This window comes from Saccharopolyspora tripterygii (assembly GCF_054778355.1).
Genome location: NZ_BAAGZP010000045.1, coordinates 1 through 57474, shown reverse-complemented (window position 1 = coordinate 57474; position 57474 = coordinate 1). Strand labels below are relative to the sequence as shown.

The following is a 57474-nucleotide window of genomic DNA, read 5'->3' as shown; positions in this document are numbered from 1 at the left end:
CCCCCACCCCCACCCCCACCACACACCACCAACGACCGAGAACCGCAGGAATCGTCAGCACGATTCCTGCGGTTTTCGACGTGGGGTCGGTCAGGCCCGCTGGGTCGTCTTGTGGGCGAGGAGGCCTCCTGCTGCGGTGATGAGGGCGAGGACGAGCAGCAGGGCTGCTGTGGACCAGGACCGCTCGTCGCTGGCGATCAGCAGGGCGCTGGCGATCAGCGGGACGAAACCGCTGATCAGCCCGCTGAAGTTGGACGAGATCGCCACCCCGCTGTAGCGCAGGTGGACCGGGAACAGCCCGGCCAGCAGCGAACCCGACACGGCGTAGGGGATCGACAGGCAGTTGATGCCCAGCGTCACCGCGATGATCACCAGCGCGGGGTTGCGCGTGTCGATCATCCAGAACACCGGGAACGCCACCGCGGCCGAGAGCACACCGCCCCACAGGCAGACCCGTCCCGGGCTGAAGCGGTCCGCCAGCCTGCCGCCGAAGATCAGCGTCACCACCTGGACCGCCGCCGCGATCAGCGTCGCGCCCAGCATCAGCGACTTCGGCAACTCCAGCTGACCCGCGCCGTAGCTGATCACGAACGTGGTCAGCAGGTAGAAGCCGCCGATGCCGATCAGCGAGGCCGCGATGCCGATCAGCACCTGCCGCCAGGCCGTGCGGAACAGCTCCAGCGCGGGAACCGAAGCGCGGTCGTGCTCGGCGAGCATCCGCTCGAACAGCGGCGACTCCCCGACCCGGCGCCGCAGGTACAGCGCGACGCCCAGCAGCGGGAACGCGGCCAGGAACGGCAGTCGCCAGCCCCACGAGTCGAAGGACTCGTCGGGCAGCATCGCCACCAGGTAGAACCCGCCCGAGGACAGCAGGGTTCCGATCGGTGAACCGATCTGCGGCAGCGCCGCGAACCGGCCGCGCTGCTCCGGCGGCGCGTGCTCCACCGCGAGCGTGACCGCACCACCCCACTCGCCGCCGACCGCGATGCCCTGCAGCACGCGCAACGCGGTCAGCAGCAGCGGCGCGGCCAGACCGATGGCCACGAAGTCGGGCAGCAGACCGATGAGCCCGGTCACCACGCTGATCAAGGTCACCGTGATGAGCAGGCAGCGCCTGCGCCCGATGCGGTCTCCGAGGTGGCCGAACACCACCGCGCCGAGCGGTCTCGCGAGGAAGCCCACCGCGAACGAGGCGAAGGCCGCCAGCGTCGCCACCGCCGGGTCCTCGGTGGCGAAGTACAGCCGGTCGAACACGATCGACGCCGCCGTGCCGTAGAGGAAGTAGTCGTACCACTCCAGCGCGGTGCCGACGAACGCGGCGAACGCGACCTTCCGCGACTCGGCGGGATCGATGCGTGGCGTGCTCGCTGTTTCGGTCACGGAGCCTCCCGTTGTGCCGGATCAGGTGGGAACTTCTGCGAACTCCTCCGCGCCGTGCACCGGACGCCCGGCGACGAACGTGGCGCGCACGGTGATGTCACCGATCGCCGGGGTGGGCACGGTGGTCGGATCGTCGTCGAGAAGCACGAAGTCGGCGAACATGCCCGCGGCGATCTGGCCCCGCTGGTGCTCCTGACCGGCCGCCCACGCGGCGTGCGTGGTGTAGGCGCGCAGCGCCTCGACGGCGTCGACCCGCTCGTCGGGGCTGAGCACGCGCCCGGCCTTGGTGGTGCGGTCGACCATCGCTCGCATCCCCAGCAGCGGCGCTCCGTTGGACACGCACGGCCGGTCCGAACTGCCCGGCACCACCAGACCGGCCTCCACGAAGGAGCGCTGCCGGTACAGCCACGGCTCGCGCTCATCGCCGACCGCCCCGATCATGGTGTCGCCGATCTCGTAGAGGAAGCGCGACTGCGGCACCGGGATCACGCCCAGCGCCGCCATCCGCGACAGCTGGTCGGGACGCACCATCGCCGAGTGCTCGATGCGGTGGCGCGCGTCGGGGCGCGGAAGTTCCTGCTGCGCCTGCTCGAACGCCTCCAGCGTCAGGTCGATGGCGCGGTCCCCGATGGCGTGCGCGGCGACCCGCCAGCCACCCCGGTGCGCGGCGCGGATCCGCTCGCGCAGCACCTCGGGGTCGTCGCCGAGAACGCCGTTGCCGCCGTGCCCGTGGAACGGCTCGGTGACCGCCGCGGTGCGGCTCGACAGCGCGCCGTCGGTGAAGATCTTCATCGGCCCGATGCGCAGGAAGTCGTCCCCGAACCCGCTGCGCAGCCCCAGATCCAGCCCGAAGGCGTCCGGCCCGACCTGGTGCAGCACCTCGGAGGCCGGCATCAGCTCGACGCGCAGCGTCAGCTCCCCGCGCTGGCGCGCCAGCTGGTAGGCGGCGGCCTCAGCCGGGCTGTGCCCGATCCACCCGCCGCCGACGCCCGCTTCGGTGACGTGCGTGAGCCCTTCGGCCGCGTAGCGCTTGGCCGCGCGGCCGATCGCGGCCGTCAGCTCCTCGACCGGGTAAGGCTTGACCAGCGCGTCGACCAGCTGCTGCGCCTGCTCGGCGAGCAGGCCGGTCGGCGCGCCGTCCGCGTCGCGCTCGACGACCCCGCCCTCCGGGACGCGGGCCGAGCCGTCCAGAACGCCCGCCTTGGCGAGGATTTCGGTGCTGGCCACGCACATGTGCGCCGAGCGGTGCTTGAGCCACACCGGCCTGCCACCGCCCGCGCGGTCGAGCTTGGCCCGGTCCGGGTGGCCACCGATGACGAAGTCGTCGTAGCCGGACCCGATCACCCAGCCGTCCGAGGGCAGCGACGCGGCCTGCTCGGCGACCAGGTCGTAGAGCTCCTCGGCCGATCCGCACCGCGACAGGTCCAGCTCGGCCAGCGAAAGCCCGTACCAGACCATGTGGTTGTGCGAGTCGGCGAAACCGGGCGTCACGACCGCTCCGCCGCCGTCGATCACCTGGCGTGCGGGCAGGTCGGCCACTTCGTCGTCCACTCCGACGATGCGCCCGCCGAGCACGCCGACGGTGTGCGCGGTGGGGTGGTTCGGGTTCATGGTCAGGACGCGGACGTCGCGCAGCAGCAGGTCCAGCACTTCGTTCCCTTCCTCGGGGGCCGTTGGAGCGTGCCGGTGCGGCTACCGGAACCGGGCCGCACCGCTCCCCACCGTTCACCGAAAACGTTCTTCACGCCAAGTGGTGCAACCGGGTCAGCGGAAGATATCCCGCCCGGTGCACGTCGACCTCGACGCCGTCGACCGACACCGGACCCGGTTCGCGCGGGACGTCCACTCGCGGGGTCGCGGTGTTGCGCACCATGTCCGCGCTGGTCAAGCCCCTGCTATCGCGCACGGGGGCGTAGTTCGGGCCGCGAGGCAGGCGCGCGCGGTCGGCGGCGTCGGCGACGAACACCGTGGAGAGCCTGCGCGGTGCGGCCCCGAGCCCGCCGAAGAACGGCCGCATGACCCTCGGCTGGGTGAGCCGGGTGGAGCCCGACCCCGATCCGCTGGCGCCCCAGGCGACGAACCCGGACTTGATCACCAGATCGGGTTCCGCGCCGAACCAGGAGGGTTGCCACAGCACGACGTCGGCGAGCCTGCCCGGTCGCAGCGAGCCGACCTCGTGGGCCATGCCGTGCGCGATCGCCGGGTTCAGGGTGATCTTGGCGAGGTAGCGCAGGACCCGCTCGTTGTCCGCGTGCTCCGGCCCGGCCTCACCGGCGAGGTGCGCCTGCACGTGCGCGAGCTGCCAAGTGCGCCGGGCGGTTTCGGCGATGCGCCCCATGCCCATCGAGTCAGAGTTGACGATGCTGATCGCCCCGGAGTCGTGCAGCGCGTTCTCCGCGGCGATGCCGTGCTCGCGGACGCGGCTGCCGGCGATGCCCCGGTCGCTGTCCAGCGACGCGTGTCCTCTGTGGACCGTCATGGTCATGGGCAGCAGCTCGGCCACCGTCGCCGGGGTCAGCGGCAGCGTCGGGGTGGTCGAGGAGGTCAGCACGTGCGGGCTGCCCACGACTTCCAGCAGGTCGGGATGCCCGCCACCGCCCTCCACGTGGTACGCGTGCACCGTGCGGCCCCTGGTCGCGTCCAGCGTGTCGGCCAGGAAACCGGACTCGTTGAGCGTGTCGGTGTGCAGCGCGACCGGCAGGTCCGCCTGATCCGCCACGCCGAGGCAGGTGTCCACGATGTGCGGCGTCGCTCCCCAGTCCTCGTGGATCTTGAAACCGCCCGCGCCGGAGAGCACGGCCCGCTCCAGCAGGTCGTTCGAGGACGACGACCCGCGCGCCAGGAACGCGACGTTGATCGGCACGTCCCGCCACGCCTCGATCATCGAGTGCAGGTTGGTGGCCGGGTTCGCGCCGACGTCCCACACGCCGCCCATCCCCATGCCCACCAGCGAGGTCACCCCGGCCGCGAGCGCCGAGGGCACCACCTCGGGGCTGGACAGGTGCACGTGCGAGTCGACCACGCCGGGCGTGGCGATCAGGCCCTCGCCGGTGATCATCGCCGTGTGCGAGTCGACGACCAGCTCGACGTCGTCCATCCCCTCCGGGTTGCCCGCGCGGCCGACACCGACGACGCGCCCGTCGGAGATGCCGATGTTGGTCTTGCGCACGCCCAGGACCGGATCGAGCAGCAGCACGCCGAGGATCACCATGTCCAGCGCGCTGTCCCGGCCCGCCTTCGGCGCCACCAGCAGCCCGTCGCGGGCGGTCTTGGCGCAGCCTCCCAGCAGTTCCTCGCCCGGTTCGGAGTCGTCGGCCTCGACGCGCACCCACAGGTCGGTGTCGGCCAGCCGCACCAGGTCACCCGTCGTCGGCCCGTACAGCGACGCGTACCGCTCGCGGGACAAGCTGGTCATCGTCGGCCTCCCATCGCCACGACGGTGAGCTCCCTGCGCTCACCGGCTTCCAGGCGCACCGCCGTGCCCGCGGGGATCGCGAGGCGGAAACCCGCGAGCTCGACATCGCTGCGCACCGCGGGGTTGAGCTGGTCCAGCGGGAAGTGCGAGGAGATCCACACCGGGCGCTCACCGGTGTTGTGCAGCCGCGCGCTCCGGCGCTCCCGGCCCGGCGCGAGCTCGATCTCGCCCTCGGACGCCCGCACCGCTCCCGGCGCGTCCGCGCCCGGCGGTCCGAACGGCTGCGGCACGTGCACCAGCGAACTCCCGTGCGGGAACAGCGCTTCGACCTGGATCGACGGCACCGCGGCGGGAACGCCGGGCTGCACCTGGTCGGCGGTGAGCAGCTCGCCGGCCAGCCGCACGACGTCGTCGATCTCGACACCGTCCCAGGCGAGCTCGCAGATCTCGTCGCACACGTAGGCCACCGCGTCCGGCGCGCCGAGTCGCGCTCCGCGCTCCAGCCTGCGGCGGGCCAGCTCCGCGGCGGTGAACAGGTTCAGCCGCTCCTGCTCGCGGGGCGTCAAGTGCATGAGAGCACAGTCCTCTGGTCACCGGCCCAGCACAATGTCGGATCAACTCCGACTGCACGCCTTAGATTGGGCAGATGCACACTTCGCTTCACGTGCCCGTGACGTCCGACGGCCCGCTGCGCGGGCTGGTGCGCTCCTGCCTGGACGACCTCGACGAGCTGGTCGCGGTGTTCCTCGCCGAGCTGCGCTCGATGGAGCCCTACGCCAGCGACGCGGTGCCGTGGCCGGAGCTGCGCGAGCACGCCGAGGGCAGCATGGAGCTGCTGCTGCGCCTGGTCGGCGGCCTGGCCGTGCCCGACCGGCTGGCCGACCTGTGCGAGCGGATCGGCCGCAGCCGCGCGCAGGCCGGAGTTCCGCTGGAAGTGCTGCTGCACGCCGTGCGCTTCGACTTCCGGGTCCTGTGGGAGGCCTTCACCCGCCGCGCGTCCGAGGACGAGCTCCCCGCGCTGGTGCACAGCGCCTCGCGGGTGTGGAACGCCGTCGACCACCACACCACCCGGATCCACCTCGCCTACCTCGACGAAGCCGCGGTGGTCGCCCGCGAGCAGGAGCACGAGCGCGCGCAGCTGGTGGGGCGGCTGCTGAGCACCGACGCTCGCGACCCGCAGGTGGTCGCGCAGGTGGCGACCGCGCTCGACGTCGCCACCGACGCGGACTTCGCCGTGGCCGCGGCTCCGCTGCCGGACACCCGACCGCTGCGCGATGCCGCCGACGACCTGGTGGCCAGGGGGATCTCGGTGCACCTGCAGGACGTCGACCGCCGACCCGTGCTCATCGCGCAGCTCCCGGCCAGGGCCACCGCCGTCCCGCAGCGCTGGCTGCGGGACGTCCCCTGCGGGCTCGCGCCCGTCGCCCGCACGCTCGCGGGCGTGCCGCGCGCCGTGCGCATCGCCGCCGAGCTGGCCGGGACCTCCGCCGCCGAGAGCGGACCGCGCGCGCTGACCGACGTCTGGTCCTCGGTGGCCGCCGGAAGGCTCGGCGAGCTGGGAAACGCGCTCGCCGCCGAGGTCTTCGGCCCGATGCGCGGCATCGGCGCGGGCGAGCGCGCCCGGCTGATGGAGACCGCGACGGCCTACCTGCGCACCGGTTCGGCGGGCGCGGTCGCCGGCGAGCTGTACTGCCACCGCAACACGGTGCTCAACCGGATGCGCCGCATCGCCGACCTCACCGGCTGCGACCTCACCCGCCCCGACCAGGCGGCCCTGTTCACCATCGCGCGGGCCTGCGGCCTTTGAGGGCTCGTTCCCCGGACCGCGTGGCGCTGGTGCGTGATGTCGAACGGCGTGCGGTGCGCCGGTTGTTCGGCGTACTACGGTGGACGTGGACCTCTCTCGATCGCGCAAAGGATGGGGACGTTGACCGCGACGCAGATCCCGGACACCAGCCGAGCCGAACTCGACACCGCGCTGCAACGCGCGACCGAGGCCGCCGAGCCGTTCGGGGAGCAGTCCCCGGCCGAGCGGGCCCGCCAGCTGCGGGCCGTCGCCGACGCGCTGGACGCCGCCGCCGGTGAGCTGATCCCGCTGGCCATCGACGAGTCGCACCTGTCCGAGGGCCGGTTGACCGGCGAGCTCAAGCGGACCACCTACCAGCTGCGCCTGTTCGCCGAGACCGTCGAGCCCGGAGACCACCTGCGGGCCACCTTCGACCGCGCGGACCCGGATTTCGCGCTCGGGCCGAAGCCGGACCTGCGGCGGATGCTGCTGCCGGTGGGTCCCGTGCTGGTGTTCGCGGCGAGCAACTTTCCGTTCGCCTTCTCCGTCGCGGGCGGCGACACCGCGGCGGCCCTCGCCTCGGGCTGCCCGGTGGTGCTCAAGGGCCACCCCGGTCATCCCGCGCTGTCGCTGCGGACCGGCGAGATCGTCGCCGAGGCGCTGCGCTCCGCCGGTGCTCCGGAGGGGACTTTCAGCGTCGTCCTGGGATTCGACATCGGAACCGAGGCGCTGCGCGACGAGCGGATCAAGGCGGCGGCCTTCACGGGGTCGGTCCCGGCCGGGCGGGCGCTGTTCGACATCGCCCACTCGCGCCCGAAGCCGATCCCGTTCTTCGGTGAACTGGGCAGCCTCAACCCGGTTTTCGTCGCTCCCGGTGCCGTCGGCGCGCGCGGAACCGACATCGCCCAGGGCTACGTGACCTCGTACTCGGGCAACGCCGGGCAGCTGTGCACCAAGCCCGGCCTGCTGTTCCTGCCCGCCGACCACGGGCTGGAGGACGCGCTGGTCTCCGCGTCGGCGGCGGTCTCGGCGCACCCGATGCTCAACGACCGGCTGCACGAGGGCTACTGCGGCCGTCGCGCGGTGGTCACCGACGTCCCGGGCGTTCGCCTGCTGGCAGGCGGCGCGGACGAGCGCGCCGAGGACGGAGCCGCTCCGACGCTCCTGGCCACCGACGTGGACACCCTGCTGAACAACCGGGAAGCGCTGCTGGAGGAGGTCTTCGGCCCGCTGTCCATCGTGGTCACCTATTCCTCGGAGGACGAGGCGCGCCGCGCGGCCGAGGCGTTCGAGGGCAACCTCACCGCGACGGTCCACGCCGAGGACGCCGACACCGACTTCGTCGCCACGCTCCTGCCGCGCCTGCGGGAACGCGCCGGGCGCGTGCTGTTCAACGGCTGGCCGACCGGTGTTGCCGTCTCCCCCGCCATGCAGCACGGCGGTCCGTACCCGGCCACCACGGACGCCCGCTTCACCTCGGTGGGCACCGCGGCCATCGACCGCTTCCTCCGCCCGGTGACCTACCAGAACGTCCCCGCAGCCCTGCTACCGGCAGCTCTGCAGGACGAAAACCCCTGGAACATCCCCCAGAAGACCCACCCCCACAACTAACCCCCAGCACCGGACACCCAGCCACCGGGCACCGCACTACCGGGCACCCCAGCACCGGGCACCCCGCCACCGAACGTCCCGTTCCCGAGGGGGCCGTTCCCAATTTCGCGCGAAATTGAGACGGTTTCTTCACTCGGGTGGGTGAGGCGGAGGCTCAGGCCGCGCGGCGGTAGCGGGCGAGGGTGACCGAGGCCGTGGCGGTGAGCGGAGACGGCAGGGCCTCGATCTTGGCGTCGAGCGCTGCGGGCGTGGTGTGCCAGGCGCTGGGCCCCATGGCCACGGCTTCCCGGGCCTCGGCGCGCGTCAGGTCGAGCCGGAACTCGACCGTCCGCCGGTCCAGCGCGTCGAAGTGGCCGGCGAGCTGGTCGGCGAGGCGGGTCTGCTTGGCGTCGTCCACGTTGAGCAGGCCGAGGTGGTCGACCAGACCCGTCAGGTGGCCGGGGTTCGGGATCACGACGACGAGTTCCCCGCCGGGGCGCAGGATCCGGCGCATCTCGGGGGCGTTGCGGGGCGCGAAGACGTTGAGGACGGTGCCCGCGACACCGGTGCGGACCGGGAGCGGCTGCCAGGCATCGGCGACCGCGGCCCCCATCCGCGGGTGGGCCTTGGCGGCTCGGCGACAGGCGTACTTGGAGACGTCCAGCGCCAGCCCGAGCCGATCACCCATCGCCCGGGCCAGGTAGAAACCGGTCCCGGCACCGATGTCGACCACCGGGCCACCGGCGGTGACCGCTTCCGCCACCGCGTCGGCGATCGGGTCGTAGTGCCCGGCCGCCAGGAAGTCCGCGCGGGCGGCGACCATCTCCGCGGTGTCACCGACGACCTTGCTGCGACCGGAGAGCAGGCTGACGTAGCCCTGCCGCGCGAAGTCGAACACGTGGTTCGACGAACACCGCAGCGAGTTCCCGTGACGCTCCAGGTCGAGACCGCAGTGCGGGCAGGCCAGCACCTCCACCACTTCGTCCAGCAAGCCGAGCCCTCCACACACCGTTCGCAGATGCGCGATTCTAGGAGCACTTTATGAATTGGTTTGCGTGGCGGTGCGGGTAGCGGAACCTGAGCGCCTTCGTGGACTCCGTGCGCCGCTCCTGATGTCTTCCGCTTACCCCGGGGGTAGACATCGGCGTCGGCGGCGTACTCGCCACGAAGGCGCTGGCGAACCCGCGGCGGTGCAGGCTGAGTCCCACACATGAAACAGCGGCTCCGCCGCATACCTCAACAACTTCTAGTCGGCGACGATCGCCGCGAAGCGGTGTGGAAGGAGGGTCGGCGATGTGGCAGTGGATGGGCGCCCCCGAGTACCAGGCGGCGAGGTTCGCCGTGACCCACCTGCTCGCGCTGGTCTACCTGATCGGGTTCGTCTGCTTCCTGCGCCAGTTCCGCGGCCTGCTCGGCGAGCGGGGGCTCACGCCGGTCGCCCGCTTCGTCGACCGCGTGCCGTTCGGGCGGGCGCCGAGCCTGTTCCACTTCCGCTGCTCGGACCGCTGGCTGGCGGGTGCCGCCTGGACGGGCGTGGCGGCGAGCCTGCTCGCCCAGGTCGCCGACCTGGCACCGGTGTGGGCGTGGGTGGCGCTGTGGACGTTGCTGTGGCTGCTGTACTCCTCGATCGTCAACGTGGGCCAGGTCTGGTACGGCTTCGGCTGGGAGTCGCTGCTGCTCGAAGCCGGGTTCCTGGCGATCTTCCTGGGCCCCGCGCACATCAGCCCGCCCGCGCCGATCCTGTGGTTGCTGTGCTGGCTGCTGTTCCGCGCCGAGTTCGGCGCCGGTCTGATCAAGCTGCGCGGCGACTCCTGCTGGCGTGACCTCACCGCGCTGCACTACCACCACGAGACCCAGCCGATGCCCGGGCCGCTGAGCCGCTTCTTCCACCGGTTGCCGCCGTCGCTGCACAAGGTGGAGGTGCTGGCCAACCACGGCACGCAGCTGGTCGTGCCGTTCCTGCTGTTCGCCCCGCAACCGGTGGCGACCGCCGCCGCGGTGATCATCGTCGTCACGCAGCTGTGGCTGATGCTCAGCGGCAACTTCGCGTGGCTGAACTTCCTCACCATCACCCTGGCGTTCGCGGCCGTGGGCGGGCCTGCGGGCGCGCCGTCGGACCCGCCGGGCTGGTTCGCCGTGCTCGTGCTGGCGGTGACGGGGTTGTTCGTGGTGCTGGCCTACTGGCCGGTGCGCAACATGGTCGGCCGCGGGCAGGTGATGAACCGCAGCTTCAACCGGCTGCACCTGGGAAACACCTACGGCGCGTTCGGCAGCATCACGCGGGTCCGCTACGAGGTCGTCGTGCTGGGCGCGGACACGGCTGACGGGCCGTGGCGCGAGTACGGGTTCAAGGGCAAACCCGGCGATCCGGCGCGCAGGCCGCCGCAGGTCGCGCCGTACCACCTGCGGTTGGACTGGCTGATGTGGTTCGTGGCCATCAGCCCGTCCTACGGGCGCGGCTGGCTACCGCGGTTCCTGCGCGCGCTGCTGCGCGGCGAGAAGCCGGTGCTCGACCTGCTCGGCCACAACCCGTTCCCGGACCACCCGCCCGCGGTGGTCCGGGCCGACCTCTACCGCTACCGCTTCAGCTCCGCCGAAGAGCGCCGCGCCACCGGGCACCACTGGACCAGGGCCCGAGCCTCGGACCTGGTCCCCCCGCTGACCCTCGACGACGTCGGCGACGCCTTCGGCTGACACCGGCGCTATCCCTCGGCGGCGGCCTCCAGCTCGGCGATGTCGAGCTTGCCCATCCGGAGCATCGCCTTGGTGACCCGGTCGGCGCGCGCCTGATCCGGTGAGGTGATCAGCTCCAGCAGCCGGCGGGGCGTGACCTGCCAGGACAGGCCGTAGCGGTCCTTGAGCCACCCGCAGGGACCGTGCTCACCGCCCTCACCCAGCTGCTCCCAGAGCCGGTCGATCTCCTCCTGCGACTCGCAGGTGACCTCCAACGAGACGGCCTCGCTGAAGGTGAACTGCGGCCCGCCGTTGAGCCCGACGAACTTCTGCCCGAACAGCTCGAACTGGACCACCAGCACCGTGCCCGGTTCGCCCGTCCCGGCCTCACCGTTGTGCAGGACGTGCACGATGCGCGAGTCCGGGAAGATCGAGCAGTAGTGCTTCGCGGCGTCCTCGGCCTCGGTGTCGAACCACAGGTTCGGCGTGATCTTCTGGGAGAACTCGTACATGGGTCTGTCCCTTCGTTCCCGAGTTGCCAGGTTGAAGGGGTAGACCCGCCGCCGCAGCGGAACTCATCGCTCTAGAACGCGGGGCGCAGCGGCATCCGCGCATCCACGTCGTCGAGCTTGACGCCCAGCACCTGGTGCAGCTGGATGTTGTTGCGCTCGAAGCCCAGCTGGCAGGCGGCCATGTACAGCCGCCACACGCGCGCCCGCGCGTGACCCGCCTCGGCGACCGCGTCCGACCAGTTGCGTTCGAGGTTGGCGCACCAGTCGGCCAGCGTCAGCGCGTAGTGCTCCCGCAGGTTCTCCTCGTGCCGCACCTCGAAGCCGTTGTCGTTCATCGCCGACACCAGCGTGCCCACCGGTTCGAGCTCCCCGTCGGGGAACACGTAGCGGCTGATGAACTTGCCCGGCCGGGCGCTCTGGTGGCCGTGCGGCCGGGTGATGCAGTGGTTGAGCATCCTCCCGCCGGGCAGCAGCTTGTCGTGCAGGAACGAGAAGTACTGCGGCAGCTGCTTGACGCCGATGTGCTCGGTGAGCCCGATGGAGCTGACCGCGTCGAAGCCGCTCTCCTGCACGTCCCGGTAGTCCATGTGCCGGACCTCGGCGAGGTCGGCGAGACCGCGCTCCGCGATGGCCTTCTGCGCCCACTGCGCCTGCTGCCGCGACAGCGTCACGCCCAGCGCGCGCACCCCGTAGTGCTCGGCGGCGTGCATGACCATGCCGCCCCAGCCGCAGCCGACGTCGAGCAGCCGATGCCCCTCCGCGAGACCGAGCTTGCGGGCGACCAGGTCGTGCTTGGCGTACTGCGCCTGCTCCAGGGTGGAGTCCTGCTCCGGGTAGACCGCGCAGGTGTAGGCCATCGACGGGCCGAGGACGTACTCGTAGAAGCGGTTCGAGACGTCGTAGTGGTACGAGATCGACTGGCTGTCACGTCGTTTGGAGTGCCGCCAGCCGCGCGAGCGGTGCTCGACCTCGGGAACCCGGACGGGCCACCAGAACCGGTACCCGGCCAGCTTGAACAGCAGTTCCCGGCGCAGCTCCGGTGGAACGTCCTCCAGCGTCACCGAGGGGAACGCCGCCAGCGCCCGGTACATGCCGCCGTGCACTTCGAGCGCGCCGCTGACGTACGCGCGTGCGAGCCCCAGTTCGCCCGGCGCGTTGGCCAGGTGCGAGAGCGCCAGCGGCGAACGGACTTCCACGCACACGTCGGCCCCGGCGGTCCCGGCTCGGCTGCCGTCGAAAGCCCGGATCTCCACCGACAGGTCGCCGCCGAGAATCCGCTCGAACACCCCTGCCCATCCCATCAGAGCGTCTCCTTTCCAGTTTGGTGTGTGCTCGTCCGCCGCGAGTCAGCTCTCGCGCACGCACTTCTCGTACAGCCCCGGCAATCGGCCCTTCGGGTCGTAGGTGTCCTTCAGGTGCTGGTAGGCCGGGCGGTTGTAGAGCCGCCAGAACTCGTCCTCCTCGAAGTAGGAGTTGGAGTACAGCGACTTGTGCCCGTCGAGTTCGGTGACCTTCCGCTCGATCGCGCGGTTGTGCCTGCCGGGCGCTTCGCCGGGGCGCAGCGGCACGGTCGCCCAGAAGCCGACGTTGACGTAGAGCGTGTCGGCGTTCATCGGGTACAGCGGCCATCCCCGCTGGTCGCGCAGCTGCACCGGGCACAGCCAGATCGGCGAGATGCCGATGTCCCGGTGGAAGAACTCCAGGAACTCCGGCAGCCGCTGCACCGGGATCTCCACGTCCTGGATCACCGGCTCGTTGAGCCCCTTGCCCTGCAGCACCGCGATCCGGTCGGTCACCGAGTGCCGCCGGTCCCAGGCGACGATCCGCCGGTAGACGTCGGAGCGCTTGTACTTCGCGGGCCAGAACCGGCGGATCAGCGGGTGCTGCACGCCGATCGCGCGCGAGCACCAGAACCAGTCGGTGTCCCACCGCCAGATGTAGTCGCGCACGGTCAGGTGATCGGTGCTGCGCTGCTGCAGTGACCGGTAGAAGATCTTGTCGCCGGTGTAGTCGCTGGTGCGCGGTGCGGAGTCCACGTAGGACCCGAGCGTGAGGTAGTGCTCGGTCGGTGTGAACACGGTGCCGTCGATGAAATCCACGGTCTTGCCGTCGAAGTCGCCGTCCGCGCAGATCCGGTCGATCGCCTCGGCGCACTCGGCCGCGGTCGCGAACGGGACGTGGCGGAGCTCGACGTAGGGCTTGACCTGCTCCAGCTCGATCTCCAGGCGCAGCGCGTAGCCCAGCGTGCCGTAGGAGTTCGGGAATCCCCGGAAGAGTTCGGCGTGCTCGTTGTCCGGCCGCGCCACCACCACCGATCCGTCGCCCGTGAGGATTTCCATCTCGCGCACCGATTCGTGCGGGAGCCCGTTGCGGAAGGAGGTCGACTCGATGCCGAGCCCGGCCACCGCGCCGCCGAGCGTGATGGTCTTGAGCTGGGGCACGACCTTCGGGATGTGCCCGGTGGGCAGCAGCGCGTCCACGATCTGCTCGTAGGTCGCCATGCCCTGGACCTGCGCGGTTCCCGCTTCGGGGTCGATGTCGAAGACCTTGGTGAACCGGCCGACGTCCAGGCCGGGTGATGCCGAGGGGGCTCGGAACCGGAAGAGGTTCGAGGTGGGTTTGGCGAGCCGGACCGGTGCTCCGGCCGGCAGTTGTGCGTACTGCGCGACCAGTTCGGCCACGTCGTCGGAATGCTCGCCGAAAGTCGGCGTTACCCGATCCGCCATACCTCGACCGTAATGCCGGATCCGGCCGCAAGCACCCCCTTTAACCAGCGCCCGGAGGGCTCCCGCAAGCCGACGAACAGCCCAAAAGTCAACGCCGGAGAGGTGCCGCGCGATCTTCGAAGATCACAAAAGCGCTGGTGGAGACCACTTTCGGGCAGTCTCTGCCAGCATTTGCGTGATACATGCAAATGTAGCGATATTTCAGTCACATTTTGCTGTGTTCGGAGTAGTGAGAACAGCGGCGCCGGACCGCGCCGAAGCCGGTTCGGGGATTGTCAGCGCCGCTGCAGCGCCCACGCCCGCAAGCCGCGGAAGCTCTGCACCTTCGTGGGCCCGACCGAGACGAGCCGGTAGCTCTCGTGACCGCGCAGCGAGGCCGCCAGCTCCCGGTCCATGAGCACCGAGGCCGGCCGCGCCACCGACGTCAAGCGGCTGGCGATGTTCACCGTCGAGCCGTAGACGTCACCGAACCGCGCCAGGACCGGCCCCTGCGCCAGCCCGATCCGCAGCGGCGGCAGCAGGTCGTTCTTGGCGATCTCCTCGTTGAGGGTCAGCGCGATCTCCGCGCCCTCCTCCGGGCTGTCGGCCACGAACAGCACCTCGTCGCCGACGGTCTTGATGACCCGGCCGCGGTTCTGCGCCACCACGCCGCCGGCCAGCGACTCGAAACCGTCGATCAGCCGGGTCAGCTCCAGCTCGGTGAAATCGCGGATCAGCCGGGTGTAGCCGACCAGGTCGGCGAACCCGACCACCTGCACGCGCTCGTCGATGCCCGGGTCGCGCTCGTCGAGCTCGCGGGACACGGTGGCGGCCAGGTGCCGCCGCCACACGTAGTCCTGCATCTTCTCCATGACCGGCACGATCGCGGCCGCGACCTCCGCGGTGGTCTCCACATCGGTGGCGAAGCTCTTGCCCAGCAGCGACTTGAACAGCCCGGTCTGCCACTCCGCCAGCCTGGACATGGTCTGCGCCAGCGAACGGGCCACCGCGGATTCGAGCTCATCGGGGATGACGTCCGCCGACACCAGGGACACCAGCGCGCGCACGGCGGCGACATCGGCGTCGGTGAAGATCACCTCGTCCGACTCGACGTGCGCGAAGCCCATCGCCTGCCACAGCTGCTCCGCGCGTTCGAGCGACACACCTGCGGCTTCGGCGATCTCACCTTTGGTGTAGCGGGGCGGCGAACCGAGGAGGATCTCCTCGACCCGCCGGATCCGGTCATCGCGATGTTCGGACAACGAGCACGTCGCAATCAGCTCGGCGGGACACTTCGGAAGGCACCGAGCCGAGGATGCGCCCCTTGAGGGTGTTGAGCCCGCGGCTACCCACGACCAGCAGGTCGGCATCGTGCTTCTCCGCCGATCCCAGCAGGACCGAGACGGGCTCGCCGACCGAGACGACGGTCTCCAGGTCGGTCGCACCGGCCTCGCGGGCGGTGTCCGATGCGGACTGCACCGTGTCCTGCGCCGGAGCCGATCCCATGACCTGGAAGGCCTCGTCGCCGAGCTGATCGGCGGCGCGCTCCAGCTCCTTGGGGTCGGTCGGGTAGTAGGCGCAGACGATCACCAGCCGCGCCGACGAGGCCCCTGCGACCTCGGCGGCCCGGCCAACCGCGCGCAGCGAAGGCGCGGAACCGTCCGTTCCCACAACGACGGTGCGATAACTGGACATCGCTCTCCCACTTCCTTTGGGGCCGACATTTCGACGCTCCGGGTGAGAACACTAACGATCGGACGCGCTCGCAGTCACGGCCCGTGCGCGGACGCCCAGGTGCGTGCCCCACGCCACGGCGCTCGACCAGCCCCGTTGTGCCATCCCACAACCGCCGCGGCGAACTGTCGTCCAACCGCACAGCACGACCCTCCATCGCGGGGCGTAGCTTTCGCCGCATCCTGTGATTCGAACAATGGAGTCGACGTGTCAGCACCTAGCCTGCAACCGGGGCGGGGAATATTTCGCCGCAAGCCCATCGAGGCGATCTCCTCGGACTCCGAGGACACCGGACTGAGCAAATCGCTCGGCCTGTGGCAGCTCACCGCCATCGGTGTCGGCGGCATCATCGGCGCAGGGATCTTCTCGCTGGCAGGCGCGGTCGCCAACGAGAAGGCAGGCCCCGCCGTGCTGATCTCGTTCCTGATCGCCGGCGTCGCCAGCGCCGCCGCCGCGTTCTCCTACGCCGAGTTCGCGGGCATGATCCCCAAGGCCGGTTCGGCCTACACCTACGGCTACGTCGTGCTCGGCGAGATCGTCGGCTGGCTGATCGGCTGGGACCTGCTGCTGGAGTACACCGCGATCGTGGCGGTGGTGGCCATCAGCATCTCCGGGTACTTCAACGAAGTCCTCGGCTACCTGGGGATCGACCTGCCGGTGTGGATGCTCGGAGCACCCGGCACCGAGGAGGCGGGCGTCGCGCCCGGCAGCTACAAGGTCAACCTGTTCGCCGTGGTGCTGTGCCTGTTCATCGCCTTCATGCTGAACCTGGGCATGAAGAGCGCCGCCCGGTTCGAGAGCTTCCTGGTGTACCTGAAGGTCGCCGTGGTCCTGCTGGTCATCGGCGTCGGCGCGTTCTACATCAACACCGGCAACTACACGCCGTTCTTCCCCTTCGGCGCCAGCGGTGCGATCACCGGTGCCGCAACGGTGTTCTTCGCGGTGTTCGGCTACGACGCCATGAGCACGGCCGCCGAGGAGTCCAAAGAAGCGCAGAAGCACATGCCCAAGGCGATCCTGTACTCGCTGGGCATCTCGATGGTGCTCTACGTGCTGGCCTGCCTGGTGCTGACCGGCATGATCCCGTTCCAGCAGATCAAGGGCGAGAGCGCGTTCGCCTCCGCCTTCACCGACGTGGGTCTGCCGATGCTCGGCGCGATCATCGGAGTCGGCGCCATCCTGGGCATCCTCACCGTGATGTTCACCTTCATGCTCGGCGTGACGCGCGTCGGCTACTCGATGAGCCGCGACGGCCTGCTGCCCGCGTGGTTCGGCAAGACCCACCCGGTGCGCAAGGTGCCCACCCGCTTCACCTGGCTGATCGGCATCGCCTCGGCCGTCTTCGCCGGGCTCCTGCCCATCGGCGAGGCCGCTGAGCTGACCAACATCGGCATCCTGCTGGCGTTCGTGATCGTGTGCGCCGCGGTGATCGTGCTCCGCTACAAGCGACCCGACCTGCCCCGCGAGTTCAAGACCCCGGGCATGCCGGTCGTGCCGATCATCGGCATCGCGTTCTCGATCTGGCTGGTCACCTTCCTGGAGCCGACGACCTGGGCGCGGTTCGGCATCTGGTTCCTCATCGGCCTGATCATCTACTTCGCCTACGGCTACCGGAAGTCGAAGATGAACTCCTGACCGCCTGCACCGGGCCGGCGCCCCGCTGCGCCGGTCCGGTGTTGATCGGTTGAGGACGTGTCTGCTGCGTCTCAGCGTGCACTGGATCACAGCGTTACAGGCTCTCGTATGCCTAGGGTTTTCCGAGGCGCCACCGGAGCTTTCCGGTGCCGCCTGGAGTACGACCGGGCCTCGATGCTGAGGGGTGCTTGTGACGCGCGTTCGCGAACTGAGCCCGTACGTGGAACTGCACCGCGCGCAATGGCGGGAGCTGCGCGATTCGCTCCCCCTCCCGCTGAGCGAAGACGAACTGGTCGCCCTGCGCGGCCTCGGCGAACCGGTCGACCTCGACGAGGTCGCCGACGTGTACCTGCCGCTGTCGCGGCTGATCAGCCTCCAGGTCGCAGCCCGCCAGCGGCTGCACGAGAGCACCACGACATTCCTCGGCGAAGAGGCTCACGGCACCAAGGTGCCGTTCGTCATCGGCCTCGCGGGCAGCGTCGCGGTCGGCAAGTCCACCACCGCCCGCATCCTGCGCACCCTGCTGGCCCGCTGGCCCGACCACCCGCGCGTGGACCTGGTGACCACCGACGGGTTCCTGCACTCGAAGGCCGAGCTGATGCGGCGCGGTCTGATGCACCGCAAGGGATTCCCGGAGAGCTACGACCGGCGCGCGCTGCTGCGCTTCGTCACCGAGGTCAAGTCCGGGGCGCCCGAGGTCTCCGCCCCGGTGTACTCGCACGTCGCCTACGACATCCTGCCCGACGAGCGGCAGGTGGTCCGCCAGCCCGACATCCTCATCGTCGAGGGCCTCAACGTCCTGCAGCCCGGCCCCAGCCTCACCGTCTCGGACCTGTTCGACTTCTCCGTCTACGTCGACGCGCGCACCGAGCACATCGCCCGCTGGTACACCGACCGGTTCCTGGCGCTGCGCGGAACCGCGTTCGCCAACCCGGACTCGCACTTCCACCACTTCGCCGAGCTCACCGACGGGGAGGCCCGCGCCGAGGCCGACCACCTCTGGCGCACCATCAACGAGCCCAACCTGGTGGACAACATCCTGCCCACCCGCCCCCGCGCGACCCTCGTCCTGCGCAAGGACATCGACCACTCCATCAACAGAGTCCGCCTCCGCAAGCTCTGACCCCGACCCTCACCCCGCGCAGATCGTTCCCAATTTCTTAAGTATTTGAGGCTCACCCGGGTGACGTGCAAATACTTAAGAAATTGAGTCCCCCCCTGGTCAGCGGTGGCGGGTGCGTTTGGTTAGGAGGAGTTGGAGGTGGGTGTTGAGGCGTTCCGTCGGGTCGGTCAGGTCGATGCCCGTGAGGTCCGTGGCGCGGCGGACGCGGTAGCGCAGCGTGTTGGGGTGGACGTGCAAGGCCCCGCTCGCGGCCTTCACGTCGCCGAAGTGGTCCAGGTAGGTCAGCAGGCTCCGCGCCAGCTCCGTCGCGTGCTCCGCGTCGTGGGCGTGCAACGCCGTGAGCCGCGCGTCGCGGTAGCGCTCGTTGCCCTGCAGGACCGTGAGGATCTCGCTGATCACCACCTGCGCGCGGACGTCGGAGATCGTCGCGACCTCGGCGTCGATGTCGTGCACCAGGGCGTCGAGCACCCGGTCGGCCTCCGCCCGCGACTCGGCGACCTGGTCCAGCGTGGGCACGGCCGAACCGACGCCCGCCTGCACGCGCGAGGTCAGGTGCTGCTTGGCGGCGGCGACGATCTCGCGCATCAGCGACAGCGCTGAGTGCGCGGCAGAGCGTTCCGGCAACTCCGGCAGCAGCACGTACACCCGCGAGCCGATCGTGGTGACCAGGGCGCTGCGGCGGTAGGCGGAGGCGTGCACCGAGATCAGCCCGGTCATCTCCGCGCGCTGGAGCTCCAGCTCTGACCGGTCCACGGCGCCGGTCGGGCGCAGGGTGAACACCGCGACCACGGCGGGGCGGTCCGCGTCCGCGCCGATGTTGTCGGCCACCGAGTGCCCGTCGACGCGGCCCTCCAGCAGTCCGGCCAGCAGGTTCTCCCGCAGCCGCGGCCCGGCGGTGGCCTCCGACCGCTGCCGGATCAGCTGCAACGCCGCCAGCCTCGCGGCACCGAGCAGGGCCCGCTCGGACCGCTCCGAGAGCGGCCTGCGGCCCTCCTGAACCCAGATCGAGCCGAGCGGCTGGCTGCCCGCGTGGATGCCCACCGCCATCCGCCGCCGGATCCCCAGATCCGGCCGGTCCTCGATGCGCACCACGTCCTCGCCCGCGCGAAGCCGCTGGTAGACGCCCCACTCGCGCAGCATCGCCAGGTACTGCTCGGGGCCCTGCCTGCCCAGGATGGACAGCCGTCGCAGCTCGTCGACCTCGTCGTCGGACCGCGAGTAGGCGAGCACGCGGCTCGCGGTGTCCTCGATGCTCACGATGCCGTCGGTCATCGCCGCCACGGTCTGGGCCAGCGAGAACAGGTCGCCGAGCGCTTCGCCGACGTCGGCGTCGCTGGTCAGCCGGGCGTTGTCGATCGCGTTGTGCGCGTAGGCCTCCAGCCGCTCCCAGCGGACCTCCGGCCGCACACCCAGCAGCGCGACGCCGCCCGCCATCGCGGTGTCCCGCAGCGCTCGCGCCTCCGGCTCGGAGCCGACCTTGACGGCCACCGCCGGGGCTCCCGCGCGTGCGGCCGCCCGCACCAACGGCGCCGCGGCGCGGCCTCGCGCGCCGATGACCAGCACGAAATCGCCGTCGCGAGTGCTGCCGGACTCCTCCTCCGGGTCGACAATGACCACGTCGCGCACCTCGACGTCCAAGCCGCGCGGCGCGGCGAGCACATCCACCAGCGGGTCGCCGACCGCGGTCAGCAACTGCCGCAGGGGCACTCCGACCTCGGCCATCCCGACCGAATCAACCTCACGCACCACGTTGTCCGATCCCACAAACCGACACCTTCAACGGTAGCCAACTCAACAATCTCCCGACGTGAGCCAGACCCTAACCTCCAATCAACACACTCACTCAGCGTCTCGAGGAGGCAGAACAGGCATGGACGCGATCACCTCGGTGCCGGTGCCCTACAACGAGCCGGTCAAGGGCTACGCGCCCGGATCGCCGGAACGCGAGTCGCTGCAGAAGCGCGTCGCCGAGCTGGAGTCCGAGCGCGTCGAGCTCACCCAGACCATCGGCGGGAAGCAGCGCATGGCCGGCGGCGACCGCTTCGACGTGGTGCAGCCGCACGACCACGCCCACGTGCTCGGCACCGCCGCGCAGGCCACCGGTGACGACGTCGCCGCCGCGGTCGCCGCCGCCAAGGACGCCGCCGCCGGCTGGGCCGCGACCTCGTTCGACGAGCGGGCCGCGGTCATCCTCCGCGCCGCCGACCTGCTGGCCGGGCCGTGGCGCGACACCATCAACGGCGCCACCATCCTCGGCCAGTCGAAGTCGGTGCAGCAGGCCGAGATCGACGCCGCCTGCGAGTTCATCGACTTCCTGCGGTTCAACGTGCACTACGCGCGGCAGATCATCGCCGAGCAGCCCCGCTCGGTCCCGGGCGAGTGGAACCGGATGGACTACCGGCCGCTGGACGGGTTCGTCACCGCGATCACCCCGTTCAACTTCACCGCCATCGCGGGCAACCTGCCGACCGCACCCGCGCTGATGGGCAACACGGTCGTCTGGAAGCCGACCCCGTCGCAGCAGCTGGCCGCGCACTTCACGATGCGGTTGTTCGAGGCCGCCGGGATGCCGCCGGGCGTGATCAACCTGGTCACCGGTGACGGCCAGGCCGTCAGCGACGTCGCGCTGAGCGACCCGGGCTTCGCCGGCCTGCACTTCACCGGGTCGACCGCGACGTTCAAGAAGCTGTGGCGGACCATCGGCGACAACCTCGACTCCTACCGCAGCTACCCGCGCATCGTGGGCGAGACCGGCGGCAAGGACTTCATCGTCGTGCACCCCTCGGCCGACCCGGCTCCGCTGGCCACCGCGTTCGCCCGCGGTGCCTTCGAGTTCCAGGGCCAGAAGTGCTCGGCCGCGTCCCGCGCCTACGTCCCGCGCTCCATCTGGGAAGGCGGGCTGCGCGAGGAGCTCGCGGACCTGGCGCGCACCATCCGCTTCGGCGACGTCACCGACTTCTCCTACTTCGGCGGTGCCGTCATCGACGCGCGGGCCTTCGCCAAGCACAAGGCGGCGCTGGACCGCGCCAAGACCACCGACACCATCGAGGTCCTGGCCGGTGGCGGCTACGACGACTCGGTCGGCTACTTCGTCGAACCCACGGTGCTGGTCTGCACCGACCCGTCCGACGAGGTGTTCACCACCGAGTACTTCGGGCCGATCCTGGCCGTGCACGTCTACGAGGACTCGCAGTACTCCTCGATCCTCGACGTCGTGGACGCCTCCAGCCCGTACGCCCTGACCGGCGCGGTGTTCTCCACCGACCGCTCGGCGATCGACGAAGCGCACCGCAAGCTTCGCGGTGCGGCGGGCAACTTCTACGTCAACGACAAGCCGACCGGCTCCATCGTGTCCCGCCAGCCCTTCGGCGGCAGCCGGGCATCCGGAACCAACGACAAGGCCGGTTCGCTGCTCAACATCCAGCGGTGGACCAGCCCGCGTGCCATCAAGGAGACCTGGGACGCACCGACCGGTCACACCTACCCCCACATGGGATGAGCGTGACGGGCGCCTCGGCGATCCGGGGCGCCCGGCGGTTTTCTTCGAACGAGCGTGGGGAGATTTCGGTGTTGCGCAGTGCTCTGCTGACCGCGGGTCGATCGCATTCGGTGCGGCGGCTCGTCGAGTCCAATCCGCTGACCAGGCCCGTGGTGCGGCGCTTCGTTCCCGGCGCCTCGCCGGAGGACGCCGTGCGGGCGACCCGGGAGCTGAGCGCGAACGGGTTGTTCGTGACGCTCGACAGGCTCGGCGAGGACACCCTCGACGCGAGCCAGGCCGGCACCACCGTCCGGGACTACCGGCAGGTGCTGGGGATCCTGTCCGACCAGGGGCTCGCCGATCGCGCCGAGGTGTCGGTGAAGCTGTCGGCGGTGGGCCAGTTCCTGCCGTCCGACGGCGAGAAGATCGCGCTGGACAACGCGCGGCTGATCTGCGAGGCAGCGTCCGCCGCGGGGACCACGGTCACCCTGGACATGGAGGACCACACCACGACGGACTCCACCCTGGGGATCCTGCGCGACCTGCGGGTGGACTTCCCGTGGGTGGGCGCGGTGCTGCAGGCCTACCTGCGCCGCACCGAGCAGGACTGCCGCGATCTGGCCACGGCGGGCTCGCGGGTCCGGCTGTGCAAGGGCGCCTACGCGGAGCCGGAATCTGTGGCCTTCCAGGGGAAGTCCGAAGTGGACAGGTCCTACGTGCGGTGCCTGAAGGTCCTGATGCGCGGCGAGGGCTACCCGATGGTCGCCTCGCACGACCCCCGCATGGTCGCCATCGCCGGTGAGCTCGCGGCCCAGGGCGGCCGGTCGAACGCGGACTTCGAGTACCAGATGCTCTACGGCATCCGTCCGGACGAGCAGCGCCGCATCGCCGCCCAGGGCGGGAAGTTGCGGGTCTACACCGCTTACGGCGACGAGTGGTACGGCTACTTCATGCGCCGCTTGGCGGAACGTCCCGCCAACCTCGCGTTCTTCCTCCGCTCGCTGGCCACCCAGGCCTGACCCGGGCACCCACCCGAGGTGACTCCACGCCCTGATCGGCCGGAGACCTCGGGTGGGTGGGTGGCGCGTCAGGGCAGGGCCGTGATGCGCTCCGCCGGGGGCGGGACCACGCCGGGGTGCGCGTTGAGGTACCCGAGGAAGGCGTCGAGGTCGACCGGGCCTCCGACGACGTCGGTCCCCTTGGTGAGCTCGGTGAACCCGTCGCCGCCGCCGGCGAGGAAGTTGTTCACCGACACCCGGTACGGGCTGTCGGGGTCGACCGGTTGACCGTTGATGCTGATCTCGGTGACCTTCGCACCGATCGGTGCGCTCGCCGAGTAGCTGTAGCGCAGACCGGCCGACACCTGCAGGACGTTGGTCTCCTCCGGCGTCCACTGCTGCTCCAGGACGGCCTTGAGCTGGGCGCCCGTGAGCGTCATCGTCTGCATGATGTTGCCGAACGGCTGCACGGCGAAGGCCTCGCCGTAGGTGACCACGCCGTCCCCCTCGCCGGCCGGTGAGCCCGGGAACAGGAGGTCCGCGCGGATGCCGCCGGGGTTGGTGATGGCGATCTGCGGCGCGTTGGCGGCGGTGGCCTCGAACTGCGCGTCGGCGATGACGTCGCCCAGCGGGGCTTCCCCGGACGGGGCGGCGGCGCGCGGCAGGTCACCGGTGATGCTGCCGACCGGCCGGTTGGCGATCGGCGCAGCCTTGGTCGCCGCTTCGTCGATCAGCGCCTGGGCGGCCGGGTCGGCGGGCACGTCCCGGGTGACGATCTCGTTGTGCGCCTTGGTCTCCGATCGCACGACGTCCTGCGTGACGCGGTCGATCGTCAGGTCCGCGACCGACAGCAGCCGCCCGTAGGAGGCACCCTGCAGCACTGGGCGCGGCTGTCCTGTTGGGTCGGCGATCGTGCAGTTGTACTGCGCGTGGCTGTGACCGGTGAAGATCAGGTCGACGTTCGGCGACGCGGCCTCGGCGATCTCGCTCGCCGGTCCGGCTGCCAGCCGGCAGTCGTCGGGCCCGCCGCCTTCGGTGCTGTCGCCCTGGTGCAGCAGCACGACCTGCGCCTTGACCCCCATGGCGTCGAGCGCCTGCGAGGTGCGGTTGATGGCCTCGACCTCGTCGCCGAACTCCAGGCCGTCGATCGCGCCGGGCGCGACCACCGATGGGAGCCCTTCCAGCGTCGCGCCGATGATGCCGACGCGCGTGCCGTTGACGTTCTGGACGTCGAAGGGCTTGAGCGCCGGACGCCCGTCGGTGAACGTGACGTTGGCGCCGAGCTGCTCGAAGTCCGCGCCGGGGAACGGATCCCGGAACTGGCAGCCGTCGACGGGATGGCAGCCGCCGTCGGACATCCGCCGCAGTTCCTCGAATCCCTCGTCGAACTCGTGGTTCCCGACGACCGATGTGGACACGCCGAGCTGGTTGAGGAACTCGACGGTGGGTTCGTCGTGGAAGAGGGCGCTGTTGACCGGCGATGCGCCGACGTTGTCGCCCGCGGAGAGCACGAGCGAGTTGCGCACCTCACCGCGCAGCCGCTCCACGTGGCTCGCGAGGTACTGCGCGCCGCCCGCTTCGACGGAGCCGCCGTCGGGCAGGGTGACGCTGCCGGAGGATCCGGCCGGGGGTTCGAGGTTGCCGTGCAGGTCGTTGAACGTGATCAACCGGACCTGCGTGGTGTGCGGGGCGGCCGAGGAGGCCGGGACGGCCGTCACCGCCGCCGCGGCCAGCACGGCGGTCCCCAACGCCGCAAGACGGCCGAACCGAGCTGTCTTCACATCGATGTCCTTCCGCTGAGTGCCCTCCGGCCGCACGTCCCCGACGCCGGAAGGTCGCCAGGGCGAATACTCCCCCGCCCACATGTCCAAGACCAGCACCTTCAGGTGAATGTCTGGAAGCAGTCACGTGCGGCGCAGAAGCAGGTCATGGCGCTACGAGAGGGGCTCTGACCAGGCGAGAAAGAACGAGGAAAGACCGATTCCTCAGGATGGACTCCGATTTGGACCGGCCACCGGCGGGCTTCGTTCACCTTGGGGGAGTGATCGGGATGCACTCGGGCACCGCGGATCTGTCCACCTTCCCCGTTCTGCCCGGTGGCGGAGTCCTGGTCACCGACGGGGACGACCTGCACGCCTCGGACCTCGGCAACATCGTCGACCGCAGACCCGCGGCGATCCTGCACCCGCGCTCCACCGCCGACGTCGCCGTCGCGGTCTCCTGGTGCCGCGACAACGGCGTCCCGCTGCGCGCCCACGGCACCCTGCACACCACGGGTGGTCAGGCGCTGTGCCCGACCGGCGGGGTGCAGATCGACATGCGCAGCCTCGACCTCATCCACTCGGTGACCGACGAGCACGCCGACGTCGAAGCGGGCGTCCTGCTGCGCGACGTGGTGTGGCACGCCTCGCTGCGCGGACGCCGGCTGACCTCGGGCCCCACCGGGTACCTGCAGCTGAGCACGGGGGGTGTGCTCAGCGTCGGCGGGATCTCCAGCCTGCACCGCGAAGGCGCCATCATCGACCGGGTGCTGGCCGTGGAGGTGGTCGTGCCGACCGGTGCCGTGCTGTGGTGCACCGCGTCCCAGCACCGCGAGCTGTTCGACGCCGTGCTCGGCGGGCTCGGTTCGGCGGGGATCATCACCCGCGCGCGGCTGGCGCTGACGCCGGTCCCACCTCGGGCCAGGGTCTACGACGTGGGCTTCTCGCGGCTGCAGGACGCCGTGAGCGCAGCTCGGGTGCTGGTCGAGCGAGGCGAGGTCGACGACGTGCTGATCCGCTGGTTCGCACCGCAGCGGCACCGCTACCAGCTCCGCTTCACCCAGTACCACCACCCGGAACGGCGCCCGGACGACGCGCGCCTGATGCGCGGTCTCACGCTGTTCCCGCAAGTTTGGGACACCTCCTACTGGGAGTTCGTGACCAGCACCGACAACCGGTACGAGCCGTTGGTGACGGCCGGTTGGGACCGGGTGCACAAGGTGTGGGCCGACTACTTCCTGCCGGACTCCGCTCTGGACGCGTTCCTGGCCGACACGACGCCGGAGATCACCGATCTCGACCTCAGCGAGACCAGCATCGGACTGCTGTTCCCGCACCGCCGCTCGTCGTTCACCCGCCCCGGCCTGCGGGTCCCGGACGGCGAACTGGTGTGGCTGTTCGACGTGCTCTCCGATGCGGCGGGCCAGACCGACCCGTTCTGGCTGCCCGACCGCCTCCGCCGCAACCAGCGCTGGCACCGGCGCGCGGAGTCCCTCGGCGGCACCCTCTACCCGATCGGGACGGACCTCGACCCGGGCTCCCACGGTCTCGTGCTCTCCCATCCGGAGGAGATGGTGAGCGCTCCGGGCGGCCGATTCCTCAGCTGAGCGTTCCCGCGCCCACCGCCTCCAGCAGCCGCAACCGTTCCGCGACGTCGTCGTCCGGTGTGGTGTAGGCGACCAGGCGCAGGTCGCTGGCGGGCACCTCCAGGACGTCGCAGTCCACCTGGACCGGCCCGATCTCGGGGTGGTCCACGATCTTGGAGTGCGCGACGTGCTCCCCGACCCTCCGGGCGTTCCACACCTCGGCGAAGCGCGGGAATCCGCGCAGTTCGTCGAGCAGCGTCCGCAGCTGCACGTCGGCGGGGAAGCGGGCTGCGGCCGAACGCAGGCCCGCAGCCGTCACCTCCTCGAACATCGCGGTCAGCGCGGGGTCCGACCGCACCCGCGTCGGTAGACCGGCGTAGTGCGCCCACACGACATTGCGCTCCCGGTCCGAGAGAGCGGCGGGGTCGCCGAACAGCGCTGCGTACAGCCGGTTCCAGGTGGTGAGCGTCCACCCCGCGTCGAACACGCCGACCGGGATGCCGCGCAGCTGATCGAGCAGGCGCTGCAGGCTCGGCGTCAGCTGGGGAGTGCTGCGCCCGCTGGTGGGACGCCCGAGTCCGGCGAGCGCGAAGAGGTGGTCGCGCTCGGACCCGGTCAGCCGCAACGCCGCGGCCAGTGCGCCGACGACCTGCTGAGACGGGTTGGCACGCCCCTGCTCCAGGCGGACGACGTAGTCGACCGAGATGCCCGCCAGCAGAGCGAGTTCCTCCCTGCGCAGGCCTTTCGCGCGACGCAGCGAACCTGACGGGAATCCCACATCACCCGGGGCCAGCCGACCGCGCCACTCGCGCAGCGCGGTGCCGAGCTCCCCGAGTCGTCGAGTCATCGGTCCAGTATCTCCCCATGCCCGCCCGCGCGGGTGGTACCGCGAGTCCCAGGAAGAGCGGTGCAGCGGGTCCCGGCCGCGCGGCGTCGCAGACTGGGTGCCATGACGACCACGCTCATCACCGGCGCCAACCGAGGCCTGGGCCTGGAGACCGCCCGGCGGCTGATCGAACTCGGGCACACCGTGCTGCTCGGGGCACGCGACCCGCAACGTGGCGCGGAGGCGGCGGCCGAGATTGGAGCGGTTCCGCTGACCATCGACGTGACCAGCGAGGATTCCGTCCGCGCCGCAGCCGATGCCGTGGCGGGACTGGATGTCCTGGTCAACAACGCGGGGGTTCCCGGTTCAGCGAGGCCGCCCGGCGAAGCCTCCGCCGACGATCTGCTCGCCGCCTGCGAGACCAACCTCTTCGGCCCGGTCAGGGTTCTCAACGCTTTCCTTCCGCTGCTGAAATCGAGCTCGAACCCGGTCGTGGTCAACGTCAGCAGTCGCCTCGGTTCCACCACCGCGGCGGCGGAACCGGATCCCACCGCGCGCGATCCGCATTGGATCCCGGTTCCGGCCTACGCCTCGGCGAAGGCCGCGCTGAACATGCTCACCGCGCAGTACGCCCGAGCGTTCCCGGCGATGCGCGTCAACGCGGTCTGCCCCGGGTTCACCGCCACCGATTTCAACGGCCATCGAGGGGTCCAGACCGTCGCCGAGGGCGCGGAGATCATCGTCCGGATGGCCACCGTCGGGCCGGACGGCCCGACGGGCGGCTTCTTCTCCCACCGCGGCGAGGTGGCGTGGTGAGCGTGGAGGTCGTGCTGGATTTCGTGTGCGTGCACTGCTACCTGGGGTTCACGCGCTTCCGGCTGGCGGTCCAGGCGCACCGGCGAGCCGGTGGTGAGGTGGAGGTGCGGTTCGCTCCGTTCCAGCTGCGTCCTGACGCTTCTCCCGCAGGCGAGCCGCTGTTCGAGGTGCACGCGCGGGAACGGGGCGAAGCCGTCGCCCGCGAGATCGCGACGTCGTCGATCGGTGAGCAGGACGGCCTGCGGTTGGACTTCAGGCGCGCCCTGTTCACCAACACCTTCGACGCTCACCGCCTTCTGGCTTCGGCCACCGAACAGGACCGCGGTGAGGCCATGACCGAGCGCCTCTTCCGCGCCTACTTCACCGACGGCGTCAACATCGCCGATCCGGTCACCCTCACCGCCCTGGCCGGTGAAGTCGGCGTCGCCATGCCGGTGGGCGGGGAGGATTCCCTGCGCGCCGAGCTCGACCGCGTCCGCGTTCTCGGCATCGACGTGCCACCGGTCTTCCGCTTCCCGCACGGCACGATCACCGGGAGCGGGGACCTCGAGCGGTTCCGCCGAGCGTTGCGCGAGCCCACCTGACCGCCGAGGTCAGACCACGCCGCGAGCTTCGGCGCGGAAGGTCAGCGGAGTTCGGCCGTCGTGCTTGCGGAAGAACTTGCTGAAATCTCCTGGGGTGGTGAAGCCGAGGTGACGGGCGATGTCCGCTGACGCGCGGTCGGTGTGGACCAGCAGGCGCTTGGCCTCCAGGACGATGCGGGCGTCCAGGTAGGACTTCGCCGAGCGGCCCGTCGCGGACAGCGTTGCGCGGGTGAGGGTTCGAGCGCTGTAGCCGAGGTCGGCGGCGTAGTCGGCGACGCGGTGGGTGCGGGTGAAGTCGCGCTCCACCGCGTGCTGGAACCGCTCGAACGGGCTATCGGCCGGACCGGAGGGCGGCGGTGCCGCACCCGCGTGGGCCAATCGCAGGAGCAGCACCGCCAGCAGCATCCGCAGCGACCTGTTGTGCGCCTCCAGGCTCATCGACCCGAGGTCCGCGTAGTCGGCGAGCAGGTGCCGCAGCGCGAGATCGATCGCGTCGCGGGCCGAACCTCCTGGCAGCACAGGGATTTCCGGCGGCGGTGGGTCGACGGTGATGAAACCGGGCCGCCAGATGACGATCGTGCCGTGCGAGCGCGTCAGCGCGCCGTACTGGTGCACCTGGCCGGGGCGCACCCACAGCCAGCCGCCGGGCGGGACGACGTGCTCGGTGAAGTCGACGGTGTGCGCCAGCGGCTCCGCGTCGGGGTCGACGTGGATCAGGTGGTGGAAGTCCGGCCGCTGCGGACCCGCGAGGTCGATCCCGCGGCGCTCGGCGCGCGAGCGCAGCTCGGTGAAGTCGAGGACGTCCATGCCGATCGGCGCGTTCAGCCCCGGCCGGTAGCCGACGTCGGTGATCTCAGCCATCCGCGTCCTGTCCGATTCTTCCCATCGTCTGTCGCGAGATTACCTGCTCACCTGCGTGATCGGCACTTAGCGTGGAGACATCAGCACGGGGTGACCGAAAAGGAGAAGCGTGCGACTCGTCGTGGGGATGACCGGAGCGACCGGGGCGCCGCTCGGCGTGCGGCTGCTGGAGCAGCTGCGCGAACTGCCCGAGGTGGAGACCCACCTGGTGCTCAGCCGCTGGGCGCGGGCCACGGTGGAGCTGGAGACCGGGCTGCGCGTCAAGGAGATCGGCGAGCTCGCCGACGTCGTCCACAACCCGGACGACCAGGGCGCGAGCATCTCGTCGGGCTCCTACCGCACGCACGGGATGGTGATCGTCCCGTGCTCGATGAAGACCCTCGCCGGCATCCGCTCCGGGTACGCGGACGGCCTGGTGGCGCGCGCGGCGGACGTGACCATCAAGGAACGCCGACCCCTCGTCATCGTCCCGCGCGAGACCCCGCTGAGCGAGATCCACCTGGAGAACATGCTCGCGCTCTCGCGGATGGGTGCGCGGATCGTGCCGCCGATGCCCGCCTTCTACAACAACCCGGCCTCGCTCGACGACGTCGTCGAGCACATCACCGCCCGCGTCCTCGACCAGCTCGACCTGCCCGCCCCGGCGGCGCGGCGCTGGGAAGGGCTGCGCGCGGCCAAGCTCCAGGTCTCTTGAGCAACAGCGAGGAGAACACGATGGCTTACGACGACCTCCGGTCGTTCCTGGACGCCCTCGACGAGCAGGGGCAGCTGCTGCGGATCGGCGAACAGGTGTCCCCCGAGCCGGATCTGGCCGCCGCCGCGAACGCCGCCGGCCGCATCGGCGAGGGCGCCCCGGCGCTGTGGTTCGACAACGTCTCGGGTTTCACCGATGCGCGGATCGCGCTGAACGTGCACGGTTCCTGGCGCAACCACGCGATGGCGCTGGGACTGCCGAAGGAGACCTCCACCCGCCATCAGGTCGAGGAGTTCGCCCGCCGCTGGGACGACTTCCCGGTCAGCCCGGTGCGCCGGGAGGACGCGCCGTGGCGGGAGAACTGCGTCTCGGGCGAGGAGCTGAACCTCTTCGACGTGCTCCCGCTGTTCCGGCTCAACGACGGTGACGGCGGCTTCTACCTGGACAAGGCGGCGGTGGTCTCCCGCGACCCGGACGCTCCGGAGGACTTCGACAAGCAGAACCTCGGGATCTACCGGATCGAGGTGATCGGTGGCGACCGACTCGCGCTGCAACCGGTGCCGATGCACGACATCGCCCAGCACCTGCGCAAGGCGGAGGAACGCGGCGAGGACCTGCCGGTCGCGATCACCCTCGGCAACGACCCGGTGGTGCCGATCGTGGCGGGCATGCCGATGGCCTACGACCAGTCCGAGTACGAGATGGCCGGGGCGCTGCGCGGCGAGCCGATGCCGATCGCAACCGCGCCGCTGACGGGATTCGACGTGCCGTGGGGCTCGGAGGTCGTGATCGAGGGGCGCATCGAGTCGCGGGTGCGGCAGATCGAGGGCCCGTTCGGCGAGTTCACCGGCCACTACTCGGGCGGCAGGCGGATGCCGGTCGTGCGCGTCGAGCGGATCTCCTACCGCACCAAGCCCATCTTCGAGTCGCTGTACCTGGGCATGCCCTGGACCGAGTGCGACTACCTGGTCGGCCCGAACACCTGCGTTCCCCTGCTCAAGCAGCTGCGCGCGGAGTTCCCGGAGGTCAAGGCGGTCAACGCGATGTACACGCACGGCCTGCTGGTGATCATCTCGACTGCGAAGCGCTACGGCGGCTTCGCCAAGGCGGTGGGCATGCGCGCGATGACGACCCCGCACGGTCTCGGCTACGTCAGCCAGGTGATCCTGGTCGACGAAGACGTGGACCCGTTCGACCTCCCGCAGGTCATGTGGGCGCAATCGGCGAAGGTCAACCCGTCCGAGGACGTGGTGGTCATCCCGAACCTCTCGGTGGTGGAACTGGCTCCGGCCTCGCAGCCCGCCGGCATCACCAGCAAGATGATCATCGACGCGACCACCCCGGTGAAGCCCGACGTGCGCGGCAACTTCGGCACGCCGACCCAGGACCTCCCCGAGACCGCCGAGTGGGCCGACCGCCTGCGTTCGCTGCTCGCCCGCTGAAACACCCAGCGCAGGAAGGAATCCCGATGCAGACGATCTGCCCTCGCTGCGCCGATCCGGAGATCAGCACCGTGGCGAGCTCACCGGTGCCCGGTGTCTGGGAGGTGCGGCAGTGCCCGCGCTGCCTGTACATGTGGCGCACCACCGAACCACTCCGCCGCACCGCGCGCGAGCACTACCCCGAGCGGTTCCGGCTCACCCCGGAGGACATCGCCGACGCCTCCGAGGTCCCGGCCATCCCGCCGCTGCGGGGTTAGAGCCTGGCGACGAGAGTCTTCACGCCGTCGCCACTGAGTTCCGCGACGCTCGTCGGGCGGCCGGCGAGCGCCATCAGGAGCGCCTCGCCGGGCCCTTCGACCACAGGTCCGTCGCCGCGGCTCCAGTCCAGATCGGTGGCCACCACGCGCAGACCCGCTGCGCGCGTGCCCGCGCCGATCGGTGGCGCGCGCAGCGACAACCGCAACGCGGCGCGCAGGCGTTCCGGCGGGATGTCGCGGGGATGACCGAGCGGACGGCGGATGTCCTGGTGGTGGATCAGGGCGTCCACGAGCGGGATCATGCCGCCCATGACCGTGAGCGGACCGGTGGGCCGCAGGTTGTCGCGGAGCCGGGCGAGCAGGTCACCGTTGGTGCGGGCCCGGGACTCGGCGACACCCAGGTCGTTGATGGCGGCGGGCCTGAAACCGGCGCGGGCGGCGCGCTTGAGCACGTCGAACCAGGTGAGGCCGTCGTAGCTGATCGCGTGCGCCACCACGTCCCGCACCCGCCACCCGGCGCACAGGCTCGGCTCCTCCCACTGCTGCGGGGTGAGCGTGGCGAGGTACTCGGCGAGGTCGGTGCGCTCGGCGACGGCCATCTCCATCGTGGCGGCTCGGTTCATCGGTTGACCTCCAGGCTCCCGGCGTCCCACGCACCGGGAGCCTGTCACAGCCGGAGGCCGTCAGGGGCGCTTCTCACCCGGATTCACGGCAAACCGGGTCCCCGGCACTCCACATCGCTCGCCGGGAGTTCTCCGGTGAGCAGGTAGTGCGCGGCGGTGTCGTCCACGCAGGAGTTGCGCTGGCTGGCGAAGACGCCGTGCGAGTACGAGTCGTGCAGCAGCGCCATCCGCGCGCCGGGCAGCACGGCCTGCATCCGGCGGGCCCCGTCGAGCGGAGTGGTCGGGTCGTGGTCCGCCTGGGTGAGCAGCACCGGTGGCATCGCCGGGTGCCCGAACCGGGCGGGCTCAACGGGTTCCGGCCAGTAGGCGCAGGTCGTGGCCTCCAGTCCGGTCAGGATCGGTTCGGGGTCTGCGGCCCGCAACGCCCGCAGCGAACCGATGACCTCGGTCCTGGTGGGACGCTCGCTGTCGGCGCACTTGACGGTGCGCAGCGCGGCTTCGTAGTTGCGCGATTCCGGGTCCGCTTCCGGCAGTTCCGGGCTCAGCGGTGTTCCCTGGTGCAGGTGCGCGGCCAGGTCGCGGGCGAAGGGTTCCCATCGTTCGGTGCGGGAGAGGGTCTTGTAGACCAGGTTGTCGAACTCCGCCGGGCCGAAGCTCCCGGTCAGGTTCGCCCGAGCCTGCGAATACCGCTCGCGCACCTCGTGCTTCGACTCTCCCAGCCCGAATTCCGGGTGGTGGGCGACCCAGTCCAGGAAGACCTCGCGCTGGTCGAGCATCGCGAAGGCCTGCCGCACGTCGAAGTCCTGCCAGCGGTCCGGGCTCACCACGCTGTCGAGGACCATGCGTCCGACGCGGTCGGGGAACTGCGCGGCGTAGGCGGCACCGAGGTAGCTGCCGTAGGAGACGCCGAGGAAGTTCAGCTTCTCGGAACCGAGCGCGGCCCGGATGCGGTCCACGTCGCGGGCGGTGTTGGCGGTGCTCATCCACGCCGCGTCGGGGTTGTTCCGCAGGCAGTCGTCGGCCATCGCGCGTAATCGGTGCAGGTGCCGGCTTTCGGCCCGCTCACCGACGGGAACCGGTTCGGGCGCGGGGTGTTCGAACAGCCCGCCCAGCTCACCGCAGTCCAGCGGCGCGCTCCGCCCCACTCCCCGTGGGTCGAAGCCGATGATGTCGTAGCTCCGGCGCACCTGCTCCGGCAGCTTCTCCCCCTTGGTGACCGCGTACTCCAGGCCCGAACCACCGGGGCCGCCGGGGTTCACCAGCAGCGATCCCCGGTATTCGCCGGGTGTTCCGGTCGCGGGCACGCGCGAGAGCGCGATCGAGATCGACCGGTCCCCCTCGCCGAGCGGCACCGGCAGGTCGGCGCACTCGGCGCCTTCGAAGGGGCAGGGTCCGAACTCCAGCGGTTCGGCCGCGGCGGGCGCGGCGGTGAGCGTGGGGGCGAGCAGCGCCAGTGCGACGACTGGGCGAAGCGCTCTCATCACTTCGGGTTCACATCCCTCGGGCGAGTTGTCAGCTTTGTTGAAAACGATTATCATCGCCGATCGTCATGCGCAATCTTCGTGAGGAGTCGGTGTGAGTCACCTGTTGTTGGTGGAGAGCTGGGTCGGGGCGATGAGCACGCTGCTGCCCAGAGCGATCCACGAGGAGGGGCACCGATTCAGCTTCGTCACCAGGGATCTGCAGCACTACCTGCGCTCGGCACCGGGCCCCGGCCCGCACCCGCTGCTGGGCGCGGACAACGTGCTGACCTGCGAGACCAACGACCCGGCCGTGCTGCTGCCGCACCTGGAGGAGCTGCGTCCCGGTCTCGGTTTCGACGGCGTGGCCACCTCGTGCGACTACTACCTGCCCACCGCCGCGAAGATCGCGCAGCGGCTGGGACTCCCAGGCCCCGCACCCGAGGCGGTCGAGCGCGCCTGCGCCAAGGACCAGACCCGGCGCGCGCTGCGCGAAGCCGGGGTTCCGGGCCCGGCGTTCGCGCTGTCCGAGTCGCTGCGCGGCCTGGAGGAAGCCGCGGTCGCGATGGGCTTCCCGCTGGTGCTCAAGCCGGTCGACCTGTGCGCGGGGATGTTCGTGCGCCGGGTCGACGACGTCGAGCAGCTGCGCGCGGCTTTCGCCGAGCTGCAAGGATTTCCGGTCAACGCTCGTGGCCAGCAGCGCAGTCCCGTGGTGTTGCTGGAGGAGTTGCTGACCGGAGCCGAGGTGAGCGTGGAGACCGTCACCTCCGGCGGGCGGACCACGGTCGTCGGCGTGACCGACAAGAGCGTCGCCGGCGCACCGTGGTTCGTCGAAACCGGCCACATGTTCCCGGCCGCGCTCGATGACGACACCCGCGACCGCGTCGCCGCGACGGCCGTGGCCGCGATCGACGCCCTGGGCCTGGACCAGACCGTCTGCCACACCGAGATCAAGCTGACCGCCGACGGTCCGCGGATCGTCGAGGTCAACCCGCGCCCGGCGGGCAACCGGATCACCGAGCTGATCCGCCGCGTCACGGGTATCGACCTCGCCGGGGTGTGCGCGCAGCTCGCCCTCGGGGAGGAGCCGGACCTGACCCCGGTCGACACCGGCGCGGCCAGCGCCGCGATCTCGTTCCTGCTGCCCCCGCGCACCGGGTCGATCGCCGAGATCCGGGGGACCGATGCGCTGCGCGACCCGACGGTGGCCGAGTGGCAGCTCAAGCCTTCCGGGCACCGCGCAGGGGCCGCTACCAGCAACAACAACTACCTGGGCCACGTGATGGTGACCAGCGACCGGGCAGGATCGGCGCGCCCGCACGCCGAGCTGCTGATCTCCGGCCTGGACGTGCACTACGCGGAGGACGCCGCGTGACCGCGCTCGACGAGATGATCGAATCGGCTCTGCCGGAGGCGGATTCCGAGGTCAGCGTGGGATTCCTGACCCAGCAAGGAGTTCAGCACGCCTCCCGGCAGCGCTCCTACCGCAACCACGTGCTCAGCCTGCGGGTCGGCGCCTCGGTCGGGTCCTGCGCGGTGGAACCCGGCGAGGTCGGCGAGGACGTCGTGCTCGACTGCGTCGGCGAACCCGTCCGGAAGCTCCTGCGGCACCCGCTGCCCGCGGTCCGGATCGCCGCGCTCGACGCGCACCTGCAGGAACTCCGGCCGCACCACGAGAACGCCGAGACCGTGCACCTGCGACGGGGTGACTCGCTGCGCAAGTCCCTGCACCGCTCGCAGCACGTCGTCGACCTGCTGCCACCCGGGGTGCGCAGGGTGCTGGTGATCGGCGTCGTGAACTCGCTGCTGCAGCGCCTGCGCGAACGCGGGATCGACTACGTGGCCTGCGACCGCAAGGGCGGCAGCACCGAGTGGGACGAGCAGGTGATCACCGAGGCCGAGCCCGCGCTGGAGGGCTGCGACGCGGTGCTGTCCTCCGGGATGGTGCTCGGCAGCGGAACTTTCCAGACCCTGCTCGACCACGCGCGCACGACCGCGACACCGCTGGTGTTCTTCGCCCAGACCGGGAGCGGCATCCTGCCGCGGTTCCTCGGCGACGGCGTCACCGCGGTGTCCGCCGAGCCCTACCCGTTCTTCTGGCTCGACGGCGGCCCGGGCGTGCTCTACCGCTACTCGGAGGTGGCGGCACCGTGAACGTGGTACCGAACCCGCAGCTCCTGGACCTGGTGCGCGAAACGCCCCTCGCCCGCGTCTCGGCACCGCTGCCCCGACCGCATCCCGGTTTCTGGGCCAAGCTGGAATGCCTGAGCGCGGGCGGGATGAAGGCCCGCGCGGCGCTGTCGATGCTGCGCGGAGCCCGATGTCGCGGCGAACTGCTGCCGGGAGCGCCAGTCGTGGAGTCCACCAGCGGAACCCTCGGCGTGGGACTGGCCTTCGCCGGCAACGCGCTGGGACATCCGATCGTGCTGGTCGTCGACAGCGAGCTCGAACCTGGCATGCGCGCGCTGCTGCGCGCCCACGGAGCGCGGCTCGAGGTCGTCGACCGGCCGCATCCGGTGGGCGGGTGGCAGCAGGCGCGGCTGGAGCAGGTGCAGCGGATCTGCCGCGATCTGCCCGGTGCCTACTGGCCGGACCAGTACAACAACCCCGACAACCCGGCGGGCTACGACGAGATGGGCGCTGAGATCGCGCATCGGCTGGACCGGGTCGACGTGCTCGTGTGCAGCGTCGGCTCCGGCGGCCACAGCTCCGGCGCGATTCGCGCGGTGCGCAAGAGGTGGCCGCGCGCACGGCTGATCGGCGTGGACACCGTCGGTTCGACGATCTTCGGCCAGCCGGCGCGCCCGCGCGTGATGCGCGGCCTCGGCAGCAGCATCCACCCGCGCAACGTCTCCTACGAGGACTTCGACGAGGTGCACTGGATCGGCCCGGCCGAAGCGGTGGCCGCCTGCCGCGCGCTGGCCCGCGACTCCTTCGTCACCGGCGGCTGGAGCACCGGCGCGGTGTCGCTGGTCGCGGCGTGGGCGTCCCGGGTGGAACCCGGCGCGAACGTGGTGACGGTGTTCCCCGACGGCCCGCAGCGCTACCTGGGCACCGTCTTCGACGACGACTTCTGCCGCGCTCGTGGGCTTCTCGACGCCGACACCGCCACCCGCCCGGTGGAGGTCGCCGACCCGGAGGTCGAGGCCACCGGGTGGACCCGGTGCCGCGTGGTCAGCGACCCGCTGCTGAAGCAGGGGGTGCCCGCGTGAAGCTGAGCTGGCAGGTGGGCGGTCTCGCGCTGCGCGAACCGCTGCGGATCTCCCGTTCGGTGATGGCCGAGCGGGGCGCGGTCACCGTCACCGCGGAGCATGACGGCGTCACCGGCCACGGGGAAGCCGTGACCAGCGTCTACTACGAGCTCGACGTGGCGCGGATCGAGCGGGAGCTGGCGGTCGTGCGAGCGGAGCTGGCCGACTCCGATCCCACGGCGGCACTGGTCTCCGGCGTCTCGGGGGCGCCAGGGGTGCGCTCAGCGGTGGACGCCGCGTTGCACGACCTGGTGGCCCGGTCGCGCGGCGTCGCCGTGTACGACCTCGTCGGTGCGGCGCCTCGCTGGCCGGTTCCCACCGCGAGGACCATCGGGATCGCTCCGGCGCACCGCTCGGTCGCGGCCGCCTGCGACCTGGCCTCGCAGGGGTTCCGGCTGCTCAAGGTGAAGATCGGCGCCGGTCCCGAGGAGCTGGAGCGGGTCGAGGTCATCCGCGACGCGGTCCCGGGCGTCCGGCTGCTGCTGGACCCCAACGGCGCCTGGCACTCCGAGCAGGCCGTCGAGATGCTGCGCACCGCAGCCGATCTCGGCATCGATGCGGTGGAACAGCCGATCGCCCCGGGGACTCCCGACGTTCTGGCGCAGGTGGCGGCCGACTCGCCGGTCCCGGTGATCGCCGACGAGGACGCCCGGACCGTCTCCGACGTGCGCGCGCTGGGATCGCGGGTGCACGGCATCAACGTCAAGCTCCCGGAGTGCGGCGGGATCCGCGCTGCGCGGGAGATCATCGACGTGGCACGCGGTTCCGGCGTCGAGGTGATGCTCGGCTGCCAGGTCGCCAGTTCGCTGGGCATCGCCCCGGCCGTGCATCTGACGGGACTGGCCCGCTGGGTCGACCTCGACGGCCACCTGCTGCTCGCCCGCGATCCGTGGACGGGCATCGGCGGCGAGGACGGGACGCTGCGGGTCGAGGGCGCCACCGGGCTGGGGGTTCGACTGGCGTGAGCACGTTACGCCTCATCCGCAGCTATCCCCTGGCCGTGCAGGTGCTGCTGGTCAACCAGCTCGGCGTGAACACCGGTTTCTACCTGCTCATCCCCTACATCGCCGGGTACCTCGGGCACGACCTGGGACTGTCGGCGGCGGTGGTCGGGGTGATCCTCGGGGTGCGCAACCTGAGTCAGCAGGGACTGTTCCTCGTCGGCGGCACTGCCGCGGACCGGCTCGGCGCCCGCCACGTGATCATCGCCGGATGCGCCCTGCGCGCAGTGGGTTTCGGCCTCTTCGCGTTCGGCTCCTCGGTCCCGGTGCTGCTGGGCGCCTCGGTGCTCAGCGGACTGGCCGGCGCGCTGTTCAACCCGGCGGTGCGCGCCTACCTCGCGCAGGAGGCCGGCGACAGGCGCGCGGAAGCGTTCTCGCTGTTCAACGTGTTCGCCAACACCGGCATGCTGCTGGGCCCGCTGGTGGGCAGCGCCCTGCTGCTGGTGAACTTCCGGCTCTCGGCCGTGGTCGCCGCGGTCATCTTCGCGCTGCTGACGGTCGCGCAGGTGCTCGTGCTGCCCCCGCACCGGGTGGAGCGCTCCGAGAACTCGGTGCTCACCGACTGGCGCGGAGTGCTCGGCGATCGCCGGTTCCTCGCCTTCACCGCGGCGCTGACCGGCATGTTCGCCCTGCAGAACCAGCTGTACCTGGTGCTTCCCGTGCACGCCGAGCGGTTCACCGGATCGCCCGCGGCGGTGTCGGCGATCTTCCTGGTGTCGACGGCGGCGAGCCTGCTGCTGCAGGTGCGCATCACCGCCCGGTTCGCCGAGCGCTGGAGCCGGGGCCGTTCGATCGCGACCGGCCTGGCGCTGATGGGCGGCTCGTTCGCCGTCACCGCCGTCGCCGCGAGCGTGGTGCCCGGCGCCGCCCCCGCCTCCGCCGGAGAGGCGCTGCTGCGGCTGCTCCCGGTCCTGGTCACGGCGTTCGGCCTGTCGGTCGGCGTGATGCTGGCGCAGCCGTTCGTCTACGAGCTCATCCCGGCCTTCGGCGGAACCGCCCTGTCGGGGACCTACTTCGGCGTGTTCTACCTGGCGTCCGGACTCACCGCCGCGGCCGGCAACGCCCTCATCGGGTGGGCGAGCGATCTCGCGGCCCCGGGCCTGCCCTGGCTCCCGTCCGCCCTGTGCGTCCTCATCGGACTCACCTCGACCCTGGCCGTCCTCGTCGTCCACCGCCGCACCGGAATCGGCCCCCGACCGGAGGAATCCGCATGCGCAACTTCCTGACCGACAACCCCGCGATCTACGAGGCGTGGTTCCCCGACCCGCACCACGCCGCAGCCACCTTCGTCCACGACGTCGTCACCAGGTTCTCCTCTCCACCATCCGAGAGCGTGGGACGGGACCTGCTCGACGTGGGGTCCGGGACCGGGCGGGACGCGCGCTGCTGGGCGCCCCGGGGATACCGGGTGACCGGGATCGACAGCTCCGCCGAGATGGTCGCCCACGCGCAGCGGCACTGCCCGGAGGCGGAGTTCGTCGTCGCCGACATGCGCGAGTTCTCGCTGGGCCGCGAGTTCGACGTGGTCACCTGCCTGGACAGCGCGCTGCTGTACTGCCACCGCAACGAGGAGCTGATCTCGTTCCTCGCGCGGTGCCACGACCACCTCCGCCCCGGCGGGCTCCTGGTCGCCGAAGCCCGCAACGGCGCGTTCTTCCTCGGCAACACCGAACTCCTCGACGGGATCACCGAGCGGGAGCTCAGCTACGACGGGACGACCTACCGGTCCCGCACGCAGTTGTGGATCGACCACGCCGACCAGCTGCTCCGGCGCGAGCGCACCTGGATCCACGACGGCGACGAGCTCGTCCAGCGCTCCGCCTGGCGGCTGCTGTTCCCCCAGGAACTCCGCCACTTCGCCACGACCTGCGGCTTCGAGGTCCTGGCCCTGTTCGACGAACCCGGACCCCGCACCGACGCCCCCTGGCAGGCCGACGCGGACCTCTCCGAGCGGATGTCCGGAGACCGCCTCCACCTGGTAGCCCGCCGACGCCAATGAAGTCGTTTCAGATCACGGCGGTAGCCGCTGTTCCGCTTGTGTGGGGTGGGGGAAGTTTTCATGAAAACTTCCCCCACCCCACACAAGCCGACCACTGAAGAGACTCCGAAGAGGAGAACCATGCAGAACCTGAACCGACGCGGCTTCCTCGGCCTGACCGCCGGTGCCGTGCTGCTCACCGGCTGCGCTCCGGGCGCGGGAAGCAGCGCTGGACCGCCGCGCCCTGGCGGCCGGTTACGCGCGGCCTTCTCCGGCGGCGGTGCGGCCGAGGTGCTGGATCCGCACGAAACCGACCTCTACATCGAGATCGCCCGTGCCAAGGCCCTCTTCGACAAGCTCGCCGACTACGGCTCCGACATGTCCCCGCAGCCGCGCCTGGCCGAGCGCTGGGAGCCCTCCGCCGACCTGCGGACCTGGCGGATCACGCTGCGGCAGGCGACCTTCCACGACGGTCGCCCGGTGCGCGCGGCGGACGTGCTGGCCAGCTACGCGCGCATCACCGAACCCGGGGGCAGCCGACGCGCCAAGTCCAGCCTGTCGGTGATCGACCTGCCCGGCAGTCGCGCGATCGACGACCGCACCGTCGAGTTCCGCCTGAAGCGCCCCTACGCCGAGTTCCCCAACGCGCTGGCGACGCTGGGGGCCTACATCATCCCCGAGGGCACCACCGACTTCAGCCGTCCGGTCGGTTCCGGGCCGTTCAAGCTGATCTCCTTCGAACCGGGACGCTCGTTCCTCGCCGCCCGCAACCCCGACTACTTCGACGGGGCTCCGCTGGTCGACGAGCTGCAGATCGTCGTCACCAACGACGAGTCGGCCAGGGTGAACGCGCTGCTGGGCAGGCAGATCGACTACGCCCACGACCTCACGATCACCAGCGCCCGCACCTACGAGGCGAGCGGTCAGATCCAGGTGCACCGGCTCCCGCTGGGCAACTTCCACGGGCTGGCCATGAAGGTCGACCGCCCGCCGTTCGACCGCCCAGAGCTGCGCCAGGCACTCTTCCACCTGATCGACCGCGAGGAGCTGCTGCGCTCGGTGCTGCAGGGCTCCGGCCAGGTCGGCAACGACGTCTACGGCAAGGGTTACCGCTACTACGCCGACCTGCCGCAGCGGCGGCAGGACCTCCAGCGCGCGCGATCGCTGGTGCGGCAGGCGGGGGCTGAGGGAATGACCATCGACTTCGACACCTCCGACGCCTCCACCGGGCTGAAGGAAGCAGCGATGGCCATCAGCGATCAGGCCCGCCAGGTGGGGCTGAACCTCAACGTCCGGCTCGGCAACAAGGACACCTACTGGTCGGACATCGCCAAGAACGGCGTGCTCGCCAGCTACCGCTCGGGGGGCATGCCGCTGGAATCGCACTTCTCGCAGCGGCTGCTCTCGGGTTCCACGACCAACAACACCGCTTGGCGGCGACCCGATTTCGACGCTCTCTACGACGAGGCGCAGTCCACCCAGGACGAGAACCGCCGCACCGAGATCTACCGGCGCATGCAGGAGCAGCTGTTCCACGAGGGCGGTTTCGCCTGGTGGGGCGTGTCCGACTGGATCGTGGCCTCGGCGAGCAACGTCGGCGGGGTCGACGACCGCGCGCCGGCCAACACCCTGGACTGGGCGCGCTTCGACAAGGTGTGGCTGGCGTGACGCACTACCTGCTGCGGCGCATCTCGCTCGGTGTCGTCCAGGTGTTCCTCGTCGTGGTGGGCGTCTTCCTCCTGACCGAAGCACTCCCGGGGGACGCCGCGGTGACGATCGCCGGGGACAACCCGGACCCGGCGGTCATCGCCGCGCTGCGCGACCAGCTGGGCCTGGACAGGCCGATGTGGCAGAGGTTCGGGGACTGGCTGGCCGCCGCCGCGCAGGGCGACCTCGGCACCTCGCTGGCCGGGCCGCGCAGCGTCGCCGAGGTGATCGGGTCGGCGGCCGGACCCACGCTGCTGCTGGCGTCCCTCGCACTGGTGCTGCTGGTGCCGATGTCGACCGGCGTGGGGGTCCTGGCCGCGCGCCGGGAGGGCGGCCGGCTCGACCGGCTCATCACCAGCACGACGCTCGGGCTCTACGCAGCGCCGGAATTCGCGATGGCCATCCTGCTGGTGACGGTCTTCGCCGTGCAGCTGGGCTGGTTCCCGCCGACCGCCGTCGGTGGTTCGCTGCTGCAGGAGCCCGGGCTGCTGGTGCTGCCGGTCGTCGTGCTGCTGCTGCGGCCGATCTGCTCGCTGAGCCGGCTGGTGCGCGCCGGGATGATCGAGGCGCTGCGCTCCCCCTACGTCCAGCACGCGCGCCGGCTCGGCCTCTCCCCGGCCCGGATCACGTTCGCGCACGCGCTGCCCAACGCCGCGGCTCCCGCTGTGCAGCAGCTCGCCCGGACGGCGGACTGGTTGATCGGCGGCGTGATCGTGGTGGAGGCGATCTTCGTGGTCCCGGGCCTGGGAACCACGCTGCTAGAGGCGGTTTCGGCGCGCGACCTGCCGGTGCTGCAAGGCCTGGCGCTGGTCTTCGCGAGCACGACCGTGCTGGTCAACCTCGGTGCCGACATCGCCGCCCGCGTCCTGTCCCCCGCCGCGGAGGCCCACCGATGACCAAGTACTCGATCCCCGCAGCGCTCGTGGCGGTCCCGGTGCTGGTGGCCCTGCTGGGGCCGCTGTTCGCCGCGGACGACCCGGCCAAGGACGTGGCGTTCCTGCTCGGCGGCGGGCACGTGTTCGGCACCGACTTCGTCGGCCGCGACGTGCTCGACGAGGTGCTGCTCGGCGGCCGTTCGCTGGTGCTGATCGCGGTGGCCGCCACCACCTGCACGTACCTGCTGGCCGTCCCGCTCGGCCTGCTCGCGGGCATGACGCGCAGCCGGCTGGCCGACGAGACCGTGATGCGCCCGCTGGACCTGCTGCTGGCGGTGCCGTCAATGCTGATGTTGCTGCTGCTGGCGGCCCTGTCGCCGGGTGACCCGCGGGTGCTGGTGGCGGTGGTGGCGCTGATCAACCTGCCGGACGTCGTGCGCATCACCCGCGCCGCCGCCCTGTCGGTCTCAGCGCGACCGGCCGTGGAGGCGATGCGCCTGCAGGGCGAAGGGTTGCCCCGGATCGCGGTCGGCTACGTGGCCCGCGCGATGCGTCGCACGCTGGCCGCCGACCTCGGGACCCGGTTCACCGGAGCGATCTATCTGGTGGCCTCGGCGAGCTTCCTCGGCGTGGGAATCTCGCCGCAAGAAGCCGATTGGGCGGCGATGGTGGACCGCAACCGCACGGGTCTGTTCCTGCAACCCTGGGCGGTCGTGCTCCCGGCCCTGCTGATCATCGCGCTGTCGGTCGGGGTGAACCTGCTGTTCGACCGGCGGTTGAAGCAGTCCGACGCGAACTTCCTGGAGGCACGGTGACCGCCATCGACGTGCGGGACCTGACCGTCACCATCGACGAGCGCGAACTGGTCTCCCGCGCAACGTTCCAGCTGGAGGCCGGTGAGATCGCGGCGCTCGTCGGCGAGTCCGGCAGCGGCAAGACGACCACCGCGCTGGCGCTGCTCGGCGAGAAGCCGCCCGGTGCGGTGCTCTCGGGTTCTGTCGAGATCGACGGCCGGGTGGGCTTCATCCCGCAGCAGCCGTCGGCGGCGCTGAACCCGGTGCGCCGCATCGGTTCCGCGCTCGCCGAGATCGCACGGCTGCACGTGCCGAAGAACCAGGCCCGGGAGCGCGTCCTGGACGCGCTGCGGCGAGCGCGGATGCCCGACGGCGAGCGGTTCCTGCGCCGCTACCCGCACCAGCTCTCCGGCGGGCAGCAGCAGCGGGTCGTGCTGGCCCAGGCCCTGATCGGTGACCCGGCTCTGCTCATCGCCGATGAGCCGACGACCGGCCAGGACCCCGTGGTGCGGGCCGAGCTGGCCGCCGAGCTGCGCGCGGTGTCCGAGCAAGGGGTCGCGATCCTGCTGCTCACCCACGACCTCGACCTCGTCCGGGACCTAGCGCACCGGGTCCTCCTGGTGGAGGGCGGGCGGATCCGGGCGTCCGATGTGGACGAGGTCGCCGAGTCCGCACCGGTGGTGACGGCACCACCGCGGACCACCGATCCGGTGCTGTCGGTGCGGCAGCTGACCGCCGGTCATCGCGGCACCGAGACGCTCCACGGGGTGTCGCTGCAGGTCGCCGCAGGGGAAAGGCTCGCGGTTCTGGGACGTTCCGGCAGCGGGAAGACCACGTTGGCCCGGTGCGTCTCGGGGTTGCACCGGCATCGCGGCGGTGAGGTCGTGCTGGACGACCGGCCGCTGTCCCCGGTGCTGCGCCGCCGCTCGCGGGACCAGCTCGCGCGCGTGCAGCACGTATTCCAGGACGCCCGAGCTTCGTTCAGCGAGTTCACCCCGGTCCTGGACCAGGTCGCGCGCACCGCCGAACGGCTGCGGGCGGTGCCGCGCGAGCGGGCTCGCGCGCGGGCAGCCGAGGAGCTGGCGCAGCTGGGGATCCCCGAGTCGACGGCGTCGCGCACCCCGTCGGGCCTGTCGGGCGGGGAGCTGCAGCGGGCCGCGCTGGTGCGGGCGGTGCTGGCCGAGCCGGACGTGCTGATCTGCGACGAGATCACCTCGGGTCTGGACCCGAAGCGACGGGCCGACCTGCTGGACGTGCTGGCCAAGTTGCAGCACAACACCGGCTGCGCGCTGCTGATCATCACCCACGACCTCGCCGGTGTCGCCGGTCTCGCGCACCGGGTGCTGGTCCTCGACGAGGGCCGGGTGGTCGAGCAGGGCTCCGCCTCCGACGTCCTCACCACGCCTCAGCACGCGGTCACCCGCTCTCTCGTCACGGCCGAAGCAGCAGGTCGGGACGCATAGCCAACCGTTTATTGAATATGATTTTCAAAAGACGTGTTCAGCTAAGGAGCGGTTTTAGGTATGCGGCGGAGCCGCTGTTTCAGGTGTGGGACTCAGCCCGCACCGCCGCGGGTTCGCCAGCGCCTTCGTGGCGAGTACGCCGCCGACGCCGATGTCCACCCCCGGGGTAAGCGGAAGACATCAGGAGCGGCGCACGGAGTCCACGAAGGCGCTGCGCTTTCCCCTTCGGGGGTTTCCGCCACCCGCACCGCCACGCAAACCAACCCATAAACAGCTACCAGGGAGGTAGGGCGAGTGGTTCAGCTCGGGCAACAGCAGGTCGGCCGCTACGTGGTCCGCGAGGCCACCCCGGACGACGCGAGGGGCGCCAGGTCGGTCATGCTCGACACCTTCTACCGGGAGTTCGGCCACGGCTACACCCCGCGCTGGCACGACGACGTCGTCGACATGGACACCGCGTACTTCACCGACCCCCGGCAGACGCTGCTGGTCGCCGCGCTCGACGACGAGGTCGTGGCCACCACCGCGGTCCGCGCGGACGGCCCGCAGAGCCCGCCGCACGCCCCCTGGCTCGCGGAGCGCTACCCCTCCGGCACCACCGCGCAGATCTTCCGCGTCTACGTCCGCCGCGAGCACCGCCGCCACGGGCTGGCCCGGCACCTCGTCGAGAAGGCCTGCAGGTTCGTCGCGCTGACACCCGGGTACGAGTCGATCTACCTGCACACCAACGCCGCGATCGAGGGAGCCGAGCCGTTCTGGCGCAGCGTCGCGAAGGAGATCCACGACGGGCGCACCGACCCCGCCCACAGCCCGGCGGTGCACTTCGAGATCCCCATCCCGGTGGTGTGATCACTCCGAAGTGGATCTCGGGAGCCTTTTCCGCCCAATCGATCTCGGAGCGTGACCACATGCACCACCCCATCCAGCGATCGGAATGCGCTGGCTTTTCCGGGACCGCGAGCGCACACTGGGAACACCAGTTCGAAGAGCGCGAGATCGCTCTCCGGCTTGCTGTTTGAGAACTCAAGAGTGGAAAAGGCACACGGCGCTCAACCGAGAAGGCGCCGCTGCGCGATGTCCAGGAATCCGCCCTGTCCCGTCTCCACCGCGTGCACGCCCAACGACACCGAGAACCGAAACTCGGAGAGGAGCCGAACATGATCCGCGAAACCCGATCGCACCGTCCCGCCGGCACCGGCATAACCCGCCAGCAACCGAGACAGTCCCCGCTCACCGAAGGCGTTGTGCGCCGCCACGAAATCGAGCGCGGGTTCGTCGACGGCGGCATCCGTCCAGTCCAGAACCCCTGCAAGACGGCAGGATTGGTCCACCAGCGCATGGCCGGGGTGCAGGTCCGCGTGAACAAGGCGCAGATCCGCGGCCCCTGACCAGTACCCGTCGTCGTGAATCCAGGACCGCCAGCGCGCGACCTTCTTCTCGGGAACCTCCATCATCCGCTCGGCCAGCACCAGGTGATCGCGCACCTCCTCGCGGAGGTCGCGGTCGCCTGAGACCGCCACGCCCAGCCGAGCGACCTCGTCGACCCGGGTGCGGTGCAGTTCCGCGATCACCGCACCCAGGTCGGCGAAGAATTCCTCCGTGGGCTCCCGCCACCACTGGTACTCCAGCGTCTTCGGATGTTCCGGGCCCAGCGGCCTGCCCGGGAGCCTGCGGTAGGCGATGAGCTCCGGCGTGCAGATCTCCCAGTCGGGCACGGCCACGGGCAGGCGCGGGCGCAGGTGCTCCAGCAACCGGCGCTCGACCCCGACGTGAGCGCCGACCTCGCGCCGCCGAGGCACGCGCAGCACCCAGCGGGTCCCGTCGGCGTCCACCGCGTGGCCGACCTGGAAGTCCCAGCCGGTCTCGTCGATCTCCAGGACCCGCACCCTCAGGCCGTGGCGTTGCGCGAGTTCCGTCAGCACCCCGCCGACGGTAGTCGACGCGGCCACCCGTTTTCCGGTTCGGCGACGGCCCCGGCCTCGCCGGGCTCAGCCGCTGGCCACCTCACCCGCGGCAGGCACGTCGTCGGGCAGCAGCAGGCAGAGGTCTTCCAGGGTCGGCGAAGCGGTGAGCCGCAGGCGCTTGGCGTGCCGGGTGACGGCCGCGTCCATGACCTGCCGGGCATAACGACCGTTGCCGAACGACGGGCCACGCGGGGTCGACACGAAGTGCGCCCGCAACGCGGCGACCGTCGGCCCCGTGCACTCGTACCCGGCCGCCGCCGCGTGCTGGGTGACGATGGTGACCAGCTCGTCGTTGCTGTAGTCGGCGAATCGCACCCGCTGCGAGAAGCGCGAGGACAGACCCGGGTTCGCGGCCAGGAACTCCTCCATCTGACCCTCGTAGCCCGCGGCCACCACCACGACCTCGTCGCGGTGGTCCTCCATCAGCTTGACCAGGGTGTCGATGGCCTCCTGCCCGAAGTCCGAGCTGGAACCGCGCTGGGAGGACAGCGTGTAGGCCTCGTCGATGAACAGCACACCACCGCGCGCCCGGTCGAACGCCTCCGTCGTGCGGTGCGCGGTGTGGCCGACGTACTCGCCGACCAGGTCACCGCGCCCGACCTCGACGACCTGACCGCGCTGGAGGATGCCCAGCGCGGCGAGGATCTCGCCGTAGAGGCGGGCGATCGTCGTCTTGCCGGTACCGGGCGGCCCGCCGAAGATCAGGTGCCTGCTCAGCGACGGGACCGGTAGTCCGGCGGCCTGGCGCTGCTTGGCCGAGGCCAGCAGGTCGACCATGTTGCCGACCTCCGACTTGACGTCGGCGAGCCCGACCATGTGGTGCAGCTTGTTGAGCAGGCTCTCCACCATCGCCGTGTCGGCGTTGGCCGCGCCGGCACCGACACCGCTGCCCGGCAGCGCCCCGATGTCCTCCGGCAGCAGCCTGGTCATGGCCACCGGGTTCAGCTCGGGGTCGTCGGCGAGGCGGTAGGCCTGGCGGCCGATCATCTCCTCGAAGACCTTCCGGGCGGTGCGGCCGTTGCCGAACGCCTCGTCGCGCGGGTACTTCTGGAAGAACCCCAGCACCGCCTCGCGGGTCTCGAACTCCAGCCGGTAGTCGTTGGCCCGGCACATGCCTTCGACGATGGTGACCAGCTCGTCGTTGCTGTAGTCGGCGAACTCGATCGTCCGCGAGAACCGGGAGCCCAGACCGGGGTTGGTGGCCAGGAACTTCCGCATCTCCATGGTGTAGCCGGCGACGATGACCACGACGTCCTCGCGGTGGTCCTCCATGAGCTTGACCAGGGTGTCCACCGCTTCCTGACCGAAGTCGGCGCCGCCGCCACCGCCGCCGGAGAGCGTGTAAGCCTCGTCGATGAACAGCACGCCGCCGAGCGCCTTCTCGAAGCACTCGGTCGTCTTCAGCGCCGTCCCGCCGACGACGCTGGCGACCAGATCGGCGCGCCCCACCTCGACGAGCTGGCCCATGCGCAGCACGCCGAGCTCCTTGAGGATCTGCCCGTAGAGCCGGGCGACCGTGGTCTTACCGGTACCGGGCGAGCCCGCGTAGACGAGGTGCCTGCTCATCGGCGGCATCGGCAGGCCGACCGCCGCCCGCTTCTCCGCCATCTGCTCCAGGCGGGTCAGGACCTCCACCTCGCGCTTGACGTCGGTGAGCCCCACCAGCGCGTCGAGTTCACCGAGCAGCTCACCGAGCCGCCCCTCGGAACTGCGCTTGGCCTGCGCGGGCGCCGGGGCCTCGTGGCCGGTCTCGCTCGACGCAGCGGAGTCCGCGGTGCGGGAGCTCCCGAACCGCGTCGTGTCGTCGGATTCGGGTGCGGCCTCGCCGGAATCGCTCTCCGGGTCGCCGTTCTGGGCGCTGGTGATGCCGCTGAGCCGCACGTTGTCGCGGCGGACCTGCAGCCGCACGCCCGCGCCGCCGTTGTCCTTGGAGACGGTGTCGCGCACGCTGATCGACTCGGTGGACCCGACGACGATCCCGTCCGCGGCGTTCCCGGAGATCTCGCAGCGGTCCAGCACGCCCGACGACCCAGCGGCCCATTCCAGGCCGTTGCCCTCGCAGCCCCGGATGCGCGTCTGCTCCAGGGCCACCGACGAGGTCCCGGAGGCCTTCACCCCGTGCTCGCCCGCGTCGGAGAGGTCGCAGCCGCGCAGCACGGACTGACCGTCCGAGACCAGCACCGCTGTGCCGCGACCGCCCGCGACGGTGACGCCGCGCAGGTCTGCGGAGCTCTGCTCGGTGATGCGGACGCCGACCGCGCCCGCCCCAGAGACGGCGACGTCCTCGATCTCGATCTCGGCCTTCTCGGCCAGCAGCACCGCATCACCGGCCGCCTCGACGATCGCACCACCGGAGACCGTCACCTTCGAGGCGCGCACGTCGATCCCGGGCCCGGTCGGGCGGCGCAGCGTCAGCTCCCGGAACGTGCCCGTGCCGCTGTCGGCCACGACCACGCCAGGTCCGCCGGCACCGGTCACCTCCAGCCCGGAGAACGACGGCGACGCTCCGGCGATCCACACCGCCGCATCCCGGGAATCCGCGATGGTGCACTCGCTGAACTCGCCCTGGGATCCTTCGAGCACGTGGAGGCCGTACCCGGCGGGCTTGTCGACGCGCAGCCGGTGGACCTCGGGCCGCCCCTGCTGCACGAGCACGACGCCCTGGGCTCCCGGCGCGGTGATGGTGCAGTCCTCGATGACGGGCGTGGACTGGGAGGCGATGAGCAACCCGACGCCGGTCGGTTCGGTGATGGCGGTGCCGCTCATCCGGAACGAGCTGCTGCCCTCGACCACGACGGCGGGATTGCCCGCCCGCACGATCCGGGAATCGCGCATCGCTCCCCTGGCGCGCTCGGCGGCCAGCACCGCGCTGCCGGCCGCATCGCTGATCGTGCAGTCGACGAACTGCGGGTCCGCATCGGTGCGGATCACGACGGCGGCGGCCTTGACGTCGCTGATCGTGCAGTTGCCGAAGTGCCCGCCCGCACCGTCGATGGCGATCACCCCGGCCCCGGAGGGGTTGGTGAACTCCGTTCCGCTGGCGCTGGCTTCGGCCTGACCGTGCACGTAGAGCGCTGCCGCCGACGCCGCTTCGACGCGGCACTCCTCCATCCGCAGCCGGCCGGTGGAGACGTCGATGGCCGAGGTCTCGGCTCCGCTGTGGACGAGGACCAGACCGGAGAGGACGGCGGTCTCGGCCGCCATCACGATGGCCGGGTCACCGCTGGACTCGATGCGGACGCCGCCCGCCGCACCCGCCGCCGACAGCGTGACGTCGCGGCTGAGCACCACCGACTCGGTGTAGGTGCCGGGCTGGATGGAGATGACGTCGCCCGTGGTCGCCGAGGCGATCGCGTCGCCGATGGTGCGGAACGAGTCGGGCGCGGTCGCCGAGACCGACAGCATCGAACGTGTGTTGGTCATTCTCGCCCCAGTTTTTCTTCTCGCGCTTGTGGTGTCGACGATTCGGTGAGCACGGCGATCGCCCGGTGCAGGTCGAGGCGCCCCAGCGGCGCGACGTTCGCCGTCGCGGCGACCACGTGCGAGACCAGCTCGGGATCCGGTGCCAGGTGGTACTTGTCGAGATAGTGGTGGACCGCGTCGTTCCAGACCCAGGTGCCGTCCGAGCGGAAGTTCAGCGGCACGGTGCGGTTCGGGTCGATCACGTCCGGCATGACCTGATCCGTGGACATCGCGATCGGCGCCGAACGCAGATAACCCAGCAGGCGCTGCCGTTCCGCGGCCTCGGCCCGGGGGTGATCGGGCCGGAAGAACGGCTTGCCCAGGGTGTCCGCGCCGTCGAAGACGCGAGCCAGCCGCACGGGTGGCGCGGGGTCCCAGATCAGTTCCGACGCCGCCAGCGCGCTCTCGTGGTAGGTGGTCGGGGCGGCACCAGCCGGGAAGACCTCCACCCGCGGCTCGGCACCGGCTTCGGTGAGACCGTGCTGGATCTCGGCGGTCAGCTCGATCAGGTCGGCGTCCTCGCCCGCTTCCACGAGATGGAGCGGCTCGGTCGTCTCCGCCGAGATGCGACCGCTGCGCCACAGCGCCCGCACCCCGCCCACGCGTTCCGCCGCGCGCACCGCCGCCTCGTCGACATCGTCGCCCGATTCGGCGGTGAAGCGCCACGGCGGTGGTTCGGCGCACCGAGGGGCGTCCGCTAGACCCCCGGGATCGACGTCGTGGGCCTGCGCCAGCGACGTGAGCAGGTCGACCTCGGCGTCGGTCAGCGCCAACCCCAGACCGACCGCTGTGACGAGCGATTCGGCGATCTCGTCGAGCTCGCCGTCGGCGAGGCAGGTGCGCAGGACCGCGAGCTCGGCGTCGGGCATCCGGCCCGCCAGCTGCAGCAGCAACCGGTGCACCTCAGGAGGTCGCGGGCTCACCGATCGACCCCAGCGGGCTTGGCGAACGGGCTCGCCGGCTCGCCCAGCAACACCGAGTACCGCTCGTGATCGGGCGCTCTCACCTCGGAACCGGCGCGCTCGTCGCGGCTCTTGGCCGCCTCGGTCAGCCGTTCCAGCACCCGGGCGTCGTGCCGCTTGCGCGCTTCTTCGGACCGCTGCTTCTTCCCGACCTCGGTGAGCAGCACGCGGCCGGAATCCGCTTCCACGGCCAGGACCCGGTAGGAGGTGGCAGGCGGGAAAACCACGTCGGCGGAGTTCTCGTCGTCGGCGAGGCCGCCAAGCCTCCGCGCGGTCACCGACCAGATCAGCAGCTCCACCGAACCGGGCACGTCAGCCGATCCGTCCGAAACCCCCAGCATCGGGGCGGGTTCCACGAGTTCGCTGCCGACGACGTAGTCCTCGACCGTCTCCACCTCGCCAGGACCACCGCGCACGACCAGGCCCTGCAACGACGGAAGCCGCCGCAGTCCTCCCGCCAGGCAGGAGATGAACGGGTACTGCGAGGTCGCGTCTCCAGAGCGGATCGCGTCGACGAACTGGCGCTGGTCGGAGGTGGCGAACACGTGCACGGCAGCGAGTTCGGTGAGCATCGCGTCGTCCACCGGCATGCCACCGCGCAGGCCGGGGCGCTCGGCGAGCAGGCGGGTCACCGAGCGCGTGGCCGCGTCGTACTTCCAGCCCAGCGACTTCTTGAACCGCTGGCGGTCTTCCTCGGTGCTGGAGTGGTCCACCAGCAGCAGCGGCTTCAACACCGCTGCGGCGACCTGCTCATCGGTCTCGGCCTGCCCGATGTCGGCCAGCCCGGCCTCGGCGGCCTCCTCCGCGACGACCTCCTCCGTGACGGCCTCGGTCGCCTCCACGACGGCGACGTTCGCGGCCGCGACATCGGTCGCCGAAACCGTTTCCACCGCTGCGGGTTCCTGCTGTTGCGCGGTGTCGGAAGCCGTCGGCGCGGCTTCAACAGCGGCCTCGACCTCGGCCAGGTCGAGCGCGGTCGTCTGGTCCGCGGCGGACCGGGCATCGGCTGCGTCGGCTCGGGACGCCTGAGCGTCCGCGGCATCCGAAACCTGCTCAGCTGGAGCGGCGTTCGCCTGCGTCACCGCTGTCACCGACGGGTCGGCCGGTGCGGCCGTGGCCGGCGCCTGCGCGGCTGCGGCCGCCGGGCCCGACGCGGGGCCCTGCTGCACCGCTGCGGCGGGCGGCGGCGGGACCGGTGTCGGGGCGTGGACCGGTGGGGCGACCGGGGCCGGAAGCACCGGTGCGGCGGGCGCGACCGGCGCGGGCATGCGATGGGTCGCGGTCGCGGCAGGAGCCGGAGCCGGTGCGGCGGCGACCGGCGCAGACGTCGGCCTCACAGGAGGCGCCGGTCGAGCCGGTGGAGGCGAGGCCGGCGGGCGCGGTCCCGAAGCCGGCCCCGGACCTGCCGCCGGTGCAGCAGGTGGTGGTGCGGCAGGTGACGGTGGCGCGGCGGGTGGCGGATCCTCCTGCGGCGGTGCCGCCGGTTCCGGCGCGGGCTCGCGAGCGGCAGGCGTCATCGACGGGAGCGGCGTGCTGGAGGCGACCACCGGGATCTGCGCGGACGTCACCACGGTCGGGATCGCGCTGGGGGCGACCGAGGTCGGACCGCCGGACGAGGTTGCCGGTGCCGCAGTCGTTTCCGCTGCGGCCGGAGCGTTCGGTTCGACGTTCGCCGCGGGCACCGGAGCGTCCTGCGCGGTCGGGCCCGCGGTCGAGGCCGACGTCTCCTCGACCGCCGGCTCCTCCTCGGGCTTCGCCGAGGGCTGCGGTTCGGGCGAGTGCGAGAGCGGCGTGCTCGCGGATCCCAAGGATGCGGGCACCGGAGGGACCTCGGCGCGCTCGATCTCCTGGGCTGCTGCACCGGGTTCGCCCCGGTGCCAGCCGTCGCCGATGGGGCGCATCCTGCCCTCGGCGTCGACTGCCACCGGCGAGACGATGCGCAAGGGCTCGGTCGGCTGGTGCCGGATCGGCCCGGCCGTCATCGGTCGGGTCGCTGACACCGCGGCCGCCGGCTGGTCGTCCCCCGCACCGGATTCCGGGGAAGCAGTGGGCGGTTGCGTCGCTGCGAGCGCCGTCGTGACGGGCTCGGTCGTGGCGGGAACGCCTGCCGGAGGAGCTGGAACCCAGGCGATCGCCTGCCCGCCGGTGCCCGCGGGCACCGCACCGGCCGACGCCTCCCACGGGTGCGCTCCCAAGGGCGCGTTCGCGGCGACCTCGACGGCGGGACCGGGCCCTGCGGCGCCGAGCACGTGCACGCCGACGTGCAGCGACGCGGCGAGGCGACCCAGGTGGTCGGGCCCGGCGTGGGGCGTGGCGATCAGCCGCAGGCGCTCGCGCGTCTCGGCGGGCAGCTCGGCGGCGAGGCGTTCCACCGCGGTCAGGACCCGCTCCGGCGGTACTCCGCCTGCGGAGCTGACGACCAGGTTGACCGCGTCGGGCGAGATGGGCAGCCGCGACGCGACGGGGTCGACGGGCACGCGGACGGGGCGCACGAGCAGTCCTGCCGGCAGCACGTCGACCAGCCAGCCGTCCTGCAGCCAGAACGTTCCGGTCCCAGCCCCGGTGAGCCCGGGAACCGGTGGGAGCCAGTTGCGCGGTGTCGGCGGAACCCCGGGCTGGTAGGTGCTCTCCAGCACGAACGGGAGCCAGCTGGGTTGACCCGCATCATCGGGGACCACCCACGTCTGGCCGCCTTCGGGCAGGTACTGCGGCACGGCGTGGCACCCGTGCACGGGCTGACCGATGAGCTCGGCGAGCTGCTGGGCCAGCGGCCGGACGCTCACCGGCTCGGGCCCGTAGCTGATCAGGCCGAACGTGTCGCGCTGCGGCGCGGGAAGCCCGCCGACGAACGCCGCGAGGGCTTCGGTCGCGGGGAGCGGCTCACCCGGTGCTCCGACGACGATGGCAAGCCGGTTCCGGGACAGCGGCACCTGGAAGCCGGAGTCGCCGTGGGGTCGGGGCGGATGTCCCGCGGCCCGCACCCAGATCCCCGCCGGGATGGGGGTGACGCTGATGCGCGGGTCGACGGGCCGCGTGCGCAGGCTCGTCGAGAGCCCGTCCTGCCAGTCCGGAATCGGGTAGCGGGGTCCGTCGTGCAGCTTCGACCGCCCAGGCCGGAAACCGACCCAGCCCGTCTGCTCACCTGCGGAGAACAGCTCGCCGCCGGGCAGCATCAGCAGCTCCCCGTCGGGCGCCACGACCTCGGTGCCGAGAGCTTCGGACAACCTCAGCGCCAGCGGACGGGAACCGTCGCGGGCGGCGAGACCCGCCCGCGAGGAGAGCAGTCTGATCGCGGGGAGACCGACGCCCTCGGGGCGCAGTTCGTTGCGCAGGCCGGCGAGCACCTCGGGTTCGAGCTGCTCGAAGGTGGGCAGCGCGGTCTCGTCCACGTAGACCTGCGTTCGCCCGTCCGCCAGGGTGAACGGTGGCGGCGGCACGGGCGCACGCGCCTCCTCCGCACGCACGACCACGCCTGCGCCCATTCGCTCGACGACCAACGCGCCCATGTGGTGCCTGCCTCCTCCTTTTGGCCCCGCTACTGTCACGGATGGCGGAGGCGGGGAGGTTCAACCTGTTCGCGGTCAGGCGCGGGGGCGGTTACCGCCGCCGGTCGGACGAGGACGGGTAGTCGTAGTAGCGGTCGTCGTACTCCTCGGAGGGCGAGCGACGCCGCCGAGACCGGCCGCCCAGGCCGAGATCGGTCTCCCGCGTGAACCCGCTCCCCGAGTCGGCGTGCGGGTCGTAACCCCGGTACCCGTCGACGAACCCGTCGTTCTCGACGTTGCTCAGTCGCGGCGTCGTGCCGGGCAGGATCGTGCGCCTGCCATCCGGGCCCTGGTGGAAGTGCCCGCTCACGGTCATGGCCGAGTGGATGTTGCGGCGATCCACGTGCCGCACCGAATCCCACTCCGTCTGGTACTGCATCCGGTCCAGCAGATCCCGCGGCAGGTTCTGCGACGCCATGTGAATCATGTTGCCCGAGGACTCGATCTGGTAGATCTGCCCCGACATCGGCACGTACCAACGACCTTGGTACCGGATCGGTTCTCCGCCGTCGGGGACGACGAACTGATGGGCGGCCACCGCGCTCGGCGTCACCGACACGTACCCCGAATCCCGCGCGTGCTCACCACCGTGCACGTGCGACACCAGGTTGTAATCACGACCCCACGACGTCATCCCATCCCGGAAGATCACCTCAGTCGGACGAGTGTCACCCCGGTACATCCACTGCGGACGTGAGGGATTGGCCCGCAACTGCGGGTTGTCCAGCGTCACCGGACCGGTCGAGGACGGCGCTGCCGTATAGGTGCCGTAGGCAGGTCGGCTCGACGAGGACGAGTGGTGCGATCGCGAGGAGTGGTGGGACCTCGACGAGTGATGTGAGTGCGAGGAGCGGTGCGAGCGCGAGGACTCGTGCGAGTGGCGCGACCTCGACGAGTGCCGGGAGCCGTCCGAGGGCGGCAGCCCCGGGGAGATGTCGGCGGATTCTGCGTTCGGCGCGTGTTCCTGGCGGGGCCGGATCTCGGCGTTGCCGAAGAAGCGGGCGACGTCCTGGATGACGCGGGTGTCGACGTCGCCGGTCTCCAGCACCACCCCGCGGTCCTCGTCGAACCCGGGGTGCAACCGCACGAAGTTGGCGAAATCGCGGGCCGTGCGGTTCTCGCCGTCCCAGAGGGTGAGGTGGTCGCCGTCCTGGCTGGCGGTGACCCGGATGACCTGCACGTCCGGGTTCGGGTTGGTGTCGCGGCCGTGCTGGACCAGCGCCGAGACGTCCTCGCCCGGGCTCGGGTAGTGCAGTCCGTCGCGGGTGGGCACCGCCAGCGTCTGGAAGTCGTCGGTGGCTCCGCTGCGACGCCACGGCTCGGTGGCCGCGAAGAGCTCCACGATCTGCTGCTCGGCCGCCTTGCTCAGCGGCAGCACCTCCAAGAGGCCCAGCAGGTCGCTGAGCTGGGCTTCGTCCGAGCGGTCGCCGGTCTCGTCGCCCAGCAGCCTCGGGTCCGACAGCAGCGCCTCGATGCGGTCGTGGTTCGCGGGATCCTGCGCCGCGGTGACCATCGCCGACGCCAGCTCCACCCGGGCCTGCCACTCCCCCTTGTCGGTGCTGCTGGGGAACATCCGGAACTCCCAGCGGTCGTTCGCACCGCCCTGGACGTGCTCGAAGTTCAACCCTTCGTTGCGGCTGGAGTTCAGCGCGCGAACGTCCTCGGGCGTGCGGGTGGTGTCGGCGCGTGGCGGAACCGGCATCGGGCCGACCGCGCGGAGTTCGCGCTGCGGCCCACCCATCGTCGGGTTCGCCATCCGGTACAGCGACTGCTCGCGGGCCTTCGCCAGGGCCGCGAGGGCGACGCTCGCTCGCGGGGTGAAGGCAGCGCCCTCGTGACTGACGTTGACGTGTCCGCCGCCCTCGTCGACCGAGCCGCCGTACTTCTCCACGACGGAGCGGATGGTGTCGACCGCGGTCTCGAAGCGCTGCCAGGACCGCGAGTCGCCGGCGAGCTTCTCCGACACCGCCTCGATCCCGCTCTCCAGGGTGTCCTCGTCGACCAGGCGCCAGCGGTCGGGAGCCTTCTTCACCAAGCCGGACGCCAGTTCCTGGCCGTCGCGCCAGTCCCCCAGCCCGGCATCGCGGAACGCGGCACCGAGTTCCTGCACGGCGACGTCGAAGTGCTCCTCCGGGACGGTGAACTCGATCTCGGTGCCGAACCGGGTTTCAGGCCTGCTGCTGGCACCGCCGGGAACACCGCTCGCGTGGTACTGCACGGGATTGACGCCCGCAGCAGCAGCCGAACGCGCGGCCCGGTAGGTGTCGAGCGCTGCGGCGAAGCGCTGGTCGCGCGGCACCGAGGACGCCGGGGCGGAATCGTCGGAGCGGCCCTGCGCGCCGTCGCTGACCGGGCCGTCCTGGCTCGGCGGCAGCCCTGGGCGCCGGTCGTAGTAGTAATACGAGTTGCTCGGGGGCGGGTAGTACGAGGAGGACGAGCTCGTCGTCGGATAGGTGGAAGTCGTCGGATAGGTGAACGTCGGGTAAGTGGAGGTCGGGACCGAGCGGCTCGACTCACGCGACGACCGACTCACA

At 71.0% G+C, this 57474-nt stretch carries 45 protein-coding genes; 24 read left to right on the top strand and 21 right to left on the bottom strand.

Annotated features, from left to right (window positions below; translation table 11 throughout):
* Window positions 1-90: 90 nt before the first annotated feature.
* The 4 genes from ACYVF3_RS30675 to ureA form a co-directional block, all read right to left on the bottom strand.
* A complete protein-coding gene (locus ACYVF3_RS30675) occupies window positions 91-1380 on the bottom strand; it encodes an MFS transporter (RefSeq protein WP_461157774.1) in 1290 nt (429 codons plus the stop codon).
* 21 nt (window positions 1381-1401) lie between these two features.
* The gene (locus tag ACYVF3_RS30670; protein WP_461157773.1) at window positions 1402-3030 is read right to left on the bottom strand and encodes an amidohydrolase; all 1629 of its coding nucleotides are present in this window, start codon (window positions 3028-3030) and stop codon (window positions 1402-1404) included.
* A 91-nt stretch (window positions 3031-3121) separates the two neighbouring features.
* Window positions 3122-4795, bottom strand: a complete 1674-nt coding sequence (locus ACYVF3_RS30665; RefSeq protein ID WP_461157772.1) for an urease subunit alpha — start codon at window positions 4793-4795, stop codon at window positions 3122-3124.
* Window positions 4792-5367 carry an urease subunit gamma gene (ureA, locus tag ACYVF3_RS30660; RefSeq protein ID WP_461157771.1) on the bottom strand — a complete coding sequence of 192 codons (576 nt, stop codon included), beginning with the start codon at window positions 5365-5367 and terminating at the stop codon, window positions 4792-4794. Before ureA ends, ACYVF3_RS30665 begins: the two co-directional genes overlap by 4 nt.
* A gap of 74 nt (window positions 5368-5441) precedes the next feature.
* On the opposite strand from ureA, the gene ACYVF3_RS30655 reads away from it, so the two are divergent.
* Window positions 5442-6602, top strand: a complete 1161-nt coding sequence (locus ACYVF3_RS30655) for a PucR family transcriptional regulator (protein ID WP_461157770.1) — start codon at window positions 5442-5444, stop codon at window positions 6600-6602.
* A gap of 111 nt (window positions 6603-6713) precedes the next feature.
* Window positions 6714-8192, top strand: a complete 1479-nt coding sequence (locus ACYVF3_RS30650; RefSeq protein WP_461157769.1) for an aldehyde dehydrogenase (NADP(+)) — start codon at window positions 6714-6716, stop codon at window positions 8190-8192.
* 154 nt (window positions 8193-8346) lie between these two features.
* Here ACYVF3_RS30650 and ACYVF3_RS30645 read toward each other — a convergent pair whose 3' ends face one another.
* Window positions 8347-9162, bottom strand: coding sequence for a putative RNA methyltransferase (locus tag ACYVF3_RS30645; protein ID WP_461157768.1), 816 nt, complete (start codon window positions 9160-9162; stop codon window positions 8347-8349).
* A gap of 302 nt (window positions 9163-9464) precedes the next feature.
* Between ACYVF3_RS30645 and ACYVF3_RS30640 the strand changes: the two genes are divergently transcribed.
* Window positions 9465-10865, top strand: coding sequence for a lipase maturation factor family protein (locus ACYVF3_RS30640; RefSeq protein WP_461157767.1), 1401 nt, complete (start codon window positions 9465-9467; stop codon window positions 10863-10865).
* A gap of 8 nt (window positions 10866-10873) precedes the next feature.
* On the opposite strand, the gene ACYVF3_RS30635 is transcribed toward ACYVF3_RS30640, so the two are convergent.
* From ACYVF3_RS30635 to ACYVF3_RS30615, 5 genes are all read right to left on the bottom strand, one after another.
* Window positions 10874-11356, bottom strand: coding sequence for a VOC family protein (locus ACYVF3_RS30635; RefSeq protein ID WP_461157766.1), 483 nt, complete (start codon window positions 11354-11356; stop codon window positions 10874-10876).
* Window positions 11357-11427: 71 nt separating this feature from the next.
* Window positions 11428-12657, bottom strand: a complete 1230-nt coding sequence (locus ACYVF3_RS30630) for a class I SAM-dependent methyltransferase (protein WP_461157765.1) — start codon at window positions 12655-12657, stop codon at window positions 11428-11430.
* 45 nt (window positions 12658-12702) lie between these two features.
* The gene (locus ACYVF3_RS30625; protein ID WP_461157764.1) at window positions 12703-14082 is read right to left on the bottom strand and encodes an FAD-binding protein; all 1380 of its coding nucleotides are present in this window, start codon (window positions 14080-14082) and stop codon (window positions 12703-12705) included.
* Between the two features lie 275 nt (window positions 14083-14357).
* Window positions 14358-15323: an adenylate/guanylate cyclase domain-containing protein gene (locus tag ACYVF3_RS30620; RefSeq protein WP_461157763.1), complete on the bottom strand. Its 966-nt coding sequence runs from the start codon at window positions 15321-15323 to the stop codon at window positions 14358-14360.
* Entirely contained in the window at window positions 15304-15756 is a 453-nt protein-coding gene (locus ACYVF3_RS30615) for a universal stress protein (protein WP_461157762.1), read from the bottom strand. Before ACYVF3_RS30615 ends, ACYVF3_RS30620 begins: the two co-directional genes overlap by 20 nt.
* A 246-nt stretch (window positions 15757-16002) precedes the next feature.
* Between ACYVF3_RS30615 and ACYVF3_RS30610 the strand changes: the two genes are divergently transcribed.
* Window positions 16003-17430, top strand: a complete 1428-nt coding sequence (locus tag ACYVF3_RS30610; RefSeq protein WP_461157761.1) for an amino acid permease — start codon at window positions 16003-16005, stop codon at window positions 17428-17430.
* Between the two features lie 190 nt (window positions 17431-17620).
* The gene (gene coaA, locus ACYVF3_RS30605; RefSeq protein WP_461157760.1) at window positions 17621-18553 is read left to right on the top strand and encodes a type I pantothenate kinase; all 933 of its coding nucleotides are present in this window, start codon (window positions 17621-17623) and stop codon (window positions 18551-18553) included.
* Between the two features lie 99 nt (window positions 18554-18652).
* Here coaA and ACYVF3_RS30600 read toward each other — a convergent pair whose 3' ends face one another.
* Window positions 18653-20275 carry a PucR family transcriptional regulator gene (locus tag ACYVF3_RS30600; RefSeq protein WP_461157819.1) on the bottom strand — a complete coding sequence of 541 codons (1623 nt, stop codon included), beginning with the start codon at window positions 20273-20275 and terminating at the stop codon, window positions 18653-18655.
* Window positions 20276-20423: 148 nt separating this feature from the next.
* Between ACYVF3_RS30600 and pruA the strand changes: the two genes are divergently transcribed.
* A complete protein-coding gene (pruA, locus tag ACYVF3_RS30595; protein WP_461157759.1) occupies window positions 20424-22052 on the top strand; it encodes an L-glutamate gamma-semialdehyde dehydrogenase in 1629 nt (542 codons plus the stop codon).
* A 68-nt stretch (window positions 22053-22120) separates the two neighbouring features.
* Complete coding sequence (locus tag ACYVF3_RS30590; RefSeq protein ID WP_461157758.1) at window positions 22121-23050, top strand: proline dehydrogenase family protein; 930 nt, start codon at window positions 22121-22123, stop codon at window positions 23048-23050.
* 68 nt (window positions 23051-23118) lie between these two features.
* Here the strand turns inward: ACYVF3_RS30590 and ACYVF3_RS30585 are convergent, their stop codons facing one another.
* The gene (locus tag ACYVF3_RS30585; protein ID WP_461157757.1) at window positions 23119-24810 is read right to left on the bottom strand and encodes a bifunctional metallophosphatase/5'-nucleotidase; all 1692 of its coding nucleotides are present in this window, start codon (window positions 24808-24810) and stop codon (window positions 23119-23121) included.
* A 269-nt stretch (window positions 24811-25079) separates the two neighbouring features.
* Here ACYVF3_RS30585 and ACYVF3_RS30580 point away from each other — a divergent pair, with 269 nt between their 5' ends.
* On the top strand, window positions 25080-26396 hold the full coding sequence (locus tag ACYVF3_RS30580) for an FAD-binding protein (RefSeq protein ID WP_461157756.1): 1317 nt from the start codon (window positions 25080-25082) through the stop codon (window positions 26394-26396).
* Here ACYVF3_RS30580 and ACYVF3_RS30575 read toward each other — a convergent pair.
* Window positions 26389-27222: a helix-turn-helix domain-containing protein gene (locus ACYVF3_RS30575; RefSeq protein ID WP_461157755.1), complete on the bottom strand. Its 834-nt coding sequence runs from the start codon at window positions 27220-27222 to the stop codon at window positions 26389-26391. The two genes, ACYVF3_RS30580 and ACYVF3_RS30575, sit on opposite strands and share 8 nt — an antisense overlap.
* Window positions 27223-27324: 102 nt before the next feature.
* Between ACYVF3_RS30575 and ACYVF3_RS30570 the strand changes: the two genes are divergently transcribed.
* Window positions 27325-28017, top strand: a complete 693-nt coding sequence (locus ACYVF3_RS30570) for an SDR family NAD(P)-dependent oxidoreductase (RefSeq protein WP_461157754.1) — start codon at window positions 27325-27327, stop codon at window positions 28015-28017.
* A complete protein-coding gene (locus tag ACYVF3_RS30565; RefSeq protein WP_461157753.1) occupies window positions 28014-28601 on the top strand; it encodes a DsbA family oxidoreductase in 588 nt (195 codons plus the stop codon). Before ACYVF3_RS30570 ends, ACYVF3_RS30565 begins: the two co-directional genes overlap by 4 nt.
* 9 nt (window positions 28602-28610) lie before the next feature.
* On the opposite strand, the gene ACYVF3_RS30560 is transcribed toward ACYVF3_RS30565, so the two are convergent.
* Complete coding sequence (locus ACYVF3_RS30560) at window positions 28611-29462, bottom strand: helix-turn-helix domain-containing protein (RefSeq protein ID WP_461157752.1); 852 nt, start codon at window positions 29460-29462, stop codon at window positions 28611-28613.
* A 109-nt stretch (window positions 29463-29571) separates the two neighbouring features.
* Between ACYVF3_RS30560 and ACYVF3_RS30555 the strand changes: the two genes are divergently transcribed.
* From ACYVF3_RS30555 to ACYVF3_RS30545, 3 genes are read left to right on the top strand one after another with little or no spacing between them, the layout of a single operon-like run.
* Window positions 29572-30156, top strand: coding sequence for a non-oxidative hydroxyarylic acid decarboxylases subunit B (locus ACYVF3_RS30555; RefSeq protein WP_461157751.1), 585 nt, complete (start codon window positions 29572-29574; stop codon window positions 30154-30156).
* A gap of 20 nt (window positions 30157-30176) precedes the next feature.
* Entirely contained in the window at window positions 30177-31598 is a 1422-nt protein-coding gene (locus ACYVF3_RS30550) for a non-oxidative hydroxyarylic acid decarboxylases subunit C (protein WP_461157750.1), read from the top strand.
* A gap of 26 nt (window positions 31599-31624) precedes the next feature.
* Complete coding sequence (locus tag ACYVF3_RS30545) at window positions 31625-31855, top strand: non-oxidative hydroxyarylic acid decarboxylases subunit D (protein ID WP_461157749.1); 231 nt, start codon at window positions 31625-31627, stop codon at window positions 31853-31855.
* On the opposite strand, the gene ACYVF3_RS30540 is transcribed toward ACYVF3_RS30545, so the two are convergent.
* Both ACYVF3_RS30540 and ACYVF3_RS30535 read right to left on the bottom strand, forming a co-directional pair.
* Window positions 31852-32478 (bottom strand): maleylpyruvate isomerase family mycothiol-dependent enzyme, encoded by a 627-nt coding sequence (locus tag ACYVF3_RS30540; RefSeq protein WP_461157748.1) that lies wholly within the window; start codon window positions 32476-32478, stop codon window positions 31852-31854. The genes ACYVF3_RS30545 and ACYVF3_RS30540 overlap by 4 nt on opposite strands.
* Before the next feature lie 83 nt (window positions 32479-32561).
* On the bottom strand, window positions 32562-33959 hold the full coding sequence (locus ACYVF3_RS30535) for an alpha/beta hydrolase (protein WP_461157747.1): 1398 nt from the start codon (window positions 33957-33959) through the stop codon (window positions 32562-32564).
* 94 nt (window positions 33960-34053) lie between these two features.
* Between ACYVF3_RS30535 and ACYVF3_RS30530 the strand changes: the two genes are divergently transcribed.
* From ACYVF3_RS30530 to ACYVF3_RS30480, 11 genes are all read left to right on the top strand, one after another.
* Window positions 34054-35313 (top strand): ATP-grasp domain-containing protein, encoded by a 1260-nt coding sequence (locus ACYVF3_RS30530; RefSeq protein ID WP_461157746.1) that lies wholly within the window; start codon window positions 34054-34056, stop codon window positions 35311-35313.
* Window positions 35310-36092, top strand: a complete 783-nt coding sequence (locus ACYVF3_RS30525) for a Rossmann-like domain-containing protein (protein WP_461157745.1) — start codon at window positions 35310-35312, stop codon at window positions 36090-36092. Before ACYVF3_RS30530 ends, ACYVF3_RS30525 begins: the two co-directional genes overlap by 4 nt.
* Window positions 36089-37150: a PLP-dependent cysteine synthase family protein gene (locus ACYVF3_RS30520; RefSeq protein ID WP_461157744.1), complete on the top strand. Its 1062-nt coding sequence runs from the start codon at window positions 36089-36091 to the stop codon at window positions 37148-37150. Before ACYVF3_RS30525 ends, ACYVF3_RS30520 begins: the two co-directional genes overlap by 4 nt.
* Window positions 37147-38154: a dipeptide epimerase gene (locus ACYVF3_RS30515; protein ID WP_461157743.1), complete on the top strand. Its 1008-nt coding sequence runs from the start codon at window positions 37147-37149 to the stop codon at window positions 38152-38154. Before ACYVF3_RS30520 ends, ACYVF3_RS30515 begins: the two co-directional genes overlap by 4 nt.
* Window positions 38151-39416, top strand: coding sequence for an MFS transporter (locus ACYVF3_RS30510; protein WP_461157742.1), 1266 nt, complete (start codon window positions 38151-38153; stop codon window positions 39414-39416). The genes ACYVF3_RS30515 and ACYVF3_RS30510 overlap by 4 nt, the downstream gene beginning before the upstream one ends.
* Complete coding sequence (locus tag ACYVF3_RS30505) at window positions 39401-40189, top strand: class I SAM-dependent methyltransferase (RefSeq protein WP_461157741.1); 789 nt, start codon at window positions 39401-39403, stop codon at window positions 40187-40189. The genes ACYVF3_RS30510 and ACYVF3_RS30505 overlap by 16 nt, the downstream gene beginning before the upstream one ends.
* Window positions 40190-40309: 120 nt before the next feature.
* The gene (locus ACYVF3_RS30500) at window positions 40310-41836 is read left to right on the top strand and encodes an ABC transporter substrate-binding protein (protein ID WP_461157740.1); all 1527 of its coding nucleotides are present in this window, start codon (window positions 40310-40312) and stop codon (window positions 41834-41836) included.
* Complete coding sequence (locus ACYVF3_RS30495) at window positions 41833-42771, top strand: ABC transporter permease (RefSeq protein ID WP_461157739.1); 939 nt, start codon at window positions 41833-41835, stop codon at window positions 42769-42771. Before ACYVF3_RS30500 ends, ACYVF3_RS30495 begins: the two co-directional genes overlap by 4 nt.
* On the top strand, window positions 42768-43565 hold the full coding sequence (locus tag ACYVF3_RS30490; protein WP_461157738.1) for an ABC transporter permease: 798 nt from the start codon (window positions 42768-42770) through the stop codon (window positions 43563-43565). The genes ACYVF3_RS30495 and ACYVF3_RS30490 overlap by 4 nt, the downstream gene beginning before the upstream one ends.
* A complete protein-coding gene (locus tag ACYVF3_RS30485) occupies window positions 43562-45007 on the top strand; it encodes an ABC transporter ATP-binding protein (protein ID WP_461157737.1) in 1446 nt (481 codons plus the stop codon). Before ACYVF3_RS30490 ends, ACYVF3_RS30485 begins: the two co-directional genes overlap by 4 nt.
* A 294-nt stretch (window positions 45008-45301) precedes the next feature.
* Window positions 45302-45856 carry a GNAT family N-acetyltransferase gene (locus tag ACYVF3_RS30480; protein WP_461157736.1) on the top strand — a complete coding sequence of 185 codons (555 nt, stop codon included), beginning with the start codon at window positions 45302-45304 and terminating at the stop codon, window positions 45854-45856.
* Between the two features lie 200 nt (window positions 45857-46056).
* On the opposite strand, the gene ACYVF3_RS30475 is transcribed toward ACYVF3_RS30480, so the two are convergent.
* The 5 genes from ACYVF3_RS30475 to ACYVF3_RS30455 form a co-directional block, all read right to left on the bottom strand.
* Window positions 46057-46929, bottom strand: coding sequence for a macrolide 2'-phosphotransferase (locus ACYVF3_RS30475; RefSeq protein WP_461157735.1), 873 nt, complete (start codon window positions 46927-46929; stop codon window positions 46057-46059).
* Between the two features lie 66 nt (window positions 46930-46995).
* Entirely contained in the window at window positions 46996-50394 is a 3399-nt protein-coding gene (locus ACYVF3_RS30470) for a right-handed parallel beta-helix repeat-containing protein (RefSeq protein ID WP_461157734.1), read from the bottom strand.
* Window positions 50391-51356, bottom strand: a complete 966-nt coding sequence (locus tag ACYVF3_RS30465; RefSeq protein ID WP_461157733.1) for a hypothetical protein — start codon at window positions 51354-51356, stop codon at window positions 50391-50393. The genes ACYVF3_RS30470 and ACYVF3_RS30465 overlap by 4 nt, the downstream gene beginning before the upstream one ends.
* The gene (locus ACYVF3_RS30460; RefSeq protein ID WP_461157732.1) at window positions 51353-54901 is read right to left on the bottom strand and encodes a hypothetical protein; all 3549 of its coding nucleotides are present in this window, start codon (window positions 54899-54901) and stop codon (window positions 51353-51355) included. The genes ACYVF3_RS30465 and ACYVF3_RS30460 overlap by 4 nt, the downstream gene beginning before the upstream one ends.
* A gap of 91 nt (window positions 54902-54992) precedes the next feature.
* Window positions 54993-57474, bottom strand: a 2482-nt coding sequence (locus ACYVF3_RS30455) for a hypothetical protein (protein WP_461157731.1), incomplete at its 5' end; no start/stop codon positions are given.

Coding starts and splice junctions, on each gene's coding strand:
- ACYVF3_RS30665 (WP_461157772.1), bottom strand. CDS start 4,795: ATGACCAGCTTGTCCCGCGAGCGGTACGCGTCGCTGTACGGGCCGACG.
- ureA (WP_461157771.1), bottom strand. CDS start 5,367: ATGCACTTGACGCCCCGCGAGCAGGAGCGGCTGAACCTGTTCACCGCC.
- ACYVF3_RS30655 (WP_461157770.1), top strand. CDS start 5,442: ATGCACACTTCGCTTCACGTGCCCGTGACGTCCGACGGCCCGCTGCGC.
- ACYVF3_RS30650 (WP_461157769.1), top strand. CDS start 6,714: ATGGGGACGTTGACCGCGACGCAGATCCCGGACACCAGCCGAGCCGAA.
- ACYVF3_RS30640 (WP_461157767.1), top strand. CDS start 9,465: ATGTGGCAGTGGATGGGCGCCCCCGAGTACCAGGCGGCGAGGTTCGCC.
- ACYVF3_RS30635 (WP_461157766.1), bottom strand. CDS start 11,356: ATGTACGAGTTCTCCCAGAAGATCACGCCGAACCTGTGGTTCGACACC.
- ACYVF3_RS30630 (WP_461157765.1), bottom strand. CDS start 12,657: ATGGGATGGGCAGGGGTGTTCGAGCGGATTCTCGGCGGCGACCTGTCG.
- ACYVF3_RS30625 (WP_461157764.1), bottom strand. CDS start 14,082: ATGGCGGATCGGGTAACGCCGACTTTCGGCGAGCATTCCGACGACGTG.
- ACYVF3_RS30615 (WP_461157762.1), bottom strand. CDS start 15,756: ATGTCCAGTTATCGCACCGTCGTTGTGGGAACGGACGGTTCCGCGCCT.
- ACYVF3_RS30600 (WP_461157819.1), bottom strand. CDS start 20,275: ATGGCCGAGGTCGGAGTGCCCCTGCGGCAGTTGCTGACCGCGGTCGGC.
- pruA (WP_461157759.1), top strand. CDS start 20,424: ATGGACGCGATCACCTCGGTGCCGGTGCCCTACAACGAGCCGGTCAAG.
- ACYVF3_RS30580 (WP_461157756.1), top strand. CDS start 25,080: ATGCACTCGGGCACCGCGGATCTGTCCACCTTCCCCGTTCTGCCCGGT.
- ACYVF3_RS30575 (WP_461157755.1), bottom strand. CDS start 27,222: ATGACTCGACGACTCGGGGAGCTCGGCACCGCGCTGCGCGAGTGGCGC.
- ACYVF3_RS30570 (WP_461157754.1), top strand. CDS start 27,325: ATGACGACCACGCTCATCACCGGCGCCAACCGAGGCCTGGGCCTGGAG.
- ACYVF3_RS30560 (WP_461157752.1), bottom strand. CDS start 29,462: ATGGCTGAGATCACCGACGTCGGCTACCGGCCGGGGCTGAACGCGCCG.
- ACYVF3_RS30550 (WP_461157750.1), top strand. CDS start 30,177: ATGGCTTACGACGACCTCCGGTCGTTCCTGGACGCCCTCGACGAGCAG.
- ACYVF3_RS30545 (WP_461157749.1), top strand. CDS start 31,625: ATGCAGACGATCTGCCCTCGCTGCGCCGATCCGGAGATCAGCACCGTG.
- ACYVF3_RS30540 (WP_461157748.1), bottom strand. CDS start 32,478: ATGAACCGAGCCGCCACGATGGAGATGGCCGTCGCCGAGCGCACCGAC.
- ACYVF3_RS30535 (WP_461157747.1), bottom strand. CDS start 33,959: ATGAGAGCGCTTCGCCCAGTCGTCGCACTGGCGCTGCTCGCCCCCACG.
- ACYVF3_RS30505 (WP_461157741.1), top strand. CDS start 39,401: ATGCGCAACTTCCTGACCGACAACCCCGCGATCTACGAGGCGTGGTTC.
- ACYVF3_RS30500 (WP_461157740.1), top strand. CDS start 40,310: ATGCAGAACCTGAACCGACGCGGCTTCCTCGGCCTGACCGCCGGTGCC.
- ACYVF3_RS30490 (WP_461157738.1), top strand. CDS start 42,768: ATGACCAAGTACTCGATCCCCGCAGCGCTCGTGGCGGTCCCGGTGCTG.
- ACYVF3_RS30470 (WP_461157734.1), bottom strand. CDS start 50,394: ATGACCAACACACGTTCGATGCTGTCGGTCTCGGCGACCGCGCCCGAC.
- ACYVF3_RS30460 (WP_461157732.1), bottom strand. CDS start 54,901: ATGGGCGCGTTGGTCGTCGAGCGAATGGGCGCAGGCGTGGTCGTGCGT.